50 protein-coding genes (2 of these 50 only partly in view) are annotated in these 57,671 nt (G+C 45.0%); 16 read left to right on the forward strand and 34 right to left on the reverse strand.

The genetic code is table 11. The features are described from left to right. The 3 genes from fdhF to J4N37_RS23010 form a co-directional block, all read left to right on the forward strand. Window positions 1-3,637, forward strand: the 3' portion of a protein-coding gene (fdhF, locus tag J4N37_RS23000) for a formate dehydrogenase subunit alpha (RefSeq protein ID WP_252042491.1). 602 nt of this gene lie to the left of the window's left edge; only the last 3,637 of its 4,239 coding nucleotides appear in the window; the start codon falls outside the window, past its left edge; it ends in the stop codon at window positions 3,635-3,637. A gap of 93 nt (window positions 3,638-3,730) precedes the next feature. Next, window positions 3,731-4,657 carry an endonuclease/exonuclease/phosphatase family protein gene (locus J4N37_RS23005; RefSeq protein ID WP_252042492.1) on the forward strand — a complete coding sequence of 309 codons (927 nt, stop codon included), beginning with the start codon at window positions 3,731-3,733 and terminating at the stop codon, window positions 4,655-4,657. A gap of 192 nt (window positions 4,658-4,849) precedes the next feature. Beyond that, window positions 4,850-5,221 (forward strand): hypothetical protein, encoded by a 372-nt coding sequence (locus J4N37_RS23010; RefSeq protein ID WP_027726579.1) that lies wholly within the window; start codon window positions 4,850-4,852, stop codon window positions 5,219-5,221. Window positions 5,222-5,296: 75 nt separating this feature from the next. Here J4N37_RS23010 and J4N37_RS23015 read toward each other — a convergent pair whose 3' ends face one another. The 4 genes from J4N37_RS23015 to J4N37_RS23030 all read right to left on the reverse strand — a co-directional run bounded on the left by J4N37_RS23015 (window position 5,297) and on the right by J4N37_RS23030 (window position 10,245). Further along, a complete protein-coding gene (locus J4N37_RS23015) occupies window positions 5,297-6,394 on the reverse strand; it encodes an ABC transporter permease (protein ID WP_009706212.1) in 1,098 nt (365 codons plus the stop codon). Next, the gene (locus tag J4N37_RS23020) at window positions 6,394-7,320 is read right to left on the reverse strand and encodes an ABC transporter ATP-binding protein (protein WP_252042493.1); all 927 of its coding nucleotides are present in this window, start codon (window positions 7,318-7,320) and stop codon (window positions 6,394-6,396) included. The genes J4N37_RS23015 and J4N37_RS23020 overlap by 1 nt, the downstream gene beginning before the upstream one ends. Window positions 7,321-7,324: 4 nt before the next feature. After that, window positions 7,325-8,275 carry an HlyD family secretion protein gene (locus J4N37_RS23025; RefSeq protein WP_503048361.1) on the reverse strand — a complete coding sequence of 317 codons (951 nt, stop codon included), beginning with the start codon at window positions 8,273-8,275 and terminating at the stop codon, window positions 7,325-7,327. A 338-nt stretch (window positions 8,276-8,613) separates the two neighbouring features. After that, entirely contained in the window at window positions 8,614-10,245 is a 1,632-nt protein-coding gene (locus tag J4N37_RS23030; protein ID WP_252042494.1) for a methyl-accepting chemotaxis protein, read from the reverse strand. A 366-nt stretch (window positions 10,246-10,611) separates the two neighbouring features. On the opposite strand from J4N37_RS23030, the gene J4N37_RS23035 reads away from it, so the two are divergent. After that, window positions 10,612-11,652, forward strand: a complete 1,041-nt coding sequence (locus tag J4N37_RS23035) for a lactonase family protein (protein WP_252042496.1) — start codon at window positions 10,612-10,614, stop codon at window positions 11,650-11,652. Between the two features lie 25 nt (window positions 11,653-11,677). On the opposite strand, the gene J4N37_RS23040 is transcribed toward J4N37_RS23035, so the two are convergent. The 3 genes from J4N37_RS23040 to norR form a co-directional block, all read right to left on the reverse strand. Beyond that, complete coding sequence (locus J4N37_RS23040; protein ID WP_005441227.1) at window positions 11,678-12,211, reverse strand: cytochrome b; 534 nt, start codon at window positions 12,209-12,211, stop codon at window positions 11,678-11,680. Between the two features lie 156 nt (window positions 12,212-12,367). Next, on the reverse strand, window positions 12,368-13,015 hold the full coding sequence (locus tag J4N37_RS23045) for an HAD family hydrolase (protein WP_252042497.1): 648 nt from the start codon (window positions 13,013-13,015) through the stop codon (window positions 12,368-12,370). A gap of 82 nt (window positions 13,016-13,097) precedes the next feature. Beyond that, a complete protein-coding gene (gene norR / locus J4N37_RS23050; protein ID WP_010452770.1) occupies window positions 13,098-14,630 on the reverse strand; it encodes a nitric oxide reductase transcriptional regulator NorR in 1,533 nt (510 codons plus the stop codon). A gap of 190 nt (window positions 14,631-14,820) precedes the next feature. Here norR and norV point away from each other — a divergent pair, with 190 nt between their 5' ends. The 3 genes from norV to J4N37_RS23065 are packed head-to-tail and all read left to right on the forward strand — an operon-like array spanning window position 14,821 to window position 17,861. Further along, window positions 14,821-16,323, forward strand: a complete 1,503-nt coding sequence (norV, locus tag J4N37_RS23055; protein WP_407833336.1) for an anaerobic nitric oxide reductase flavorubredoxin — start codon at window positions 14,821-14,823, stop codon at window positions 16,321-16,323. An 8-nt stretch (window positions 16,324-16,331) separates the two neighbouring features. Beyond that, on the forward strand, window positions 16,332-17,480 hold the full coding sequence (norW, locus tag J4N37_RS23060; protein ID WP_252042498.1) for an NADH:flavorubredoxin reductase NorW: 1,149 nt from the start codon (window positions 16,332-16,334) through the stop codon (window positions 17,478-17,480). 42 nt (window positions 17,481-17,522) lie between these two features. Further along, a complete protein-coding gene (locus tag J4N37_RS23065; RefSeq protein WP_010452766.1) occupies window positions 17,523-17,861 on the forward strand; it encodes a TehB family protein in 339 nt (112 codons plus the stop codon). Window positions 17,862-18,328: 467 nt separating this feature from the next. On the opposite strand, the gene J4N37_RS23070 is transcribed toward J4N37_RS23065, so the two are convergent. From J4N37_RS23070 to J4N37_RS23080, 3 genes are all read right to left on the reverse strand, one after another. Further along, window positions 18,329-19,264 carry an ADP-ribosylglycohydrolase family protein gene (locus J4N37_RS23070; protein ID WP_252042499.1) on the reverse strand — a complete coding sequence of 312 codons (936 nt, stop codon included), beginning with the start codon at window positions 19,262-19,264 and terminating at the stop codon, window positions 18,329-18,331. A gap of 201 nt (window positions 19,265-19,465) precedes the next feature. Beyond that, on the reverse strand, window positions 19,466-20,698 hold the full coding sequence (manA, locus tag J4N37_RS23075; protein WP_252042500.1) for a mannose-6-phosphate isomerase, class I: 1,233 nt from the start codon (window positions 20,696-20,698) through the stop codon (window positions 19,466-19,468). 77 nt (window positions 20,699-20,775) lie between these two features. Continuing rightward, window positions 20,776-22,683 carry a PTS fructose transporter subunit IIABC gene (locus J4N37_RS23080; protein WP_029856912.1) on the reverse strand — a complete coding sequence of 636 codons (1,908 nt, stop codon included), beginning with the start codon at window positions 22,681-22,683 and terminating at the stop codon, window positions 20,776-20,778. Window positions 22,684-23,065: 382 nt separating this feature from the next. Between J4N37_RS23080 and J4N37_RS23085 the strand changes: the two genes are divergently transcribed. Next, window positions 23,066-23,908, forward strand: a complete 843-nt coding sequence (locus tag J4N37_RS23085) for a helix-turn-helix transcriptional regulator (protein ID WP_005451367.1) — start codon at window positions 23,066-23,068, stop codon at window positions 23,906-23,908. An 11-nt stretch (window positions 23,909-23,919) separates the two neighbouring features. Here J4N37_RS23085 and J4N37_RS23090 read toward each other — a convergent pair whose 3' ends face one another. Together J4N37_RS23090 and J4N37_RS23095 are read right to left on the reverse strand one after the other, a co-directional pair. Next, window positions 23,920-24,696, reverse strand: a complete 777-nt coding sequence (locus J4N37_RS23090) for a PTS sugar transporter subunit IIA (protein WP_038885481.1) — start codon at window positions 24,694-24,696, stop codon at window positions 23,920-23,922. Window positions 24,697-24,708: 12 nt separating this feature from the next. Continuing rightward, window positions 24,709-25,008, reverse strand: a complete 300-nt coding sequence (locus J4N37_RS23095) for a PTS fructose transporter subunit IIB (protein ID WP_005432059.1) — start codon at window positions 25,006-25,008, stop codon at window positions 24,709-24,711. Window positions 25,009-25,242: 234 nt separating this feature from the next. Here J4N37_RS23095 and J4N37_RS23100 point away from each other — a divergent pair, with 234 nt between their 5' ends. Beyond that, window positions 25,243-27,114 carry a fructose-specific PTS transporter subunit EIIC gene (locus tag J4N37_RS23100; RefSeq protein ID WP_252042501.1) on the forward strand — a complete coding sequence of 624 codons (1,872 nt, stop codon included), beginning with the start codon at window positions 25,243-25,245 and terminating at the stop codon, window positions 27,112-27,114. 56 nt (window positions 27,115-27,170) lie between these two features. On the opposite strand, the gene J4N37_RS23105 is transcribed toward J4N37_RS23100, so the two are convergent. Then, window positions 27,171-28,058, reverse strand: a complete 888-nt coding sequence (locus J4N37_RS23105) for a LysR family transcriptional regulator (protein WP_252042503.1) — start codon at window positions 28,056-28,058, stop codon at window positions 27,171-27,173. Between the two features lie 101 nt (window positions 28,059-28,159). Here J4N37_RS23105 and J4N37_RS23110 point away from each other — a divergent pair, with 101 nt between their 5' ends. Next, window positions 28,160-28,528, forward strand: coding sequence for a DoxX family protein (locus J4N37_RS23110; protein ID WP_252042504.1), 369 nt, complete (start codon window positions 28,160-28,162; stop codon window positions 28,526-28,528). A 116-nt stretch (window positions 28,529-28,644) separates the two neighbouring features. Further along, on the forward strand, window positions 28,645-29,523 hold the full coding sequence (locus J4N37_RS23115) for an NAD(P)-dependent oxidoreductase (protein ID WP_010452745.1): 879 nt from the start codon (window positions 28,645-28,647) through the stop codon (window positions 29,521-29,523). Window positions 29,524-29,711: 188 nt separating this feature from the next. Here the strand turns inward: J4N37_RS23115 and katE2 are convergent, their stop codons facing one another. The 16 genes from katE2 to malK all read right to left on the reverse strand — a co-directional run bounded on the left by katE2 (window position 29,712) and on the right by malK (window position 47,028). Beyond that, window positions 29,712-31,148 carry a catalase KatE2 gene (katE2, locus tag J4N37_RS23120; RefSeq protein WP_038885479.1) on the reverse strand — a complete coding sequence of 479 codons (1,437 nt, stop codon included), beginning with the start codon at window positions 31,146-31,148 and terminating at the stop codon, window positions 29,712-29,714. 294 nt (window positions 31,149-31,442) lie between these two features. Next, window positions 31,443-32,060, reverse strand: a complete 618-nt coding sequence (locus tag J4N37_RS23125) for a glutathione S-transferase family protein (RefSeq protein WP_171357802.1) — start codon at window positions 32,058-32,060, stop codon at window positions 31,443-31,445. A gap of 14 nt (window positions 32,061-32,074) precedes the next feature. Beyond that, entirely contained in the window at window positions 32,075-33,106 is a 1,032-nt protein-coding gene (curA, locus tag J4N37_RS23130) for an NADPH-dependent curcumin/dihydrocurcumin reductase (RefSeq protein ID WP_252042505.1), read from the reverse strand. A gap of 102 nt (window positions 33,107-33,208) precedes the next feature. Beyond that, the gene (locus J4N37_RS23135) at window positions 33,209-33,796 is read right to left on the reverse strand and encodes a TetR/AcrR family transcriptional regulator (RefSeq protein WP_252042506.1); all 588 of its coding nucleotides are present in this window, start codon (window positions 33,794-33,796) and stop codon (window positions 33,209-33,211) included. Window positions 33,797-33,846: 50 nt separating this feature from the next. Next, window positions 33,847-34,167, reverse strand: a complete 321-nt coding sequence (yqfB, locus tag J4N37_RS23140; RefSeq protein ID WP_005432046.1) for a N(4)-acetylcytidine aminohydrolase — start codon at window positions 34,165-34,167, stop codon at window positions 33,847-33,849. A gap of 150 nt (window positions 34,168-34,317) precedes the next feature. Further along, window positions 34,318-34,707: a hypothetical protein gene (locus tag J4N37_RS23145; protein ID WP_010452734.1), complete on the reverse strand. Its 390-nt coding sequence runs from the start codon at window positions 34,705-34,707 to the stop codon at window positions 34,318-34,320. 5 nt (window positions 34,708-34,712) lie between these two features. After that, complete coding sequence (locus tag J4N37_RS23150) at window positions 34,713-36,011, reverse strand: lipopolysaccharide biosynthesis protein (protein WP_045394626.1); 1,299 nt, start codon at window positions 36,009-36,011, stop codon at window positions 34,713-34,715. 2 nt (window positions 36,012-36,013) lie between these two features. Next, window positions 36,014-37,045 carry a glycosyltransferase gene (locus tag J4N37_RS23155; RefSeq protein WP_252042507.1) on the reverse strand — a complete coding sequence of 344 codons (1,032 nt, stop codon included), beginning with the start codon at window positions 37,043-37,045 and terminating at the stop codon, window positions 36,014-36,016. Then, window positions 37,045-37,875, reverse strand: coding sequence for a putative capsular polysaccharide synthesis family protein (locus tag J4N37_RS23160; RefSeq protein ID WP_252042509.1), 831 nt, complete (start codon window positions 37,873-37,875; stop codon window positions 37,045-37,047). The genes J4N37_RS23155 and J4N37_RS23160 overlap by 1 nt, the downstream gene beginning before the upstream one ends. 30 nt (window positions 37,876-37,905) lie before the next feature. Then, window positions 37,906-39,117, reverse strand: a complete 1,212-nt coding sequence (locus J4N37_RS23165; RefSeq protein ID WP_252042510.1) for an O-antigen ligase family protein — start codon at window positions 39,115-39,117, stop codon at window positions 37,906-37,908. After that, window positions 39,083-40,129 (reverse strand): glycosyltransferase, encoded by a 1,047-nt coding sequence (locus J4N37_RS23170; protein WP_252042511.1) that lies wholly within the window; start codon window positions 40,127-40,129, stop codon window positions 39,083-39,085. Before J4N37_RS23170 ends, J4N37_RS23165 begins: the two co-directional genes overlap by 35 nt. Window positions 40,130-40,148: 19 nt before the next feature. Further along, window positions 40,149-42,332, reverse strand: coding sequence for a GumC family protein (locus tag J4N37_RS23175; protein WP_252042512.1), 2,184 nt, complete (start codon window positions 42,330-42,332; stop codon window positions 40,149-40,151). 16 nt (window positions 42,333-42,348) lie between these two features. Continuing rightward, window positions 42,349-42,876, reverse strand: a complete 528-nt coding sequence (locus J4N37_RS23180; RefSeq protein WP_045394610.1) for a polysaccharide biosynthesis/export family protein — start codon at window positions 42,874-42,876, stop codon at window positions 42,349-42,351. A gap of 15 nt (window positions 42,877-42,891) precedes the next feature. Further along, a complete protein-coding gene (locus tag J4N37_RS23185; RefSeq protein WP_252042513.1) occupies window positions 42,892-44,100 on the reverse strand; it encodes an outer membrane beta-barrel protein in 1,209 nt (402 codons plus the stop codon). Continuing rightward, a complete protein-coding gene (locus J4N37_RS23190) occupies window positions 44,090-45,490 on the reverse strand; it encodes an undecaprenyl-phosphate glucose phosphotransferase (RefSeq protein ID WP_045394607.1) in 1,401 nt (466 codons plus the stop codon). Before J4N37_RS23190 ends, J4N37_RS23185 begins: the two co-directional genes overlap by 11 nt. Before the next feature lie 419 nt (window positions 45,491-45,909). After that, window positions 45,910-47,028: a maltose/maltodextrin ABC transporter ATP-binding protein MalK gene (malK, locus tag J4N37_RS23195; protein ID WP_045394604.1), complete on the reverse strand. Its 1,119-nt coding sequence runs from the start codon at window positions 47,026-47,028 to the stop codon at window positions 45,910-45,912. A 668-nt stretch (window positions 47,029-47,696) separates the two neighbouring features. On the opposite strand from malK, the gene malE reads away from it, so the two are divergent. The 3 genes from malE to malG all read left to right on the forward strand — a co-directional run bounded on the left by malE (window position 47,697) and on the right by malG (window position 51,430). Then, on the forward strand, window positions 47,697-48,875 hold the full coding sequence (malE, locus tag J4N37_RS23200; RefSeq protein WP_045394602.1) for a maltose/maltodextrin ABC transporter substrate-binding protein MalE: 1,179 nt from the start codon (window positions 47,697-47,699) through the stop codon (window positions 48,873-48,875). Between the two features lie 77 nt (window positions 48,876-48,952). After that, complete coding sequence (gene malF / locus J4N37_RS23205; RefSeq protein ID WP_010452712.1) at window positions 48,953-50,527, forward strand: maltose ABC transporter permease MalF; 1,575 nt, start codon at window positions 48,953-48,955, stop codon at window positions 50,525-50,527. 12 nt (window positions 50,528-50,539) lie between these two features. After that, window positions 50,540-51,430, forward strand: a complete 891-nt coding sequence (gene malG / locus J4N37_RS23210) for a maltose ABC transporter permease MalG (protein WP_010452709.1) — start codon at window positions 50,540-50,542, stop codon at window positions 51,428-51,430. 353 nt (window positions 51,431-51,783) lie between these two features. On the opposite strand, the gene J4N37_RS23215 is transcribed toward malG, so the two are convergent. The 3 genes from J4N37_RS23215 to J4N37_RS23225 all read right to left on the reverse strand — a co-directional run bounded on the left by J4N37_RS23215 (window position 51,784) and on the right by J4N37_RS23225 (window position 53,755). Next, complete coding sequence (locus J4N37_RS23215) at window positions 51,784-52,026, reverse strand: hypothetical protein (RefSeq protein ID WP_029561135.1); 243 nt, start codon at window positions 52,024-52,026, stop codon at window positions 51,784-51,786. Between the two features lie 178 nt (window positions 52,027-52,204). Continuing rightward, window positions 52,205-52,690, reverse strand: a complete 486-nt coding sequence (locus J4N37_RS23220) for an acyl-CoA thioesterase (protein ID WP_010452707.1) — start codon at window positions 52,688-52,690, stop codon at window positions 52,205-52,207. A 159-nt stretch (window positions 52,691-52,849) separates the two neighbouring features. Then, window positions 52,850-53,755: a DMT family transporter gene (locus J4N37_RS23225; protein ID WP_252042515.1), complete on the reverse strand. Its 906-nt coding sequence runs from the start codon at window positions 53,753-53,755 to the stop codon at window positions 52,850-52,852. Window positions 53,756-53,853: 98 nt separating this feature from the next. Between J4N37_RS23225 and J4N37_RS23230 the strand changes: the two genes are divergently transcribed. Next, a complete protein-coding gene (locus tag J4N37_RS23230; RefSeq protein ID WP_010452704.1) occupies window positions 53,854-54,642 on the forward strand; it encodes an AraC family transcriptional regulator in 789 nt (262 codons plus the stop codon). On the opposite strand, the gene J4N37_RS25265 is transcribed toward J4N37_RS23230, so the two are convergent. Beyond that, entirely contained in the window at window positions 54,637-55,554 is a 918-nt protein-coding gene (locus J4N37_RS25265; protein WP_252042516.1) for a M14 family metallopeptidase, read from the reverse strand. The genes J4N37_RS23230 and J4N37_RS25265 overlap by 6 nt on opposite strands. Window positions 55,555-55,728: 174 nt before the next feature. On the opposite strand from J4N37_RS25265, the gene J4N37_RS23240 reads away from it, so the two are divergent. Continuing rightward, entirely contained in the window at window positions 55,729-56,634 is a 906-nt protein-coding gene (locus J4N37_RS23240; protein WP_009697135.1) for a DUF808 domain-containing protein, read from the forward strand. Between the two features lie 128 nt (window positions 56,635-56,762). Here the strand turns inward: J4N37_RS23240 and pyrC are convergent, their stop codons facing one another. Continuing rightward, window positions 56,763-57,671, reverse strand: partial view of a dihydroorotase gene (gene pyrC / locus J4N37_RS23245; RefSeq protein ID WP_005453436.1) — the 3' portion only. 120 nt of this gene lie beyond the right edge of the window; only the last 909 of its 1,029 coding nucleotides appear in the window; its start codon lies beyond the right edge, outside the window — the gene reads right to left on this strand; it ends in the stop codon at window positions 56,763-56,765.

Here is a 57,671-nt window from a genome sequence, read left to right on the forward strand (position 1 = left end):
TGGTCTGACAGCTGGCTACTACTTATCGAACGAAGGCTACGACGTTACGGTCTTTGAATCCATGCCAAAAGCGGGCGGTTGGTTGCGTTATGGCATCCCAGAATACCGTTTACCAAAAGACATTCTCGATAAAGAAATCGAACTGATGTGCCGCAATGGCATGCAAGTTCACACCAATCAAAAGCTAGGTGTGGATTTCACGCTTTCTCAATTGAGCGAAGAATACGACGCGGTGTGTTTGGCGGTCGGCGCGTCTCAAGCGGTCGAAATGCATTACACAGGCAGTGACCTTGAAGGTTGCTACTTAGGTGTTGATTACCTCAAAGATTACGTGACTGAGCAAAACTATGTAACGGGTCAGAAAGTCGCGGTGATCGGTGGTGGTAACACGGCAATTGACTGTGCTCGTACTGCGCGTCGTGCTGGTGCAGACACCACGTTGATTTACCGTCGTACCCGTGACGAAATGCCAGCAGAAGATTACGAGATTGTCGAAGCGGAACATGAAGGGGTGAAATTCCACTTCTTAACCAACCCGGCAGAAAACCTTGCCGATGAAACCGGACGCGTGAATGCGATTCGCCTAGAGCGCATGGCGTTGGGTGAGCCGGATGCATCTGGTCGTCGAAGCCCTAAACCAACTGGCGAGTTTTTCACCGAAGAGTTCGACACCGTGATTGCGGCAGTATCGCAAAAGCCGGATCTGAGCTTCCTCGAAGGTGAAGATTTGTCGATTCCACTTACGCGCTGGAACACCTCTGATGCAGATGAAAAGACCATGCACACCGGCACGGGTAACATCTTCAGTATTGGTGATTTCCGCCGTGGTCCTGCAACGGCAGTTGAAGCCGTGGGTGATGGCCGCGTTGCGGCAAAAGCCATTGATCTGTTTTTGAATGGCGATATGGCAGACATGCCAAAGGCGGCGTTTAACTCGCGTAAAGAGAAGAAGCTCTCTCAAGTCGACCCGCTTCACTTCGAGAACATCCAGAAAGTCGCTCGCTCTATCATGCCTGAACTGACTCCAGCACAACGCGAGCAAAGCTTCGCTGAAGTGGAGTTGGGTTTTGGTAACGAAGAAGCGATGAAGGAAGCCGCGCGCTGTCTTGAATGTGGCTGTCAGGCAAATACCGATTGTGCGCTGCGTGACTACTCCACCGAATATGAAGCCGAGCAAAGCTTTGACTTCTCCTTGCAGATTAAATCACACCAAGATTGGTTAGATCTTCGTGCGAAAGACTTGCGTCATAAGTACGAAGTTGACCGCAGTTCTGAGTTTATTGAGTTTGATGCTAACCGCTGTATTAGCTGTGGTCAGTGCATCCAAGCGTGCCGCGACAAAGCCGTACACGGTGTACTGAACTTCGTGTGCGATAAACAAGGTCGTCCGGCATTACGTCCTGATGATCGTCCACACTTTGGAAGTAATAAGAATGGCTTAACCCTAATGGGCGATTCGAACTGCGTACAATGTGGCGCGTGTGTTCAAGTGTGTCCAACGGGCGCGATGGTCGATAGTCGTGACCGTTCACAAGGTCGTACTGAAGATCTGAAAGCGGTCGACACCATTTGTACATACTGTGGTGTGGGCTGTAAGTTGACTATGTTCGTGGACGAGACAACCAACACGATTCGCTACGTGAAAGGCGGTGACTCGCCGGTGAACCAAGGCATGCTGTGTGTGAAAGGGCGCTTTGGTTTTGATTTCATTGGCAGTGAAGAGCGTCTTACCACGCCATTGATTCGTAAAGACGGTTGGTTGCAGCCTGCAAGTTGGGAAGAGGCGATTCAACTGATTGCGAACAAGTTCTCTGGCATCAAGCAAGATTTTGGCAGCAACGCATTGGCGGGTTTCTCTTCAGCGAAAACCACTAACGAAGACAACTACGCATTCCAAAAATTTGTCCGTCGTGAACTGGGCACTAACAATGTCGACCACTGTGCGCGTTTGTGTCACGCATCGAGTGTAACCGGTCTTGAGGCGTCACTGGGTAGTGGTGCAATGACCAACGACATTCCAAGCATTAAGCACTCGGATGTGATCTTCATTATTGGTTCGGATACCACATCGGCGCACCCGATTATCGCTTCACATATCAAACAAGCAATTCGTCACCACGGTGCTCGTTTGATTGTGGCTGACCCGAAACGTGTTGATATGGCAGAGCATGCTGAGCTGTATATGGCGCACCGTCCGGGTACGGATGTGATGCTCCTAAATGGCGTCATGCAGCAGATCATCAAGAACGGTTGGTACGATCAAGAGTACATCGAAGAACGTGTCGACGGCTTTGATACCTTACTGCAAGAAGTGATGTCGCCAGCTTACAACCTCGATAAAGTGGAGTTGGTTACAGGCGTAAAAGCCGAAGACATTCAAGCAATGGCGCGCATGATCGGTACGGCAGATCGTACGGCTGTTTACTATTCGATGGGGATCACTCAGCATACGACAGGTCATGACAACGTGCGTTCTATCGCTAACCTGCAATTACTGTGTGGCAACATCGGCATTGAAGGTGGTGGTATCAACCCGTTGCGTGGTCAATCAAACGTGCAAGGTGCATGTGATATGGGCGCTTTGCCAAACAGCTTCCCGGGCTATCAAAAAGTATACAACCCAATTGTGCGTCAGAAGTTTGCGATTGAATGGAACGCGCCAAATCTGCCTTCTGAGCAAGGTCTAACCCTGACAGAAATCATTGATGCGGCTTGCCATCGTGACGTTCGTGGTATGTACATCATGGGTGAGAACCCAGTGTTGAGTGACCCGAACCAAGCGCATGTGATTGAAGGTTTAGAAGCGCTCGATTTCTTGGTGGTTCAAGACATCTTCCTAACGGAAACCGCGCAATACGCGGATGTGGTTTTGCCTTCTTGCTCATTTGCAGAGAAAGCGGGTCACTTCACCAATACGGAGCGTCGTGTTCAGCGTGTGAATCCTGTCGTAACGGCGCCGGGTGAAGCGAAAGAAGATTGGTGGATTATCCAAGAAATCGCCAATGCCATGGGCAGTGATTGGGATTACCACTGCGTGTCTGATATCACTAACGAAATCGCACGTGTGACACCTCAATACGCGGGACTTCGCTGGGATGCCATTACGCCAAACGGTGTGCAATGGCCGAGCAACAAGAACAACCCTGCGGGTACTCGCATCATGCACCAAACCCAGTTTACTCGTGGTAAAGGGCAAATGGTGGGCGTACCGTTCCGTTATGCGGCTGAGTTGCCAGATGAAGAGTACCCACTTGTGTTAACGACGGGTCGTGTACTTGAGCAGTTCCACACTGGCACCATGACGCGCAAAACCAAAGGGTTGGATAATCTTGCTGGCCCTCGTGCGATGGTGAGCGTGGAAGACGCAGAAGCACTTGGCATCAGTAATGGTCAGCGTCTGACGGTGTCTACACGTCGCGGCAGCATTGAAATTGATGCCTTTGTGACTAAGCGTATTCAAAAAGGTGTGGTGTTCATTCCTTTCCACTTTGTTGAGTCGCCAGTCAACCGTCTAACGACAACGGCGACTGACCCGCATGCGAAGATCCCTGAGTTCAAGGTCGCTGCGGTTAAAGTGGAAGTGAGCGAAAAAGCACTGCTCACAGAGGCTGCAACGGAAGCGGTTCATTCCATTTAAGCCAATCTGTTTAGATACAGTTCAGCAGCGCACTGGCGAGTTGGGCGATTACATATAAGCTTATGATATGTAATCGCTAAATGAGCCGTGCGTGTGCTGAAAGTCATTAAATGGATTGTGTTGTTTTTACCCGCTTCAATTTGGCTGGTGGCAAGGCAATATCATGATATTTGGTGGGCGGAGAATCTAACCTCGATTCCCGCTCTCCTTTTATTCGTCTACCTAGGATTTGCTCTGGTACTTTTGGTTTGTCGTCACTCGGCGAAAGCCATTTTCTCTGTTTTAATCGGCTTCGCTTCTATTGCGTTTCTCTTACCCACTCAAATCACAAACAACCAAACTTGCGAGAATCCGCTGACGATCGTCCAATTCAACCTGTTCTACGAAAATCCGGACATCAATCAGTTCATCAATTACTTGCTTAAACACCCTGCGGATTTGGTGGTGATGCAAGAGCTTTCGCCTCAAGTGGGGGAAAAACTTCACCTTCTCGACGATGTTTATCCTTTCTATTACGGCGGCCAGCGCGGCGTTGGTTACCCGTCAAATCAGATGATTTTGAGCCGTTATCCTTTGGAGCCAGTTTCGATTTATCACACCCCAGATGGTCAAGAGGTGATTCGAGCAACATGGCAAGTGGACAACCCTATTACCTTGATGACAGCGCATCCTCCTTCGCCAAGAACTGAGCCGTTATGGCAACGCCGCAATGCCCTGATTCGAACCATAGAAACCCTTACTGATTTGTATCCAACACCGGAAATGATCGTGATAGGGGATTTCAATCTTTCTGCTGCAAGCCCAAGGTTTAATGGCCTGTTTTCTCCTTTCCAAACTCAACCTGTTGCCAGTTGGCCAACATCAGTGAAAGGCTTGCCGGTTCCTGCTTTCGCCATGATAGGGATTGATCACCTCTGGCTTAAGTCAGAAAACTCAAATCGGAGAATCTGCTCACGAGCATCGGCAAATCAACCGAATGGGTCTGATCACAGGTTGGTAACGACGCTCATAGGGAAATGACTTAGTACTTTCTATTGGCAAAGTGTCTAGTTATTTAGAATTAGGTTAAATCGCGGTGTGGCTTGTCATGGAATTGACGGACTCTGACCTTAAGTTGTTATTTGGGTGAATTCTTTAACCTAAACTCCATCCGCTTCCTATACTGAGAATATAGAGAAAAGCAGAAATTCATAATGATAAGAGGCAACTTGTATGACAAGAACTACCTCAGCAGTGTTAATACTTATTTTAATGAGCGCCTATTTTGCCTATAACCGTTTTTACGTTTATCCGCAAAAGCTAGAAACACAGGCGGAATCGATGCTGATCCAAATGGCCAACCGTGAAGAGTGGCTTGACGTACATGAGATGATGGAACGTGTAGAAGCGCACAAAGCGCATCTGGAGTTGAACGCAGATATCACCTCAACCAGCGGTAAACGTGCATACAGCGAAGGTTACATTACCTATAGCGACCGCAGTCGAAACGTATGCAAACAAGTGGTTTTCAACTTCAAAATCAATTCGCTAAGAAGTTATAGCATTTCAGATTTGCACGATTGTTCTCTGGGTGAGTATTACTGATCTCGCTACGATAATTGATGATTCAATAAAAACGCCTCCAAATCCGGAGGCGTTTTTAGTTTGGAATCTGATGGATTAATCGAGTGATTTTTTAAAGCGTAATGACGCAACAACTAAACCTATCACCGTAAAGCCCAGTAGCCAGACTGTATCTCGCCATAACTCCATTAAATCTGCACCACGCAGCACCACACCACGAATAATGCGCATAAAGTGAGTGGCTGGTAGGGCTTCTGATATCCATTGTGCCGCGACGGGCATTCCTTCATAAGGGAACATAAATCCGGATAGAAGAATCGATGGCAAAAGAATAAACACCGTCATCTGCATTGCCTGAAGCTGTGTCGTCGCGATGGTGGAGATCACCAAACCTAAGGTTAAACTCGCGGCGATAAACAGCAGCGTGCCAAACAGTATCTGACTAATGGCGCCGTTTATTGGCACACCAAATATCCAGTGCCCCAAGCCTAATATGATAAACACCTGTATCAGACCAACAAAGATGTAGGGAATGATCTTCGCCACCATGAGTTCGATGGAGTGGATTGGCGTAGTAATCAGTAGCTCCAAATTGCCTCGCTCCCGCTCTCGAACAATGGCTGCACTGGTGAACAAGATCATCGTCATGGTTAGAATCACGCCCAACAAACCGGGGACAATGTTCACCGCCGAGCGTCGACTTGGGTTGTAATACAACGCAACTTCAAAGGTTTTGGTTGGGGCAGGGCGTATCTCAAAATCAAAATCCGTTAACGGCATGGTTTGTAGCGAGAGAATCGCAGAGCTGATCATGGTGTCTGAACCATCTACAATCCACTGGCCAAGCTCTCGACCTTGCACCATACGTTGGGTTAAGTCGCTAGGCAGAATCAAAGCCGCTCGCACCAAACCGTCTTGAATGGCTTGCTCGGCTTCTGATGCGGTAGCGAAGGTTTCAACCACATCGACCACTTGCGTGACTTTGACGGATTCGGTAATCACGCGTCCGGCGGTACTGCCACTTTGATCGACGACGCCAACTGGAATGTTGCGAATATCGGTATTAATGGCAAAGCCGAACAGCAAAAGCTGAATCAACGGGATCATCACGACCATGCCAAAGGTAATTCGGTCACGTGAAAGCTGACGGATCTCTTTGATCATCACCGCTTTCATACGGGCAATAGATTTCATCATTGGCGACCTTCTCCCGTAACACTGACAAACACATCTTCCAAGCTAGGACGAGCAATGTTCATCTCGCAGCCCTCAAGCTCAGGAAAGGTTTGGGTTAACCATTCGATCGGTTGTTCGATGTGCTGGTGGATCAAAATGCGTAAGCGAATGCCGAGCTGTGCGGCAGAACGGACTTCTTCGCGCTGAATGACTTTCTCTTTTAGCTCGCGCAAGTTATCCGCTTTGACTTCGACGATGTTAACGCCCATTTGCGCCATGAGCTCTTCTGGCTCACCATCGGCGCGGATTTCCCCAGCTTCCATGATAGCCAGACGATGGCAACGCTCCGCTTCATCCATGTAGTGCGTTGTGACCAAAATCGTCGTACCTTGGTCAGAGAGGTCAAACAATTGCTCCCAGAAATCGCGTCGGTTCTCTGGGTCAACCGCAGACGTGGGTTCATCGAGAAACAACAGTTCTGGTTTGTGCATGGTAGCTGCCGCGAGAGACAAGCGCTGCTTCTGGCCGCCACTCATTCCGCCGACGCGCTGTTTACGCAACTGGTCGAGACCGTAGGTGGATAGCTGTTCTTCGATGCGAGCTTTCAGGGCCTTGGTTTCCATACCAAAGATTTGTCCAATAAACTCAAGATTCTCTTGAACCGTCAGGTCATCATAAAGCGAGAACTTTTGTGTCATGTAGCCAATCTTGAGGCGCAGAAGCTCAGATTGTTTTGGGATCTCTAGCCCGAGTACATCGACATTGCCCTCGCTTGGGCTAAGCAAGCCAGTCAACACACGAATGGTTGTCGATTTACCGCAACCGTTAGGGCCAAGAAAACCATAAATACTGCCTTTGGGCACATTAAGCGTGATGTTGTTGATGGCGGTGAAGTCACCAAACTTTTTCACTACATTTTCAGCTTGAATCGCGTTTTCGGTCATCGGCTTACTCCACCAAATCCACTTGCGCTGGAATACCTGAAGGCAAGGATTGTGCGGAGTCTTGTAGGTCGACTTCTGCTAGGTACATCAAACGCGAGCGTTCTTCCTCGGTAAGCGCGAAATAAGGTGTGAATGAAGGCTCAGTCGCAACCCAACGAACAGTGCCGCTATATGGTTGCTCAACGCCATCTACATGCACGTTAACCGTCTTACCCGGCACAAAATCGACTCGGTAGGTGGCAGGAACATAAACGCGAGCGTATGGGACGCGACTGGCTTGGATTACAGCAACCACACCATTCACTGGAACACGTTCGCCAAGGTTAAACGGTAGGTTATCTAACAAGCCATCTCGCGTGGCCGTGATGGTGAGTTCTGCCAGTTTCTGTTCTTGCAGTGCCACATCGGCTTTTGCTGCCATGAGTGCGGCTTTCGCTTGTTCAATATCTTCAGGACGAGAGCCAGCGGTCAGTTTGCTGAACTCTTCTTGTGAGGAGTCTAGCTCTGCACGGGCAGAATCTCTGGCTGCTAAAGCGGTGTCTTTTTCTGATTGGCTGATGAGCTTTTTACGAACTAATTCCGCTTTACGTTGGTAGTTCTTTTGCGCTTCAACCAATTGAGCTTCCGCCCTGGCAACGCGAGCTTGCGCTGCGGCAATGTCTTCTGGTCGCTCACCATTGGTCAATTTCAAAAGATAAGCGTCAGCCTTGGCTTGTTCAGCTACGGCGTGAGCTAAAACGGCTTCTTGGTTCTTTGTATCGAGCTGAACCAGCACTTCTCCTTCGGTGACTTGGCTGCCTTCCTTGATGGGTAGGGCACGAATTATCTCGCTAGAGGTTGCAGTGAACGTTACGCGGTCATGTTCTAGTGTGCCAAGGGCTTGCTGTCCGTCATCTTTGGAACAGGCAGTTAAAAGAGTCAGGGCTAGGGTGCCAAGAATGATTCGCTTCATCATGCGACGCTTCCTCTAAGAAGGTGAGCTCGAATTCGTATCAAGCTATAGAAGAGTGTGGGACTGCATTCAGTGTAACGTGAGTCAGTTTTATCCGGCTAGGAAGTTAATTCCTTCAATATTCATCAATTGATTAATTATTGAAACTGGGCTCACTTTTGAATGGGTCTCTAAGAATATTCTCATTCAAATATAGTGGCTTAGCTTAAATAAGGTAGCGTTAGAGAGGATTAGTTAGAGAATCGAGATCGGGATCCGATTTTCGGTTCAACAAGCAATAAAAAGCCCGGAGGGGGAACATCGGGCTTTTGAGATGAGTTTATCAGGGCGATAAACTAGGGTTACGCAGTTTTGAATTGGCCAACGATTTCTTGTAGACCAACCGCAAGTTCACTTAAGTCTTGGCAAGCAATTGCAGTCTGGCGAGAGCCTGTCGCCACTTCACTGGAGAACTGATTTATGTGCTCAACATTACGATGCAGTTCTTCCGTTACAGAACTTTGCTCACTGCATGCACTTGCGATTTGAATGCTCATTTCCGCAATGTTGTCAGCACCTTGCTCAAGGTGGCTAATTGTTGCACCTGTTTTTTGAGCTTGCTCGACGCAAGCCTGAATGAGGTCACTACTATGCGTTGTAGAAGAGACAGCATCTTTCGAGCAATTTTGTAGCTTACTAATGATGGCTACGATTTCCTCTGTCGATGATTGGGTACGACTTGCAAGGGTTCGTACTTCATCGGCAACCACCGCAAAGCCTCTGCCTTGTTCACCAGCTCGTGCTGCTTCAATTGCTGCGTTTAAAGCAAGCAGGTTGGTTTGTTCAGCGATATCCTGAATAACATCAACTACAACGCTGATGTTGGATGCGTCATGCTCAAGTTCGGTCACCATGGTGCCAACAGACTGAATGGCCACAGAAGCCTCTTGAATCTGATCGATACACACTTGAACGACTTCTAGACCCTGCTTAGCGTCGTTTGATGCGCCATTCGCTGTTTCCGAGGCAGCTTCTGTATTATTAGCTACTTCATTGACCGTGGCTTGCATTTCATTCATTGCAGTAGCAATTAAGTTCAGTTGCTGTTGCTGCTCATCCATGCCCGAAGAGGTTTGTTCTGAAATAGCGCTAACTTCTTCCGTCGCGGTACTTACCTGAGCCGTTGTTGAAGCAATACTGTCGACAAGACTAAGAAGCTTTGATTGCATGTCGACACACGCATCAGCCAATAGGCCCAATTCATCATTGCCGATTTGATCGCGAGGTAATTGATAAGTCAGATCACCTGATGCAATTTTTGATGCCATTTCAACAACATAATTAAGTGGTGTGCAGATTTGCTTGGTTAAGTACATGCCCGCAATAAACATTAAAACTAACAAACCAACAATTGCAGCAATGCTGTATTTGATTGCGTTGGCGACAACAATGTGCGCACCGTTAATGTCTTCAGAAATATAGGTTTGGTTTAATTCAACAAGTCCACGAATTGCTTGCGATAGCTCATTGAACGTAGAGAAACCATTGAGGAGAATTCTATTAGCTTCGTCTATGTTATCATTCAACAATAATTGTGCATAATTATTGTTGAATGCGCGATATCTTATCCAAGCATCTTTAACTTTATTAAAGGCATTATGATCTCGTTGGTCCCATAAGCCTTTTTCATATTCATCTAAATACTGGTCGATTTTTTTCTCTGTGTCTTCCAAACCTTTTACCCAGCTTTGAAACTCTGGGTGATCAACGTTTGTAAGTAAAGAAAACTCATCTTTTCTAAGAATGCCAAGTTCAATCTCGGTATTCTTTACTAGAATAACACTTGGTACTGTTGTTTCTGAAAATACAACCAACTTGCCTTCAATTGTTTGTATTTGAGAAGCAAAAAAGAATGACAGCGCTATAACTGAGAATGCAATAACGAAAATCAGCGCTCCGATTTTTTTTCTAACACTTAAATTGGATAAATTCATAATTCCACTGAATGTATAGGTTGTAAAAGCTCGGATTCTAATTCTTGGAATAATAATATTGTGTGATGGGTGTCTCGAAATTTTTTAATGCGCTGTAAAATAAGTTGGTTATCAAGTTATTGATATTTAGTTATTTTAGTTATTTTAGTTGAAAGGGTATGTATATATAAATAATAAACTCAATTATTATTTAGGTAAATAGTTATTTTAGAGTTTATTAATATAAGGTGGTTAACTATGAAATGCTAGAGATTTATTCCTTCTTGTTTATTGTCACATTTCGCCATGAAACCACAACTATGGTCTTGTAGTCCTTACTAAGACTAGGCAAAGTCACCTCTTTAGTCCCTCTTAGGTTTAGTTTTCATGGAAGTTAGCAACAGCTTACGTTTTTTGGTTGGCACATACACAGATTCCTTGAGCAAAGGAATTGAGTCTATTTCATTAGATACAGCGACTGGTCAACTATCGAGTCACTCAACTCTGTTGAATACCTCTAACCCTTCATATCTGCACCTAACCAAAAATGGCTTATATAGTTTTAATGAAGTGGAAGAAGTAGAAGGCGCCCAGCTTATTTTTTTGACCAAGCAGCAAACCCATTATATTGATATCAATGGCGACTATCCTTGTCACTTAGACTCTGACAGTTCAGAGAGTTTGCTTGCCGTAGCTAATTATGGTTCAGGGAATGTGAGCGTTTACCAACTTGATAGCGAGGGGAAACCATTAAACCTGATAGCAAACTTATTCAACGAAGGTAGTGGCCCAAATTTACAGCGACAAACTTCACCGCACGCGCATCAAGTCAAGTTTTTGCTTCGGAGTTCCGAATTATGGGTTGTCGATCTTGGCGCTGATCGTGTGTACATCTATGGCTATGCGGATAGTCAATTTGAGTTACGCCAATCAATAGAATTGCCTGCGGGCGCAGGGCCTCGACATTTAGTATTAAATAAGAACGAAGACATTGCTTACATTGTTTGCGAACTGTCTGAAACACTCGTTACGCTAAAAAAACAGGCTAACGAATGGTGTATTGAACATGAATGTGATCTTTTAAATGATAGCGAGAAAGGAGAGGCGGCGGCTGCAATTAAGCTTTCTTCATGTGAGCAGTTCTTATACGTATCGTGCCGACACCAAAATAGAATTGTGCTATTCGATGTGAAGAGTGGGCAACCAGAAAGAATCCATGATATTGATTGTGGCGGGGCGTTTCCCCGAGATTTCACGATCAGTTCTGATGGTAAGTGGTTCATTGTTGCAAATCAGCATTCAAATAATATTGTTAGTTTCCAACGTGATGAACAGAGTGGGATGTTTAAGCCAACAGGGTTTGAAATTGAAATAGGCTTGCCAGTTTGTATCCTTGAGAGCAATACGAAAGATACCCAAGCTGTCTAAAATTGCTTGGGTATCTAGTTATTTCCTATGAGCGACCAAGCATTCGAGAAATGGTGCCATCTTTGTCGACCACTTGATGTTTGATGGCGCCAGCAACGTGGAGAACAAACACGGCAATCAAGATTTCCACTGCAGAGTGATGAATGGTTGAGCCGAGTTCCTGAAGCCAAGGGGTTTCTGGACCTTCAGCGATAATAACCCAACCGAAGATATCCACGGCTCGGCCACCACCTGCGCTCATTGCGATACCAGAGATAGGCATTGCCAAAGTAGCAAGCAGAAGGATACCGTGTACTGCTTTGGCCGCTTTGTCTTGCCATGCAGGCATTTCTGAAGCGGGTGGCAGAGCGCCTTCTTTTAAGCGCCACACTAGACGGATAAGAGCGACAACTAAAATGATAGCGCCTAGTGATTTGTGGATGCCATACCACTCAAACTTTTCTGGGCTGCGCGGCAAATCAACCATGTAAAGGCCAAGCGCGAATACACCGATAAAGGCAAGCCCCGTTATCCAGTGCAATGTAATGGTTTGCCAAGTTAATGGCTTCTTGTTGAGCATGAATTAATCCTCGTTTTATTTGTGGTTATGCGAGCAATTATCCATCAATGTTGTGAATAGAACTACACATCTCAGTGTAAAGTTGGGTAAATATTACCCACAAAAAACGCCCCAAAAGATGGAGCGTTTTTAGTCAGTTAGATGAGAGGAAGCGGGTTATGCCTGTTTTAACTCAGCTAATGCGTGATGCAGGGAAGGTACAATCGTATGGCCAAAGGCACGAACTTCTTTGCAAGGTTCAACAAGGTCTGGGATTTGGAAAGTGACCATGTTCGCCGCTACTGCAGAACGTACGCCATTGTTGGAATCTTCAAATGCGATACATTTGGTTGGATCTACGTTTAGACGACTTGCTGCAAGCAGGTAGATCTCTGGATCTGGTTTGCCGTGGGACACTTCACAGCCTGTCGTTAAGTTGTCGAAATACTTGCTTAGGCCAGCCAGTTCCAGTTTTTTCTTCGCAACTTCATTAGCTGTTGATGTCGCTACTGCAGTCGGGATGCCATTCTTTTTCAACCATTCCAGTAATTCTATGACCCCTTGCTTTACTGGGATGGCTTGGTGTTGTACTACTGCGTTGTAGCGAGTGCGCCACTCCTTGTGCAGACGATCAAGGTCTTCGCCATAAGCTTTACGGAAAATTACCTCGATTCCAGCCGCGTTGCGACCAATGATGGAGAGGTAGACGTCTTCATGAAATGGTAGGTTCTGAACTTCACACGCTTGTTTAAAAATGCGCATGCAAACTCGCTCAGTATCGAGTAGTAGACCATCCATGTCGAATATAGCAGCTTGGTAATTCATCACTTTACGACTTGTCGGTTGAGATAGTGTATTTTGACATAAGCTAACGGAATTTTCTTGGGTTATTCTATTTACTTGCTTTTTACTTTATACCCAAACGCTTCGCTAATCGGTGTAAGTTGCCGTTGTCCAGTTCCAACTGACGTGCCGTTGCAGCCCAGTTACCTTGGTTCTCTTCCAGTGCTCGAACAATCATTGCTTTCTGGAATGAGTCTGTGGCTTCTTTCAATCCGCCTTCTGGCAGCTCTAGCCCAGAGTTTTGCTCCGCTTCCTCGACGTTTTTGCTGTTCTGATTCGGTGTTCGGATGTCAAAATCTTCCTCAACTAACTCAATGTTCATAGCGTGGGTACGCGCTTTTGCCAAAACACCAGCACGTTTAATGACATGCTCAAGTTCTCGTACGTTGCCAGGCCATGAATAGTCTTTGAGTGCCTGCACCAAAGTGGGGGACAAACGAATGCTGTTCAGTCCCAGTTTGCTTCTTAAATGTTCGGCAAAAAAGCCTGCTAGTAACACCACATCGTCTTCACGTTCACGAAGAGGTGGAACATGAAGCGGAAAGACACTCAAGCGATGATATAAGTCGGCTCGGAAACGGCCTGCCGTGACTTCCTCATGTAAAACACGGTTGGTCGCAGCGACAATGCGCGTGTTGACTCGGATATGGCGGTCATCACCTACACGTTGGATGTCGCCATATTGCAGGGCGCGAAGTAACTTGGCTTGCAGCTCTAACGACAGTTCGCCGACTTCATCCAAAAACAGTGTGCCGCCATCGGCTTGTTCGAACTTACCTTTTCGATTGCTGATGGCCCCAGTAAACGCGCCTTTTATGTGCCCAAATAGCTCACTTTCAGCAACCGATTCTGGTAACGCTGCACAGTTTAGGTAAACCAAAGTATTACCAGAGCGACTGGATCGATGATGAATAGCATTAGCGACTAACTCTTTACCCACTCCTGTCTCGCCCGTAATCAGCACAGACAATTCAGTATCGGCGACTGCATCAATCTGCTCTTGAAGATTTTTCATGCCTTGAGAATGACCAATGATTTCATTGCTTAAGGTGCGTTTCTCAGCGTAAGAGTCACGTGGCAAGCTCGCTTGTGTTTCTAATTGCTCTAGTAGGAGTGCAGTGTGCAAGCCACCTGCTGCCAATGCGCTGACAAAACGTAACTCTTGGTTGCGTAGCCCATCAAACTGGTTGGGGTCGAAGGCATCGATAGTTATTGCGCCAATCAGTTGATCGTCTATCAGCAAAGGTAAGCCAATACACGAATGGACATGGAGTTTGTCTTCGTGGTTTGGGATCAAGCCATCATAAGGATCAGGTAAGTCGCTGTCAGAGGGAAAGCGCACGATGTCGCCAGCTCGGGCAATGGCTTCTAATCTTGGATGCTGCTCAATGGAGAAACGGCGTCCAAGCACTTCTTTCGCCAATCCATTGATCGCTAGAGGTTTAAAGTGCTGGTCTTCATACAAAAGCAGGGCAGAAGAGTCACACTTCAATACCTCTCGAATCGTGGTTAATAACGTATCAAAGCGAGCCTGTTGAGTGAGCGCCGAGTTAAGGTCTTGCGTGATGTGTAGCCATTGCGCGATTAAAGAAGTCATAGCCAATACCGATTGTGTCAATATGACTATTGTAGTGTCTTAATGACAATTTTCAACTGTGTCTAAATGACAATTCTTAAAGTTAGCATTTAATTAAGTATTTGAAATATATAGAAATTAAAAATTGGCACGCCCAGTGCAATACAAGAAGAAATTATTTTTGTTTATCACGTCATTCAAGGTAGTAATTATGACAATTCACGTAAAAAACAACATCCACTGGGTAGGTCAACGCGATTGGGAAGTTCAAGACTTCCACGGTACAGAATACAAAATGACAAAAGGTACCAGCTACAACAGTTATCTAATTCGTGAAGAAAAAACCGTACTGATTGATACGGTCGATCATCGATTCAGTCAACAATTCATCCAAAATTTAGAAATGGAAATCGACCTTAAGTCTATCGACTTCATCGTAGTAAACCATGCTGAAGAAGATCACTCAGGCGCATTATCGGCTTTGATGGAGAAGATTCCGAACACGCCAATTTACTGTACAGAAGCGGCGATTGATTCGATTGTGGGTCATCACCACCATCCTGAGTGGAACTTCAAAACCGTAAAAACGGGCGACAGCATCGATATTGGTAACGGTAAGCAATTGGTGTTCGTGGAAGCGCCGATGCTGCATTGGCCAGACAGCATGATGACATACCTAACTGGCGATGCGGTGTTATTCAGTAATGATGCATTTGGTCAGCATTACTGCGATGAACGCTTATTCAATGATGAAGTGGATCAAAATGAGTTGATGGAACAGTGTCTACGTTACTACTCAAACATCTTAACGCCATTCAGCAGCTTAGTAACAGCCAAAATCAAAGAAGTGTTGAGCTTCAACTTGCCTGTCGACATGATTGCAACTTCACACGGCATTGTATGGCGTGATAATCCCGTTCAAATTATCGAGCAATACTTAGCGTGGGCAGACAATTATCAAGAAGATCGCATTACGATTTTCTACGATTCCATGTCAAACAACACTCGAATGATGGCAGATGCTATTGCGCAGGGCATTCACGATGTTGACCCTGGCGTGGCGGTTAAAGTCTTCAATGTCTCTAAACATGACAAAAATGAAATCCTAGCTAATGTGTTCCGCTCAAAAGGCATCTTGGTTGGTTCGTCTACCATGAATAACGTCATGATGCCTAAGATCGCTGGCATGCTAGAAGAAATTACTGGTCTACGTTTTAAAGCTAAAAAAGCCGCTGCATTTGGTAGCTATGGTTGGAATGGTGGTGCGGTAGACCGTATCCATGCTCGATTAACTGATGCAGGCTTTGAAACTGCAGTCAGTCTGAAAACCAAATGGCGACCAGATGGTAAAGCGATGCGTGAATGTCGCGAACATGGTCAGAACATCGCGAAATTGTGGGCAAAGCATGACCTGACTAGTCCTGTTCTTGCTCCGGCGATTACTTCGTCCGCACCACAAGTTCAATCACAACCCGCTGCGCCAGCGACAACACAAGCGGTAGTAGATGCTGCTCCTAGCAACCCTAGTACAGAGGCGCATCCAGCAGATTGCCAATGCATGGTTTGCACCGTTTGTAATTGGGTATACGACCCAGCTCAAGGCGAGCCTAACCAAGGTGTTGAACCGGGTACAGCTTGGTCGGAAGTGCCAGATTACTTCTTGTGCCCAGAATGCCATTTGGGTAAAGACGTTTTCGTTGAATACAACGGTTAGGAGGGAATATGCAAGCACCTATTGTAATTATTGGCAGTGGCTTCGCCGCTTACCAATTGGTGAAAACTGTGCGTCGAATGGACGCAGATATTCCATTGCAAGTGTTTACTGCCGATGATGGCGCTGAATACAACAAGCCTGATTTGAGTCATGTATTCAGCAACAAGCAAACCGCCCAAGACTTAGTGGTCAAAAGTGGTGAGGCGTTTGCACAGGAACACAACATCGAACTGTTCGCCCATTCCTTGATTGAGCATGTCGACGTGCAAGCTCAGCAAGTAATCGCCAATGGTCAAACCTATCCTTACTCCAAACTGGTGTTTGCGACAGGCGCGAAAGCCTTTGTGCCGCCAATATCTGGTGATGCAGCACCGAAGGTGATAACGCTGAACTCGCTACAAGAATATCAATTAGCGGAAGAGCAAATCAGCCGTGCGAAACGAATTCTAGTAATGGGTGGTGGTTTGATCGGCGTCGAGATCGCCATGGATCTCGCAACCAGTGGTAAAGCGGTTACGGTGGTTGAGCCAAATTCCCGTTTGCTCGCTAACTTGATTCCTGAATTCGTCGCATTGCCTCTGGAGAACCAACTTAAGCTGCAAGGTATTCAACTTGCCTTAGAGACTGGGGTTGTCGCGATCAATCACTCAGATGATTCGCTGGTGGCAAGCTTGAGCAAAGGTAAAGCAATCGAAGCCGATGTAGTGATTTCAGCGGCGGGTCTACGTGCTAACACTTGGTTAGCGAAGGCTTGTGGGTTGCGTGTCAATAAAGGCATTGAGGTGGATGCTCGATTACAGACATCAGTAGCCAATGTGTTTGCATTAGGTGATTGTGCTGAGATTCAAGGCCGAATGATGCCGTATCTCCAACCAATCGTGCTAAGCGCCAATGTGTTAGGCAAGCAACTATTGGGACAGGAAGCTGAGTTGAAGCTACCGCCTATGATGGTAAAAGTCAAAACACCGAGTTATCCAATTCAATTGGCGGGTGATTTCAGTTCGGTGACGAGTTGGAGTGTGCAGATTTCTCAAACTGGCATTGCCGCGAAAGCAGAAGATGAAAATAGCCGACTCATGGGCTTCGTCGTGACGGGAGAACAAGTTACGCAAGCATTTCCATTACTTCGAGAGTTGTCTCAAGCCGGTCAGGCTTAACTGATTTAAACGAAAAGAATTGTAATTAGAGAGGGTATCATTATGTCGCATTTACGAATTCCTAAAGACTGGACCGTTCAACGTTCAACGCCTTTCTTCACTAAAGAGAATGTACCACCAGCGCTACTGACTCATCACAATACTGCTGAGGGTGTATTTGGACAGCTGTGCGTCATGGAAGGGCAAGTGACTTACTACGGCTTTGCTGATGAACATGCTACAGAAGCAGAAGTGATGGTGGTGATTAATGCAGGCCAGTTTGCTACCAGCCCTCCGCAATATTGGCACCGTATTGAGATGAGTGATGATGCTCAGTTCAACATCAATTTTTGGTCGAATAAAGACAAGAGTGGACAAGCGATGTTCCACACGAAGAAATAACGCATACAGAAGTTAATACAGCGCTAATTTGTCGGGAAGAGGCGTTTACTATCAAGCTTATTCATTAAGCTAAGTAAAAGGGCAGAGATTCGTCTCTGCTCTTTATTTGCTTCTGAGGTAGGGGCTTTAAGCCATTCATGAGTTTATTTTGTGACTATTATCACTAAGCAATCGCTACTCACTAATGAAATAAGTGTTATGTTATAACATAGTTTAGTGGCCGTTCGAGCTAGCTAAAACAGCGTATCTCTCAACATAGAGGCTGTTGGGAACGGTTAAAGAGTAAAAGTGATTTTAGGTTTGTTGCTTGTGCCGGGCTATTAATATCCGTTTAGAGAGATGGAGGGGTCCGATCGATTTTTCCGGAATATTTACTGGTCTAGCAACCTTATCCAAAGCGATATCAATATTGATATCGCTTTTTTCTGTCTTCAGGGAATCGTGTGTTAATAAGTGTTTCTTTGCATCTATAAACACTGCAATAAACGACGAGGAAGCGATGTTTTATCCATCCAGTGATTTGGAATCGACATTGGTGTGTCGTAGTAACTTGCCCCAAGAATGGCACCTAGCGGTATAGCTCGTCCACTTGAATCGCCGCCACAGTAAATGTTCTCACGCATGGTGGTTTCGTAACTTTCGGAATTCATCAACAAATGACAAATCACCACAAACGAAGCGTCTAAACCGCAATGCATCCCAATCGACTCCGCAACGCTGGTGGCGGTTCTGCCGCTCATCGCTTCTGCACGTTGAATGTCGTTGGCAATCGTCGGAGAAACCGTCTGAGCTGCCATCACACACGCTTTGGGCGCAGCGCCTTGCAACGCCATCTGAATCATCACTGCGACAGCTTGGGCATACATAACTGCGGTGTCGTTGTTATTGGTAACCCGCACCGCGGAATCAACCAGTTTAGCGAGTTTGTCATCATCGGAGTGAAAAGCCACCAACGGCGGAAGCTTGGATAATGCTGGGTTCTGTGTGTCGTCAGCCCCGCACAAAGTTACGCGTAATTCTTTGTCTTCCAACTCATGAATGTTGAGCAGTGTTTGTTTAGTCGGTTTGTCTGTGTAGCCCTGCCATTTACCGCCAAAATCAAACCACTCTCGAAAGGAGCGAATGTAACGCGCCTCGTCGTAGTGTCCGGTTTGAACTAGAGCGTCTAACATGGCAACAAGCTGTGCGCCATAGTGGGTGAGATCACCGACTTGTTTGTTACCGTGGGCAAAATAACCTTTGTCATGGTATTCAGTTCGGTTAGGTTGATGAAATTCGGGATGCGGAGAACCAAACTGCCTGATGAGTTCTTGATCGTAAAGCCAATGAAATCCGAGAGATGCTGCATCACCGACGAGTGCGCCGATAATGGCATGAAGAGAGCGAGCGTTTCTATGAGTCATCTTGCCACCTTTATCAACAGGGCTACTCAATAAGTCTTACACAGTTTCTTGGTTTTGTAGGGAAATTTTTCTGTTTTGGATCAAGACTATAGTGCTCAATTAACCATTGCTTTACTAGGGTTAAAAAGACTAGGGTTAAAAGCAAAACGCCCCGCGAGTCGCGGGGCGTTGGTTTTAGTGGCGTGCTATTAATAATTACGATTAGCTGTAAGCGCGTGCGACACGACCTTCACAATCCAAAGTGACCTGTTTTGCGTAAGCCGGAATGAAAACTGATTGTCCTTTTTCAACCACGCACGTTTCGCCGTTTGCGTGAGTTAGCACAAGCTTGGTATCCAGAGGCATGAGGATCTCAGCGGTTTGCACTTCTAGAGTACGCTGGTGAGCTTGCTTAACGATAGCGAATTTGAAATCGTCTACAGGAATTGGGTATTCCAACATATCGTCGATTTCATTGGGTGCAAGCAATAAGCTGTCGAACGGCTTCTCGTTGAAGCGTGTACATGCAACGAGCTCTTTCACGTCAATGTATTTTGGTGTCAGACCTGCGCGTAATACGTTGTCTGAGTTCGCCATGATCTCAAGACCTGTACCTTTTAAGTAAGCGTGTGGCGTTTCTGCATCCAAGAACATGGCATCACCCGGTTGTAGGGTAATCACATTGAGCATCAGTGGTGCAAACAAACCAATATCGCCAGGGTATTGCTTCTCTAGTTCAAGAATCAGGTTGAACAGAGGTAAGTCGGTGATGCGAGCTTGAGCCAATAGCACCATCAACGCCATCTCTTTCTGTTCGCCTTCTAGTGACAGTAGACCCGAGAAGAAGGTCGCCAAGCCCGTTGGCGTTTGGTTTGCGAGAAGGTCATCCACCAAGCCTTGTAGCTCAGGAATCGCCAGTTCAGAGAAGAAGCTGATGATTTCACTGGTTGGGCGGAAGCCATTCATCGCTTGATATTCGGTTAGCGCGTAAACCAATTCAGGTTTGTGGTTTGGATCTTTGTAGTTACGGTTTGCAGCAGTTAAGGGAATGCCTTGTTTTTCTTCCAGTGCAAAGCCTAATTCTGCTTGCTGTTTGTTTGGGTGAACCTGAATCGACAGTGCTTTCTCAGCGGCAAGCACTTTAAACAGGTATGGAAGTTCACCAAAACGGTTTGTGACTTCTTCACTCAGAAAGGCATTCATGTCTTGAGCAATCAGTGAAGACAGTTTGGTCTCCTCACCGTTTACCATCACCAATGAGCAACCGTTTGGATGCGCGCCCATCCATACTTCTGCTTGTGGTTCGCCCGTTGGGTTTTCAATGCCAAACAGTTGGTTAACAGAAGTAGTACTGCCCCAAGCGTAGTTTTGAATCACGTTGTTCATCAGGAAAAACATCGGATGCTTAGCTTGAGTTTGAATCGTTTGTGTATCGGACATCGTTAAATCAGACATAGAGTGTCACCATGAGAGAAAATCATGGCTTGGGCGACATTGCCCAAGCCATAGGAGCCATTTGGGGGTAGGGGTGATTAAGCGGCTGCTTGCATCATTTTTGCTTTGCGAACTTTCTTCAGAGTTACACACGTTACTGCGGTAACTACTGCGCCAGCTGCCATACAAATCAGAGCAAGTACTGGGTGGTTCATCGCGCCAAGTAAAGCCACAACTGGACCGCCGTGAGCAACACTGTTGGTAATGCCGAATGAGAACGCCATTACTGCCGCTACCATTGAGCCAAGTACGTTTGCAGGAATCACTGACATTGGATCTTGCGCTGCGAACGGAATCGCACCCTCAGAGATACCAACCAGACCCATTGCACCAGCTGCTTTGCCCGCTTCGGTTTCTGATTCTTCGAACAGGTCGAACTTACGACCAAGCGCCGTTGCCAGTGCCATGCCTAGAGGTGCAACAGGGATTGCACACGCCATCGCACCCATAAATTGAGTTTGACCGCTCGCAATCATGCCCACAGAGAATAGGAATGCGACCTTGTTGAATGGACCACCCATATCGAAGCCAGCCATACCACCAAGTACAATACCCAGTAGAACGACGTTACCTGTGCTCATGCTCGTTAGTAGCGCAGTCAAACCGTCCATTAGGCTTGCGATTGGCGCGCCGATAACGAAAATGAATAGACCAGCGATGAATAGCGAACCTGTGATTGGTGCAATCATGATTGGCACCAAAGGTTGAATGAACTTGTGATAGTTAATCGACGTAATCCACTTCACGAAGTAACCCACAAGCAGACCAGCGATGATGGCACCGATAAAGCCTGTACCAGCTTCTGCGCCATAGAAAGAACCGTTGTTTGCAATCCAACCACCGATCAAACCAGGAGCAAGAGCAGGGCGGTCAGCAATCGCGTAAGCAATGTAACCGGCTAGGATTGGGATCATCAGCGTAAAGGCAACTACACCAACGTTGAGGATTTGGTTCCACATGCTGCCTTCAGGAATAGCCATGCCCGCTTCACTTGGCTGACCACCGACTGCAAGAGCAAGTGCAATCAACAGACCACCCGTGACAACGAATGGGATCATGTGTGATACGCCGTTCATCAAGTAGCGGTAAAGGTCAGAGCGAGCCTGAGAGGCTTTGTTTGCAACAGAAGTTTGCGCATTGCTGCTTGCATCTGCTTGGTATTCTGGAGCGCTTAACGCTTCGTTAATCAGACCTTGTGCATCGCGGATAGGGGCTTTAACGTTGGTTTTAACCACGCGTTTGCCCGCAAAACGGTTCATGTCGACTTGTTTGTCACACGCTACGATGATTGCATCTGCACGCTCGATTTCTTCTGCGGTTGGGCTGTTTTTCACACCGATTGAACCATTCGTTTCAACCTTGATTTCGTAACCCATCGCTGCTGCACCTTTCTCAAGCGCTTCTGCCGCTAGGTAAGTGTGTGCAACGCCTGCAGGACAACCAGTAACACCAATGATGAAACCTTGGTTTGCTGGTGCGTCTGCCACTGCTTGCGGCTCTTCTTTAGCAAGTAGGAGTGCCAGTGCGTCTTGGCTGTTTGCTGCACCTAAGAACGCATCAATAAAACCATCTTCAATCAGTTTTGAAGACAGCTCTGCAAGTACTTCGATGTGGTGGTTATCGCCACCGTCTGGAGAAGCGATCATGAAGAACAGTTTTGAAGGCAAACCGTCTTCCGCGCCGTATTCGATACCAGATTTGCTTACGCCGATCACAACCGCTGGTTCGATGACTGCTGCACTTTTTGCGTGTGGGATAGCTACGCCATCTTCAAATCCGGTATTACCTAATTCTTCACGTGCTTTTATATCTGTTAGAAATTGCTCTTGGTCTGAAATACGACCTTGGGCGTGTAGAACTGCAACCAGTTCTTTAAATACGTCTTCTTTTGAAGTCGCTTGAAGATCAAGCTTAATCAAGTCTTCATTTATTAGTTTGGTGATCATTGTCGAACCCCTATAAATATAATTTTTATTTCAGGGGTATTTTGAAATTAACCAAGTGGAGACAGTAGTGAAGAAAAAATGCATTTACTGGACGATTGTAACCGCCCGACTAGAGTGTGATGTAGATCGTCTATTGGATAAACTTACTGCATATCTGTGACATTATGTGGTGGCAGGTGAATGATAAGTAAAATGTGTTATTGCTCCAATATATAAGGGTTTGAGGGCTTTGTTGATGATTTGTTAGACTGGATTATTGATGCGTTAACTGGATTTTTGTAACCTTGAAATGGAAGTGTGATTTTGCTCAATAGCACAAAAATCCAGTAGGGTGTATATCTATAGGTATAGCATCATGGATGCGTGTTTAAGAGTACGTAAAATGATTTTTCATGATTTGATTTCATCAGTATTAAACGAGAGAGAACCATTCCACAATATATGGTTTGCTGGTGATTTTCATACACCCCCTGAATTTAGTTATCAGGTTAACTTCCCTCGATTAGAATTGGTCTTGTCTGGTGAATATATTAATGAAATGGAAAGTCATGATCGCAAAGTGACGCATATCGTAGCGAAAACCGGTGATGCGATATTTATTCCGCCAAACTGCTGGAATAAACCTGACTGGGACACAGATTGCTCGGTATTGAGTATTCTCTTTGGTCGCCGTCAATTGGGTTTGAGTCTTGTGTCCAAACGTAAAGGGGAAGCGAGCTTTTACGATATCCAAAAGCACAGTATTCAAACTCGTTCTGGATTTGCCATTGATAATATCTTGGAAGCGCTGAGTTCATTGGCTCGTGAGTGTAATAAGAAGCCAATGGATGAGTTGTTGCTGCAAGCCTTGTTGCAATACGCTAAGTCGATGTTAGATGCGCCTATTGAGACGCAGGCGCACAGCCGAGTGCAAGACCTGTATCAGGGTATTTGTATCTACATCCAAGAGAACTTCCACCGCCCAATAACGCGTGACAGTATTGCGTCGAGGTTCAGCATCTCTTCTAATCATTTGTCGCGTTTGTTCCGTCAGCAAGGTCACATGACGTTAGCCGATTACATTACGTGGGTACGGGTAGACCGCGCGAAGTTTATGCTCAAGAAATACAACTTTAAGTTGAATGAGGTATCGGTGCGCTGTGGATTCAAAGATGTGAACTACTTCTGCCGCGTCTTTAAGAACCGAACGGGCAGAACGCCGACGGAATATCGCGGTTCAATCTAGGACGGAAATCATTAAGCAAGCAGCCTCGACATGGCGTACATCAGAAGCGCCTGTAAGTCGACGCTGCTTTTTGTTAGCAGTAAACGCTCCGCCATTTGGTCAGTGAGCAGGTTGCGGGTTAGGTTGGTGGCGGCGATGATTTGTTCTCGAGTGGGCTTAGCTGGCATCACCAGTGCTATGGCGAGATGAACTTCACCCATTTTGGACGCCCAATCCATTGGGATTTCGTTGGCGATAACCGCGATGGAAATGTGTTCTACACCTTCGAACATCACATGGGGTAGCGCAATACCCGGAGTTACGGCAGTTGAAGAGCGTTCTTCGCGTTTGATAAAGGCGAGAATGAGTTCGTCTGGGTGAATTGGATGAATAAGCTGAGCCAAGCCTTTCAAGCATTCGAACTTGGTGAGCTCGGTGTGTGCTTTGGCGTAATGCCATTGGATTTCACACGGCGGACAAATTTGCGGAAGTCGCCCGGCAAGTTGGCTTGAGAACTCGTAATTGATGTGGGAACCCACAACAGTAAAGTTTTCGGCGATGATGTCTTTGATAACGAAACAGGCAAGCTCGGCGTCAATACCGATGGCAGTGATTTGGCACAGGTCGCCTTGTTGCAAGCCGACCTGTAAAACCGCAACTGACTTGGTAAGTTCAGCGATGCGGTTTTGGGTTATGTTGATGATGTGTAAGGTGCTTTTGAACTTTTTGGCGACGCGATTGAGGGGCTGTGCGATATGAGCACTAGCATTAATATCATCGACAAAAAAGGTAATCTGGTATTCGTTCATCTGCAAAGAGTATCATCGACAGTGTACAAGGAACACCTTATCAACATTAAGTAGCACGTCTTCAATTGGGATTTGGATTTTGTTAGTGCCTTCAAAGCGAGCTGGCTGTTCAATCTCGATATCGGACACAATTAAGACTCGATCTGCTTGTGCAATGTCATGGGGAGTGAGCTGATTCTCAATACCCATCGCACCTTGAGTCTCGACCTTAATTTGTACGTTATGCTTAGGCGCAGCTTTCATAAGAGCATCTGCTGCCATATAGGTATGAGCGATGCCTGTAGGGCACGCTGTCACCGCTACGATTTTCATGTTCTATCCACTTTATATTTTTGTGGATATTAGCATAGTGGTCGTCGAAAAGATGGATTTAAAGCAGATAATCACAAGAGCTCTATCACAGTTTAAATCTCATGTTACATTAATCCAGTTAATGCACTTTTTGTCCTGTATTGAAAAGGACTAGTGTTGGTTACTCTGTACGCAGTCATAGATGGACAAACTTAACTCATGACTCACGAGCGTGAACATTGCAAGGTACAAACAATGGACATATTAAACCTTATTGAGCCGGAAACCATTTGCTTGGATTTGCAGGCTCAAACCAAAGATGAAGCGCTCAAAGAGCTCGTCGAATTGTTGGACGCGGCGGGCAAGCTCACTAGCAAAAATCAGTTCTTGGCGGACATTTGGAAACGAGAAGAGATTGGCAATACCGGCTTTGACGAGGGTATTGCCATTCCTCACGCCAAAAGTAATGCGGTCGCTAAACCCGCAGTCGCAGTGGGCATCAGCCGAAAAGGTATTGATTACGGCGCTGATGATGGCGAACTGTCTGACGTATTTTTCATGCTGGCTTCTCCGGATGGGGATGATCACCACCACATTGAAGTCTTGGCACAAATCTCCACAAAAATCATTGAAGATGGTTTCGTTAATAAGTTAAAAGCGGCGGAGTCAGTGGAGGAAGCTCGCGAGCTACTCACTGATATTCAATCGAATGCGAATGACTCAGGGTTAGACCCTTTGGAGTTTGCGTCTGAGCCTCTTAGTCCTTGGGCGCAAAAGCTGAGTAGAATGAAAGAGCACTTGCTGTTCGGTACTTCTCACATGATCCCGTTTATTGTCGCAGGTGGCGTGTTGCTGTCTCTTTCTGTGATGATTTCAGGCCATGGCGGCGTTCCAAAAGAAGGTATTTTGGCAGATATCGCTGAGATGGGTATCGCAGGCTTGACGCTGTTTACCGCGGTGTTAGGCGGTTATATTGCCTATTCGATTGCGGATAAGCCAGGGCTTGCTCCGGGCATGATTGGCTCATGGATTGCGGTTAGTCACTACAACACCGGCTTCTTGGGCGCAATTGTGGTCGGATTTTTCGCCGGCTTTGTGGTTTGGTTGCTGAAGAAAATTCAATTGCCGGACAGCATGAGCTCGCTCGGCTCGATCTTTATCTACCCACTGGTTGGTACGTTTGTTACCTGCGGCGCAGTGATGTGGGTGATTGGTGCGCCTATCGCCAGCGCAATGACGACCATGAATGATGTGCTCACGGGAATGGCGGGTTCTGGCAAAGTGATGTTGGGTACCGTACTAGGCGCAATGACCGCGTTTGACATGGGCGGTCCTATCAACAAAGTGGCGACCTTGTTTGCTCAGACACAGGTAAATACTCAACCGTGGCTAATGGGTGGTGTCGGTATTGCGATCTGTACTCCGCCGCTGGGCATGGCGTTAGCAACTTTCCTATCGCCAAGTAAGTTTAAACGTGATGAACGTGAGGCGGGTAAAGCAGCGGGCATCATGGGCATGATTGGCATCAGCGAAGGGGCGATTCCGTTTGCTGCCGGAGATCCAGCTCGCGTACTACCTGCTATTGTTGCTGGTGGTATTGTCGGTAACGTGATTGGATTTATGTTCCATGTGATTAACCATGCTCCGTGGGGCGGCTGGATTGTACTGCCAGTCGTTGACGGCAAGATTGGCTACATAGTTGGCACAATCGCAGGCTCGTTTACCACAGCATTGATTGTTATTGCACTTAAGAAGACAGTCACAGAAGACGATAGTCCGGTTGGTCAATCTCAAGCTTACACGTCTGTGCAAGGCGAGGGCGAAGCAGACATTCTTGCCGTGACGTCTTGCCCGTCTGGTGTCGCGCACACCTTCTTAGCGGCGAAGTCATTAGAGAAAGCTGCCTGTGCGTTAGGCATTAAGATCAAGGTCGAAACGCAAGGAGCGAACGGCATCATTAACCGAATCACTGACAAAGATATCGCCAAGGCTAGGTTTGTTATCTTTGCTCACGATGTAGCCATCAAAGAGCCGGAGCGCTTCAGAAAAATGAAGGTGCTGGATGTCAGCACTAAAGATGCGATGCTCAATGCCGCAGCACTGTTGCAGGTGAAAAGAATCCCTTAAGTATATAGCCCCCGGCTATCTGCTCGTTAGCTCCATCATTTTTGGTGGAGCTTTTTTTATCCCTGAGAAAAGTGCTTAACCAAGAAATCAATGAAAGTGCGAATGCGCTGAGGTTGGTACTCACTATCTTTGTAAACCAAATACATTGGTAGCTTAACTGATTGATATTGCGTTAGTACTTGGATTAACTCACCGTTATTAAGCTCTTGTTCTACCATCCATTTTGGCATTGCAGCGATGCCTTGCCCAAGCTTTGCCATTTGCACCAACATTTCAGGACTATCACTTCGAACCTGCTCTTTCACTTTGACTTTAATGGCTTCATCACCATCGCTGAAACGCCACAAGTTGGATGGGTTGGAGAGTGAGTAGGTTAAGCAGCAGTGCGTACTCAAATCGTTAGCACTAAGAATAGGGTCGCGCTTGTCGAGGTAGCTTGGAGAGGCGAAGTAAACCAATTCGTTATCCATCAACCAACGTGCTTTTAACCCCGAGTCTTTTAGGTAGGCGGCACGAATCGCGATATCAACATTGCCTTCAACTAAATCGACAAACTTGTCTGAAACCGACACATCAACGCTAAGTTCTGGATGTTGGTTGAGAAACTCATTCAGTGGCGCAGATAATAAGCGAACGCTAAACGCACTCGGCACTGAAAGCTTGAGCTCGCCAGAGACTGACGCTTGCTCTTGTCTAAGCTGCGACTCGAAGGAATCCATTTGTTCTGTGAGTGTCTGCGCCAGCTCGAGATATTGTTTTCCACCAGAAGTTAAGCTGATAGCGCGAGCATGACGATGAAACAAAGTGATTCCGATTTCACTCTCAAGCCACGCGATTTTCTTACTCACTGCGCTCTGAGTGGTATTGAGTTCGTTGGCCGCGGCAGTAAATGAACCTAATTGAGCAATACGAGAAAAGACTTTCAAACAATCAAATTTATCCATGATGCATTCCTGTTTGGAATGATAAGTAGCTAGATACTACTCTCCTTAAGTTTTAAATGGAATGCTTTAATACTTCCATCATTTGTTCGGGAGTTAAAATTATGGTGTTGATTCAAGGGGTGTTAATCGCGTTTTTCTTGTTTGCCAGTTCGATCAAAATCATCGGTTGGGTGAAGCCGATTTTTGAGCCACAGCTCGCTTTCTTTCATAAATATGGATTGAACCGTGCCGCTATGTTTTTGGTTGGACTGGTTGAGGTAACGGGTGCAATTTTGATGTTAATTGGCTTGTTATCGACGAACAACTTGTTAAGTGCGATAGGTGCAAGTTTTATTGTTTTCACCTCCGTTGGTGCGATGTTTTTCCATTTTCGTTTTGATACTTGGAAAGATGCGATTCCGTCTATTGTGACGCTTTTATTGTCACTTTTGGTAGCTTCGCCTTTGATTGAGTTTGTTGCGCTTATTTAAGACGAAATTATTGCAAGTAATGTTCTGAAATCTTTAGTAACATGTTTCAAATAGTAACTGTTTCAGATAGTAATAGTTTCAAAACGTAACGTATTTCGAATTCAAGGAGGCTTGCAATGGAAAAACTAAGAGTAGCATTTATTGGTCTGGGTGTGATGGGATACCCAATGGCTGGTTACCTAAGTAAAGCGGGCTTTGAAACCAAAGTATACAACCGCACAAAGGCGAAAGCTGACAAGTGGGCTGAAGAATACCAAGGCGTAGCTTGTGAAACACCACGTGAAGCAGCAGAAGGCTGTGACATCGTTTTTACCTGTGTGGGTAATGATGATGACGTTCGTAGCGTTGTTTACGGTGAAGAAGGCATTCTGGTCGGCTTAAAAGCGGATGCTGTGTTAGTGGACCACACAACGACTTCTGCAGACCTAGCGGTTGAGCTGGCTGAAGCGTGTGTTAAGTACGGCAATCACTTCATTGATGCGCCAGTTTCTGGTGGTCAAGCGGGTGCAGAAAATGGTGTACTAACCATCATGTGTGGTGGTGAACAAAGCATTTTTGATCGTGTCTCTCCAGCGATGGATGTGTACGCGAAGCAGATGACGCTACTGGGTGAAAACGGTCAAGGTCAACGTTGTAAGATGGTAAACCAAATCTGTATTGGTGGCGTTTTACAAGGTCTGAGTGAAGCTTTGCTGCTGGCACAAAAATCAGGTTTGGACATCGCTCAAGTTGTAGAAACGCTGAAGCATGGCGCTGCCGGTTCATGGCAGATGGAAAACCGCGCAAATACGATGGCGGAAGATAAGTTCGATTTTGGCTTCGCTATTGATTGGATGCGCAAAGACTTGGGTTTCTGTCTGCAAGAAGCAGAGCGAGTGGGTTTAGAGCTTCCACTGACTAAGAAAGTGGATGAGCAATACGCAGACCTTCAACGCGATGGTTTAGGGCGCATGGATACATCAGTACTGATCAAAGCGGTCGCTAAAAATCAGTAGTTGATGTGTCAGTAATAGATAAACAGTTCTTTGGTATCAAAGAGCTTAAAGAAATCTAAGTTGATCATAATGAATCTCCTTGAGCATGGTTTGTGACTAGGGATTAATGATTTGAAATCAGGAGGTGCTGCAGGGCACCTCCTTTTTTATGTCTTTTAATCACATAGCCTGATGATTACAGCGTGCACTTACTTGTTTAAGCCTAGCGCAATCTCAAGACCTTTGCCGTACGCTTCGTCCGCTTGGTATGCGTGTTGAACGTGGCGCTGTTGGATGAACTCTGGCACACCGTCCATTGCGCGAGCTGTGTTGTCGAACAGAGTTTGACGTTGCTCTTCGTTCATCAGACGGAATAGATCACCCGCTTGGCTGAAGTAGTCTTCGTCTACACGGTGATCGTAGTGATCAGCGTTGCCATTGATGCGTAGAGGTGGCTCAGAGTAATCTGGTTGCTCTGCCCATTCTTGTTTGTAGTTTGGCTCGTAACCTAGTGTTGAACCAAAGTTGCCATCAACGCGCATTGCGCCATCGCGGTGGTAGCTGTGAACAGGGCAACGAGGTGCGTTCACTGGGATTTGATGATGGTTCACACCTAGACGGTAACGCTGAGCATCGCCGTAAGCGAACAGACGACCTTGTAGCATCTTATCTGGAGAGAAGCCGATACCAGGGACTACTGCTGCTGGGTTGAATGCTGATTGCTCAACTTCTGCGTAGAAGTTTTCTGGGTTACGGTTCAGTTCGAACTCACCAACTGGGATCAGTGGGTAATCTTTCTGAGACCATACTTTTGTTAGGTCGAATGGGTTGAAGTTGACTTCATCTGCTTCTAGTTCAGGCATGATCTGTACGTACATCTTCCATTTAGGGAAGTCTTGACGCTCAATCGCTTCGTAAAGGTCACGGTGATGGCTTTCGCGGTCTTTACCTACGATCGCTTCTGCTTCTTGGTCAGTCAGGTTTTTGATGCCTTGCTGAGTTTTGAAGTGGAATTTCACCCAGTAACGCTCGTTTTCTGCGTTGATGAAGCTGAATGTGTGGCTACCAAAACCATGCATATGACGGTAAGACGCTGGGATACCACGGTCACTCATTACGATAGTCACTTGGTGGAATGCTTCTGGTAGTGATGTCCAGAAGTCCCAGTTGTTGGTAGAGCTACGCATGTTAGTGCGAGGGTCGCGTTTTACTGCGTGGTTTAGGTCTGGGAATTTTAGTGGGTCACGTAGGAAGAATACTGGTGTGTTGTTACCAACCAAGTCCCAGTTACCTTCTTCAGTGTAGAATTTTAGTGCGAAACCACGGATGTCGCGTTCTGCGTCTGCTGCACCGCGCTCACCAGCTACGGTAGTGAATCGAGCGAATAGTTCGGTTTTTTTACCGATATCAGAGAAGATCTTAGCGCGAGTGTATTTAGTGATGTCGTGAGTTACGGTGAATGTACCGTAAGCGCCAGAACCTTTCGCGTGCATACGACGCTCTGGGATCACTTCACGATCAAAATGTGCTAGTTTTTCAAGGAACCAAACGTCTTGTAGTAGTTGAGGGCCACGAGGACCAGCAGTCATAACGTTTTGGTTATGGGCGACAGGGCAACCTGCTGCCGTAGTCAGTTTTTTGCTCATTTGAGTTTCCTTGCAATATAGTGATTATTTATCGACTTTTCGGCAACTGCTCGAAAGTTATGCGAGGAGAATAGCGCTGCAACTGAGAATAAAAAAACTGTTATTAGCAATCAGTGTGATAGGTATCACCTATGCTTTAAGTGGTTGTTAATTAATGGCTTTGTGTCAATTAACATTATTTGTCGTATGGATTAAAGATAACTTCTAACTGTGGTCTGTGTGAATAATTCCTGCCTATTCTAAATCGTTCAAATAGGCAGAAATTCTCAATGGTTTGAGAAGGCCTCAACTCGATTAACCGAATTTCACCTCAAGTTCTTCTGCTTTAGTAAACGCAGGGTGAGTCGCAAGCTGTGCTCCATAACGTTGGATGTTAGGGAAACGCTCAATAACCCCAAACTTGTTCAGGACATCGACGACAAACGACATCATGAAATCAGCACCGGTTAGGCGTTCTTCAACAAAGTAGCTTTTCCCCTCTAAGCTTTGATCAACGTAACCCATGACTTTCATGGTTTCCGCATCGGCGTAGTCCGCAAGGAAATTGGTCTGTGCGCCATCTTTAGCAACAAACATCTTGAGCAGCAAGGGAACCATGGCTGAGCTCTCTGCAAAATGCATCCATTGAATGTATTGCGTGTAAGCTTTGCTGCCACGCTCCGGTGCAAAACGTCCATCTGCATACTTTTCAATCAAGTATTCAGTGATAGCACCAGACTCTGTAACGATCTCGTCGCCATCTTCCAATACAGGTGACTTGCCGAGTGGGTGAATGCTCTTGAGCTCAGGTGGCGCAAGGAAAGTGACGCTGTCACGAAGGTAGGGCGCGATCTCGTAATCCACCCCTAATTCTTCCAACAACCAAATGATGCGTTTTGAGCGAGACTGATTTAAATGATGCAGTTTAATCATAGAAGAATCCTTTCTTATACAGGTTGATTGGTTTGAATAACAAGCTTGCCGAAGTTTTTGCCTTGCAGTAGACCGATGAATGCCTCTGGCGCGTTTTCTAAACCTTCTACTAGATGTTCGCGATAGTGGATTTTGCCTTCTGCTAGCCATTGACTTACATCTTTGACGAAGTTTGTGTAGCTTTGCTCATAGTGGTCAAAAATGATGAAGCCTTGCATCTTGATGCGTTTAACCAGAATGTTACCCATCAGCATCGACATACGATCTGGACCTTCTGGTAATGCTGTCGCGTTGTATTGAGAAATCAAACCACAAAGTGGCACGCGAGCGCCGACATTTAGTAGAGGTAATACCGCGTCAAAGACTTTACCGCCTACGTTTTCAAAGTAGACATCGATACCTTTGTCGCATGTTGCTGCTAGCTGCTCTGCAAAGTCATCTGCGGTGTGATCAAGACATTCATCAAAGCCTAGGGTCTCTTTTGCGTACTGACACTTCTCTGCACCGCCTGCGACACCAATCACGCGGCAACCTTTTAGCTTACCGATTTGCCCAACCATAGAACCAACCGCACCGGTTGCAGCTGCGACAACTAGGGTATCGCCAGCTTTAGGCTGACCAATTTCCAATAAACCCACATAAGCGGTAAAACCAGGCATACCAAGCACACCGAGGGCATAAGACGGATGTGTCGGCTCGCTGCCTAATTTAAACAGACCTTCGCCGTTAGATAGTGCGTAATCTTGCCAGCCTGTGTAAGCCACTACCCACTCGCCAGTTTGGAAGTCTGAGTTCTTCGACTCCACCACCTGACAAACGGTTCCGCCAACCATCACATCGTTTAGCTCTACAGGATCAGCGTAGGATTTGCCTTCATTCATACGGCCGCGCATATATGGGTCAAGAGACAGGTACACGCTACGTAAAAGCACTTCACCTTCGTTCGGAGTAGGGATGGCAGCCTGTTCTAAACGGAAGTTCTCTGGGACGGGCGAACCTTTTGGACGGTTAGCCAATACGATTTGACGGTTGAGCGTTTGGGTCATGGTAAGTTCCTATATTAATTATTAGACCAGTCGTTTAGTCTTAATTCCTAAAAAATCCGCCGTACTTTTTGGGTAAAGATAAGGCGGATTAAGTGTGGTTCGTTATTTGCCTTTTAGCATACTTTGAGTGCTCTCAAAGCTACGCATTAAACCGGAACGATCCTGATACAGTTTGTTGAGTAAGCTTGCGCCAATCCATTGATGGTAAATCAAGTGGGCGGTTTGTTCTGCTGACTCAACTTGGATTGAGCTGTCTTCAATGCCCGCTTGGACACAATCTTCGATGGCTTTCACCACTTGAGTGGCACCCGAAGCTAGTTTTACGCGCATTGCTTCTGAAAGATCAGAGACTTCAGCACTCAACTTCACGACTAAGCATTTGTTGGCGTTACATTGGCCATTTTCAATCGCCATCCAGCGTTCGAAATAGCTCAAAAGGCGGTCGCAACCAGAGCCTTCACTTTCAGTAAAGTGGGCTGTGATCATCTTAAGGTAGTGAGAGAAGTAATCTTCAATCAATGCCTCACCAAATTGCTCTTTCGATTTAAAGTAATGGTAGAAAGAGCCTTTCGGCACATCCGCTGCCTTTAACAGTTCAGAGAGTCCAACACTGGTAAAACCTTTGGTCACTACCAATTGGTAGCCGACATCGAGAATGTGTTGGCGTGTATCGTTCGTTTTTGCGTTCATGAGCAATACTATAAAAGCGATTAGACCAGTCGTCTAGTAATTTATGGTTCTTACTTGATCAGCTCGTACTCAATGACATACAACTCATCGATGTTCGGGTAGATCTCGCGAATAAGCTCTTTCAGTTTTGGCAGTTCAATCGCTTCTTGTTCTGCGTGGAACTCGTTGATGTCATCAAACTTCAGTGGTGCAACTGATAGGATTTTGATGTCACATACTTTGCGGTCTGTTTCTAGGGTAAATACTTCCACTTCGGTGTTTGGCACGTAGTGGCTTTCTGATTCATCACGAATCGTGATCGTCTTTTTACCTGCAGTGATAAGTGGCGTTAGGAATTCAAAGAACGTGATTTTAGTTGGATGTGAAGACATAACCGATGCTCATATTAATGTAATAGGGCGAGAGTATATCTCGCCCTTTAAGAAAAATATCCAAAAAAGTGCTCACCAAAGACACCTATGTTGAGTTGCTATTTCGAGGCATGTAGTTTGTTGCTTTAGAGTGTGAGTGCGCCGAAAATATTATTGTTTAACAATGAGTTTCATAAGTTTGGCACAGAAATAACCTAATATAATCCAGATCCAGTTAGTGCTTAAGTCATCAAAACTAAAAGAGCGAGTTGAAATAAATAGTTGGCTGAACTCCTCTAAGGAGACAATGAGCAGTAAAAGGATTAGGAGCCGAATCCCAAAAAGGTCATGGCCTGTCGTACGAGCGAGAGCCGGAAAACTGAATACGGAGGTGAGTCCAATTAAGAAGCTAAACAGGGCATGAAATGTAACGGATCCTCCAAAAAAGTTCTCGAAGTGAAGGTATTCTGGATGATAAAAACTTGAACTCTTCCATGTAGTGAGAGACAAGGCGATGAGAATGACAATGATAAAAATGATTCGTGAAATCGAGAGGTACATATTTGTTAGCCTATGGGTGAAAATCCAAGTCTCACTCTGACGTAGTAAAGGGATAGTAGATTTTGCAGTGTCATACTAATCGTCATTGCCCACGCGGAGCCGATTACACCATAAAGATAGGTGAGGATAACAAGCGAAAGTATGAGAACAAATGATGAAGTAAAGGAGATTTTTCTTACTGTTTCTTCAAATCCTGTCATCAGTAAGAGACAGCCTGTTGAGCCAGTAGCCGCATTAACCATTTGCCCTAGCGAGAGTATTTTTAAGATAGACGCTGCTGAGGCAAATTCGTCACCATACAATCGCATGATGTACTCAGAATAGAAGAGTAAAGCTAGCACAGGCAGTATCGATGCGATTAGACTTAATCGGCAAGATACCTGACTCAATTTTTTGAGTTTGTTGAGCTCTTTTTGTTGATAAAAAGAAGCAAATTTCGGTGCAAATACGAAGTTAATTGTGACTAGTATAAAACCGACAACAAGTGATGTTCTTTGAGCTGTTGCGAGTAAGCCCAGTTCACTTGATGTCACTAACGTCGCTGCTAGCGGAAGGCTAAGCCACTGTGTAGAGTGTAGGACAACATTCCCTGCCCATATTTTCCGTGCAGACCTAGTCAATGCTCCGTTGCGTGCTGGCTTTATCGAAGTAAGAGCACCGGATTTGATTCCAAAAATGGTGGAGAGTATCGCCACTACTGCAATTACTGTTAGCAGAACTGCCATAAGCTCATCGCTACTTAATGGTCTTTTTAGCGGTATGCTGATTAGCACTAATACTATTAAGCTGTTAATTCCAAGTTGAAATGAAAACAACGATGAAAACAGCTTGTTCTGTGCCTGCAAGGCGCGACTAATAAGCTGGCTGAAAGCGACCAGTGGTACACCGCAAAGCATCATTATAAAGGCCAATTCTGGTATCGTTGTTTGCAGCATAAACAATCGAAAAGCCATGAACGATAAGCTGCAAAGAACGATACAGAAGACCAGACTATTTTGTAGAGCTACGTGAAGATTTTTACATTGCTGTGTTCTGTGTTGGTGACTATGAGCAATTGCATTCGTTTTCAGTAAGGCATGGTCATATCCGAGCTGACCAACGATAGATAGAAAAAACAACAGGTTGAACATAAGGAAAAATTCACCTGTGGTTTGAGCATTTGAAATATGCGCCACCAAAATGGTTAGTGAAATAGCGCAAGCTGAGCTAACCACTCTCAACGCTCCAGCAATTGCCAGCGAGCTGAATAACCTACCTTTGTAGCGGCTATATTCTTTTAGATAACTAAAGGCTCTAATTTGCATTGCTACCCGTAGATGTTAACGAGTGCGAGGCGTTGATTATTTTCACTGAAAGAATGATTGACCTCCTGTGAATAACGCTTGAAATCTATCTCATCATAATTATTTATACAGTGAGCGATTTGCTTAGCCATTTCGACGGATGTTTTAGCCAAAAATGGGTAATTGAGATTTTCGGTTGCCCCTATAGAGCGGATTACCATTGGGACGTGCAGTTTGGATGCTTCAAGGATCGTTAATGGCATCCCCTCCCAAGCAGCAGTGTGTAAATATAAATCGGATTCTTTTAGCCGAATCATTACTTCATCGCGAGGCAGCATACCAGTGACGTTTATACCGCATTTTTTCAGCGCCGCTTCTAGCTCATTGTCTCCTCCACCAATCCAATTAATGGTGTACTTCCTAGCTACCGGTAGATGTTTTAGCTCTGTAAGAGTATCAATCAGAAATTGAGGATCTTTTTGGGGTGCTACGCGACCTAGTATTGTGATTTTTACGGTATCTGTATCGATAGAAGGGGAACTAGCAATATCGGTATACGTCACGAAGTTGTTTAACAGCTCTGACTTTTTGGCTCCTAGCTGTAATGCCAAATCACATTCACGCTGACTGCAACCTGCAACAACATCGATACGCCGAATCAAGAGTTTTTCTAGAGTCCGATAAACCGCTCTTTCAAGAGGAGTAATGTCTTTACGTTCAAATGAGTAGCAGTGTGGCGTGTAGACAAGCTGCGCTTTACCTAAACGGAGGAAACGACCAAGAAATCCAGCCTTGCTTGAGTGCAAATGAACAATGTCGGGCTGAACTTGATCGATAAACCTATTTGCATCCATCATAAATTGGAGGACATTACCTTGACTCCATTGAACGTGACTAAAACCGTCTTCGCCTCCTTCTCTAGTCATATCTTCTTGGCGAGCACGGGCAAAGAGAAAATGTTGGTATGGCTCAGTTCGAGAAGATTGAAGATAACTATAAAGTGCGGTTTGCACTCCGCCACCAAATGCTTCTGTTATGTGGAGAATCTTTTTCATTATCGAGTGCCTTCCATCGCCGTTAGCCACTTATTCTTAAATTGATCTATTTCCTGAGCGGAGTAGAGGTGGCGATAAAGAGGAAGATCGTACATATAAAATAGTTTTGAGAAGTCATACCTTTTCTTAAAGTATGCATATATGTTTGAATACCATTTGTTTTTGGCTTCATTACTGTTTTTTAATTCAAAGTCGTCTATCTGAAGAAATTCAGATAATTCATTATTCAGATTTGATAGTGATTCGCACTTAACTAATAGAACATCCCGATTGTTGTGGGTGAATCGGAAAGATGGCTGTGAACAGTCCGTCTCTTCGGTGAAAATATCGATGTTGAAATTTCTCTTTAGTTCATTATCGAACCAATTTGAAAAGTAGCTTTTATTAATGTGATTATCAAAGCAATGTTCGAGGTGAAGATAAGTTTCATTCATATCCTTATGGATAGATTCGTTCTTTTTTCCTTCGATAAACTGTATATGTAAGTCTTGAAAGAAACGTGACAAGACCGTAGCAACAGGATCTCTAACCAATGTGATTATTTTTAAGTTATCTCTTTTTTGAAGCAAGTGCCTGCGGTGCTTAAGAACCATACGGTAAGCAAATCTCTTGGTCGGCTCAAAAAACTTTTTGACATCATGGGTATTGTGATACATGTGAAACTCTTCATGATCATCAAATGTATGGATATGGTAACTAGGGATATTGTTTAAGTTTAATGAGTGCTCGATCGAAGACGACCCAACTTTGCCCATTTGATAAACAAGTACAAAATTTTCATCATTAAGATATTTATTTTTTTCTAATTGTCGACGAATAGAATACTTCATTAATTCTTCCTTGATTTTTAAATAGTAATCTCATTCAGAGATTGCAGTAAATTTGCTTTGAAATACATGTGAGTGTTGGCTCATGGCTACCGGTATCAAAAGCAGTAAAATAATGGTTGTATTAACAGCAACAAAAAAGACCATTATTAATGCGTAGATAGAAAGTAGTACCGTTGATCTGTTTTTATCTAGTGTTTTCAACCCTTTTAAAATGAAAGATAAATAACCTCCAAATAACAGAACAATACCAATCACACCATACTCAATAGATGTGTCGAGTATAAAGTTATGGGTATAAATAGCGAGTTGGTCGTAGGTAAAGTAATTGATCATATAAGAAGGAAGCATTTTTGCACCGACGCCGAGCATAATATTATTCATCAAAATGTCAGTGCCATTAACTAACAATAGCTTTCTATGTAAATTAGATACCCAGCGGGCCTCACTTTGATTAGCAAAAACGATGTCTTCTCGGGTAATTTCTAGTAGCTCTGACAACTGCTCTGAACCGAAGTAAAGGAAAAAAGACCAGAAGGCCAAAGCGATTAAAAGAAAGGTTGATATGAGCAAAACAAAGTGCAAGTTGCTTGACCGTTTATTTAGCTCTTTTTGTAATATCACTTGATCAAAAGTGACCATGCAGAAAAATGCGAGTAGTGCTTTTCGCTCTTGGGAAAGAATCAGCATAGCAAAGGCACATAGCATCATAACTTTGAACCAAGGCACATGGTTGCGATAGATGTAAAGTAGGGCACAGAGTGCACCGAATGCATACTTACTGGTCCCGAGTAACTTAAAGCCAGATTGGTATCCTTGTATGAAGTGCCATGCTGCGACAACGAAGCAAATCAAAAACAGCCATTGAATAAAGCAAATGATGGTGAGTTTGTCTTCAAAGCACTTGTAAGCATAGAGAATACTGAGCAGGCTTAAGATAGCTAGCCATTGAATTACCTCTGTTATTACAAACCTAGCAGGCACTTGATTTAATAAACCATTAAGCCCGATATAGGCAATGAAGCAGAGTATAAAGCCAAAAAATGGGTGATAGAGCCTTGTGGCTTTCCCTTCAAGAATAATAAGCAATGAGAGGCCAAGTGAAGCAAGACTGGCGATATCGGAGAGCGCCAGTTTTACGCCAAACATTGATATTTTTACGGGGATAAAAAATAAAGCCAGGATCAACGCAGCCAAATAACTATATGACTTACTTCTCGGGACATAGTTGAGCGTAGGCTGCATAATATCCCTCCCGAAACTTATCGATTGTATATAGGCTGGCTCGCTCTACGGAGTAACGGCTCGCCTCGTTATATGTGTCGATATCATTGGTGATGGTAAGAATTTTATCTGCAAGTAAAGTGGGCGATCCTGTAGGGAAAAGGTAGCGTGAGTCGCCAATTACTTCATCGAGCCCTGGAACATCAGAGCCCAATACGGGCAATCCACTTGCCATCGCTTCAACAGAGGCTAGGCCAAACCCCTCTACCAAAGATGACTGGACGTAGACGTCCAAACTATTTAAAAAATTCGGTATATCAGAGATAACACCATACCAGTGTACTCGCTGCTCTATTCCTAACGATGTAGCGAGTGCTTGCAACTCTTCTTGCTTAGGGCCTCCACCTGCTAAATGCAGCTCATAATTCTGCGGCAAAGATTGCATGGCCCGTAATAAAGACTCGTGATCCTTATAGTTATGTAGGCGGCCAGCCATGCCTATTTTGAACACTTTATCTTTAGCAAAAGCGCTGCGGATTTTCGGCTGCATTGTAAATTTACTTAACTCAACACCATTGTAAACGACGCTATATTTGCTTTGGTATCGGGGCATGAACCTAATGAGCTCTTCTTGAACTCGACCCGTAATGCAAATGGTCATGTCGAAACTTTTATACAACCAATACTCCATAAATTTGAGCATTGGGTAGTCTCTTCTGCGATTTGTCGTGTTGTGCTCGGTCTGTAACCTTTTTTTTCCAATGGCGAGTAGGGCTAGATAGATAGAAGGATAGAGGTGACCATGGACTAGGTCTGGCCAACGCAGTAGGTTCCACTTTTGTTGAAAAGTTAGGGATTTCCAACTTAGGTATTGAACCCCACACTCTTTTAGCTCCGCCTGATACTCATTTTCATCTGAAAGGATTAAAACCTTGATCTCGAAATGTGGGTCATAGTGCGATACGAGGTCTATTAGGAATCGTTGTGCTCCACCATTTTTTGATAAGTCATTAATAATATGTAAGATTTTCATGTAAACGGTTCCCGTATAATTACTGGTGTGCGTATAGTTTTATATATTGTGTTTCACCAATATCGAATTGAGCCTGAGTAATTAACGAGCCTAATATAGGAATTGAGTGGTTAAACTGCTTTGAAAGGGCGAGTTTAACCAGTGAAACTTTGGTTGATTCATAGCGAATGACAGTAACCAAACCATCTGCGATTTTGCCTAAAATGAGCGCGTCCGAGACTGACAGAAGCGGCGGAGTATCAATGATAATTCGATCATATTTAGTCGAAAGCTGCTCTATCAGGGATTTAAACTGAGGCGAAGATAGAAGCTCTTGTGGGTTTGGTGCATGGAGACCTGCTGGTAATACATCTAGTTCTGTATCATCTATATGATAAATACAGTCTGATAATGGGATCCCCATGGTTAGGTGGTGTGTTAAGCCTATGCTATCTTCTGGTAGCTCAAAGCGTTTGGCTACCGAAGGCCTTCTTAGGTCACAATCAATGATGATTACCTTTTCCATCGATGAAAGTGACATCGCCATACTGATGGCGGTCGACGTTTTTCCTTCTTTCGGAATAGCTGATGTGAAAGGGATGACCTGCTGTTTCTTGTTCACCATTTTAAGTAGTAAGGAAGTACGAACTGAGCGACAAGCTTCCCTGAACAGCGTCTCTTTCTCATGATTATATGCGCGGTGATCAATACCGTTTTTGCGTAATTTAAACTGTTTAACTTTAGGTATTGAGCCTAAGCAAATCACCCCCAGTTTTTCTTCTACTTCCTGCGGTGTTCTTACTACGTTTCTCAGTGTTTCAATGATAACGGCTAACACGCAGGCAATGATGAATCCAAATATTGATGCGATAGCCACCAATTTGATGCGCTTTGGAGCCACGGGTAGCAGAGGGATGATCGCTTGATCGGTAAATCGAGCGGTTACATTCTTATAGTCGCTAGTTGCGGTTGTCTCTTTTTGGCGGCTCAAGAATGTTTCATACAGGTTTTTGTTGGTTTCGACTTCTCTTTTTAGTTGGTCGTATTTTGCTTTTTGTTTCCCAAGGGATTGGAAATCAGACTTTTTGTTATTTAGTTCCGTTCGCAGAAGGTTTTCCTGAGCCTGTGCTGCCAATAAGTCTTGTTGCTTACTCATGGACAGTTCTTGGATCAACTGACGTACTCGACTTTGAATAGACTTAAGCTGTGCTGTTGCTTGAATCATTTTGTCGTGTTTGGGCCCATATCGCTGTGAAAGCTCAGACAGCGACTTTTGAACTTGAGCCTCAGAGTGTTTTAAATCTCTAATTTGCGCGTGGTTTGCAAATTCATTGATGGATAATAAGCTATCCAGGTTTTGTGATGATTTATTCTGCAGTAGCTCGATGAGAGTTTGTGCCTCAATTCGCTTATTAACGGCAATGTTTAGCTTCTTATTGAGCTCTTCTAGTTCGTTAGCGTAGATATCATCGATACCATTGATATCAATCAGACCTTCTTGAAGAAGGTAATTTTGTAATGCTAATTCTGATGCGCGCAAACGGTCTTCTAGCTTGCTAGCGTTGTTTGTTAGCCAAGAAGCCGCGTTCTGTGTCACGACTAACTTGGCTTCAAAATTAGATTCGATATAGGCCTGTCCTATGGCGTTGGCGATATCGGTAGCTAGCTGTGGGTCAGTTGAGCGAAAGTGTATTTTTACGAGCTGTGTATTTCGTATTGGTTCAATATCTAGCTTGCGCTTATATGAATGGAGTGCTTGGTAAAACGTGTTTGAGTACTGTGATGTTTCTTTAGGATTTGGTGATACATTCAAGGCCTGCTGAACAAATGGTATCGATTTAAGCTGATTAAACAGCTTTTTGACTTTGCTTGTTCCAGTAAACTCTGGGTGGCGAGTGAGCTCAAACTCATTGATGATTTTTTCAGCAATGTGATTGGATTTCAGTATTACAATTTGCGTTTGAAAATACTCTTTTTGCGTGGTGTCTACACCATAGACTTCTTCAATGGAGAGAGCACTTTTTTGCTGCTCTTGTATAAGTAGAGTAGCTGTCGCTTGATAAACGGACTTTTTTGAGTAGATGTGCCATGTGCAGGCTAAAGAAAAGATCAGTGTAAATAGTGCGATACTAAACCAGTGCTTTTTTAGTGTTTGCCAATGCAGGCTAAAGCGAATGAGTTCAGCGGTATTTGATTGAGGGCTTGTCATGTGAGTTCCATTCATTGGTGTTGCCTGCGAATTAAAAAAAGCTTTGATCGATAAACAAAATGTCGCCTGGCTTAACTGCTCTTGTCATCTTCGCTTTCTCTATAGTTTTTCCTGTAGAGTGCTGCGTTAGGTGAATTTGCGTTCGTGAGGCTCGATCGGTTAAGCCTCCTGCTAGCGCGATGGCTTTCTCGATGGTCAATCCAGGTTGATATGCAAAACCACCAGGTTTTCTTACCTCGCCGTTGACAAAAAATAGGCGAAAACTTGTGATGGTAACCATGACTTTAGGGGTGACCAAATAGTCGCCTTTTAAGCCTGCCTCAAGTTCCTCCTTTAGTTGTTTGGGTGTCTTTTGTATCGCTTTGATACGGCCTAAATAGGGGTAGTCAAAGTAACCGTCAGAAGTAATCAGAATGCGTTCGATGGACAGGTCTTGCTCACCGTAGACTTGAATCGAAATAGTATCTCCCGTATCAAGAACATAGTTTTGCTCGATAGGTTCGGCTAGTGCGGGGGTGAGTATGAGGCTGAAAAATAAGATAAAAATATTTCTGAACATGTTGTTCCATCCTTGCTACAGGGAAAGGTTAAAAGCGAGAGACCACAGATTTTGGTCATAACTATAACCAGCCCAGTTAGACTCTTTTTCTATGAATTGCCATTGGCCACTAACACTAAGCCAGCGTCTAAACTGGTAATCGACTCCTACCTTCAATGTGTATGAGTCTTCTTTTCTGTCGACTCCGGTATAGTCTTCATTGAGGTAGGAAGTAGAAAAGTCGCTTTTAAGGTAACTGTTCCAATTGTGTTCAATCGTCAAATGAACGCGGGTTTGTAGGTTGTAGTCGCCATATAGATCTGGATTGATTGCCGCTTGTTTGGTTGATAGGCTGACTAAAGTTTGATTTTGTGGTGTCCACTCTGCACCGATATCCCAACTAAGGCCGGTAAAGTCTTCTCTCTGCACTGAATCAAAGTGTTTGTCTTGTACACCTATGCGTGCAACCCCCGTTGTTTTTCCGGAAATCGCCCAACTTACACCGGTAAAATACGTTGAAGATAAACCGTCACGAGAGATTTGGTTTGGATTAGGTGTTATGTAGGTTGTTTTCTTTTGTTCGGTACCAATCAACCAATAAGTATCAGCGGCCATTCTCATATAGAACTCAGCTGTCATTGAAGGCGACCGAAAGTCGTTGTACTTAGCTTTTTTAGTTTGTGAAAATGGCAGGTTCTCACGGTAGTTGGTATAGCGTTTATCAAAGTAGTTGATACCTAGCTCGATGTTTCCACGTGCGCCGTTGGCGCCAAATCGATATTTGGTGTTCAACTGATGAGTTTGAAAATAAACAAGGTCGGGAAGTGTGTCACCTTGTCCTTCAGTCAAACCTTCACCGCGATTCTCATGTTTGCGTTGATACTGGTATCGCACATTAAATCGGTTTCTATGATTGAACTCGAAATGGTTAAACCATCTAACTGTATGATCATTGAAGTCGTTACTTTCATCGGAAGAGAGCCCCGAATCCAACTTATAGCTAAGTAAGCTTTTGTATAAGTTGCGTTCAATTGCGACATCGATACTTGGAATAGCGGAATAAACCGATACGGCAGAAGAATGGTTTTTCTCGATCCTAGCGATGTTGTCATTGTACTCGTAGTCTAACGTTAGTTTAGGAGTGAGCTCTATTCCTGATTCCGTTGTGTACGACATCGGCTCGCCTTTTAGGTTGTAAGACACCAGTAAAGAAATCATGGCGAGAGCAAGTGATTTAATACGCATTTGAGCCAGTAAACCCTTTGAAAATAGTCATAAAGATGATTTTGATGTCCATCCATACTGACCAGTGATGGATATAATCTAGGTCGAATTCAACTCGCTTTTCCATTTTGTCTAGGGTGTCCGTTTCTCCACGGTATCCGTTAATTTGCGCCCATCCAGTAATACCAGGTTTAACCTTGTGGCGAAGCATGTAGCGGTCAACGATTTGACGATACTCTTCATTGTGTGCTACCGCATGTGGACGCGGGCCAACGATAGACATAGTGCCCTGCAGTACGTTGATAAACTGAGGTAATTCATCAAGCGAAGTTCGGCGTAAAAATCCTCCAAATGGTGTAATTCTAGGGTCGTTTTTTGTTGCTTGTTTTACGTCACTACCTTGTTCCATGGTGGTCATGGAGCGAAACTTCCAAACGGCGATTTTGCGGCCATCTAACCCATATCGGTCTTGCTTGAAAATAACGGGGCCTTTTGACGTCAGCTTTATCCCTAAAGCGATAGCGAGTAGAACAGGAGAAATAAGTAGTAAGATGAGACTCGATAGCACTATGTCTTCTACTCGTTTTACCCACGTCGCAAAGCCAGAAAACGGTGTATCAAAAACACTTAATGTTTGTACGTCACCAATTTGATCCCAACGTGAATGAAGTAAGTTGTAGGTGAAAAAATCGGGAATAAGATAGGTGTTCGCCGTTGTGTCAGAAAACTGATTTAAGAAAGTCGTAATGCGTTCGTTTGCATGCATTGGCATTGCGATATAGACGTAATCAACCTCACCATTTTTAGCGCGCTCAAGAGCACTGGCTACGTTACCTTTAATTGGATAGCTCGGCGTTTTAGGAAGACGATCCGGTGTGCGTTCATCATAGAATCCATCGAATACGACGCCGTGCTCGCCATGTTTTTTCAGTTCTTGAGCTAGCGTAAGCCCATGAGGTGTTTGTCCGACAATAATTGCGGTGCGAGTATTGTATCCCTGCTTACGTAGGTAAGAGAGCAAGCTTCGCACAATCAGTCTCCATGAAATTAAGAAGATTGGTGTTGATAGAACCCAGCTTGTGATGAGTGATTTATTGAACAGCGTATAAGTTTGCGAGTAATAAACAACGATGAACAAGAAAGCACAGCTAACAAACCAAGAAATACAAACGATGAAGACTTGCTCTTTAAACGAACTGGTACGCCACGAGCGATAGAGTTTGCCGCTCTCGGCTAATACCAAAAATGAAAGGCTCGCTACGCCAGATAGGATGATAGAGTCTTTTGCGACAGTTTGAGGGCCTGTGATGAGAAATACCATCATAAGAGAAATAATGACGAATAAGTCTGCAACTCTATATAGAAAGGCGAATTCCATTTCATGAGAGCGTATCAAACCTTTGTGTTTCATAAGCTAATTCCTTTTTACGCATGCTACCGCCCTTGAGTTTCGTCTCTCAAAATCCGTGATTTATAGGGTGGTTTAGAAGGGCTAGTTCGGCTTGTTACTAAGTGCCACAACTAAGGGTGGCGGAGCTGAATAGCGCAAAATAGTGTAGAAATTCACACTCTTTCGTTAAGTGGAAATAAGCATGAAATTTCGCTTTGAGCTGAATTCCGTTGAGTTAAGAAAAAAATGGTACTTTTGGAAAGTTGAGTGGAAAAAGTGGTAGAGGAAGGACTTTGCATTAAAGACTAAGGTTTACTGTTACTTATTTAATCTCACAACAAAGTAGAGAGTCTAAGTTAGCGATTGTGGTTAATTGGTTTGAAAATAAAAAATCCCTCTCGAATGAGAGGGATTGGTAGCAAGCAAAGGTGATTGAATTCTTACTCTACGTCGATGCCATTTTCTTTGTATAGGCGTCGGCATGCGCGACCATCACTATGGAAAAGGTGACAGCGATGAGCTGGGATACCAATTTCAAGTCTATCACCAGTTTCCACTGGTAATGTGTCAGGTTGACGGTAGATAACGTCTGCGTCTGCGCCTTCAAGGTTTAGGTAAACCTGAGTTTCGTTACCTAGCTTCTCTACAATCATTACCTCACCGTGAATGGTGGCGTCAGACTCAGATGCTGAAAGTAGATGCTCAGGACGAACACCTAGAGACATACGATCACCACGGTTTACAGTTGTACCGTCTACTGGGATCCAGAATGACACGCCATTCGAAAGCTGTACTTTCACGCGCTCCGCTTCTACTTCATCAATGAACACACTCATGAAGTTCATTTTTGGTGAGCCGATAAAGCCCGCTACAAAACGGTTCTGTGGGTAGTGGTATAGCTCTAGAGGCTTACCAACCTGAGATACGTAACCACCATCCAGTACTACAATCTTATCTGCCATTGTCATTGCTTCTACCTGATCGTGAGTTACGTAGATCATGGTACAGCCTAGCTGGCGTTGTAGTTTTGTTATTTGAGCACGCATATTTACACGTAATGCTGCATCAAGGTTAGAAAGTGGTTCATCAAGAAGGAATACGTTTGGTTGAGAAACCAAGGTACGACCAATTGCAACGCGTTGACGTTGACCACCAGATAGCGCTTTTGGTTGACGCTCTAGTAGGTGACCAAGTTGAAGGATTTCTGCCGCGTGCTCAACTCGTTTGTCGATTTCTGCTTTGTCTGCTTTTGCCAGCTTAAGACCAAATGACATGTTGTCATATAAGTTTAGGTGTGGGTAAAGAGCGTAAGACTGGAATACCATACCAACACCACGTTGAGATGGTTCTATGTCATTCATGCGCTGGTCACCAATATACAAGTCACCTGAAGTAATGTCTTCAAGACCGGCAATACAACGTAACAGGGTAGATTTACCACAACCTGATGGGCCTACGAAGACAACGAATTCACCTTCGTTGATCTCTAGGTCTACGTTTTTAGAAATCAGTACGTCGCCATACGCTTTACAAACATTTTTTAACGTGACACTCGCCATGTAGCTCGTCCTCGATCAATTTTTATTATTCACCGCTCATCATTATATGAATTATCTAGCGAGCAGTAACAGTAGGAATTGGTAAGTTATTAATGGAGGTAAGAAAAACAGGGTAGCGCTCATGTAAAACTCTTAACGAGCGCTACCCACCAAGGCCAAGTACGAGTTTCTCTCCCCCACATTATTCGTGTTGTCTCCCCCGTGAAATAATTACCACAAACAACACCAATAATGACATTCCACTCGTATGGCAATGCAAAACCAGCAAATCTTGTAACCTATAGGGTAGGTACTGCTGGGAAAGGGTTCTTACCATCCACTCTTGGATGACTGCAGTTTCTAAGATTCTGTTCACTGATACATCCTCCCAATAGAAATAATTGCAGGGGGAGTAGGCAGGGAGGAGTGAAAAAGGAGGAGTAGAGAGCAAGTTGGGCGGATATCACATTATTGCGTGACCCAAAGGTGAATTCGATCACAAGAAGTGCTCATTTTGTGATTTGGGTCGCTAACCCTTGGCGATTCAGATCACGAAAATACGTCATAATTACAAGGGCGTAGGGATTAGGAGGATGAGACATATTGGATAATTTCAGATGATATATGTCGAAATACGGCTGAACCTCAATGGACTCGCCCTACATCAAAAATATAAAAAGGATACGAACATGAAAAAATTAAGCGCTCTAGCACTAGGTACTCTTGTTGCTTTGGGTTCTTTTGGTGCTAATGCTGCCATCGAAGAAGGACAACTAACAATCTGGATCAACGGCGATAAAGGCTACAACGGTCTAGCAGAAGTTGGTAAAAAGTTTGAAGAAGACACTGGTATTAAAGTAACAGTGGCTCACCCAGATGGCCTTCAAGACCGATTCCCTCAGACAGCGGCTACCGGTGATGGTCCTGATATCGTATTCTGGGCTCACGACCGTTTCGGTGGTTATGCAGAAGCAGGTCTACTTGCTGAAATCAAACCTTCGAAAGAAATCCAAGAAGGCATCGTTGATTTTGCATGGGATGCAGTACGTTACGATGGCAAACTAATTGGCTACCCAGTAGCGGTTGAGTCTCTATCTCTAATCTACAACAAAGACCTTGTTCCAAACCCACCTAAGACATGGGAAGAAGTTGCTGCACTAGATGCAAAACTTAAGAAAGAAGGCAAGTCTGCAATCATGTGGAACCTAAAAGAACCGTACTTCACATGGCCACTAATGGCTGCTGACGGTGGTTACGCGTTTAAATACACGTCTGAAGGCTACGATGTGAAAGACGCTGGTATTGCGAAAGAAGGCGTGAAAGACGCAATGAACTTCGTTAAAGGTTTAGTTGACAGCAAAGTTATCTCTCCAGATATGGACTACTCAGTATCTGAATCAGCGTTCAACCAAGGTACTGCTGCGATGACTATCAACGGTCCATGGTCTTGGGGCAACATCGAGAAATCTGGCATCAACTACGGCGTAACAACTCTTCCTAAGTTCCAAGGTCAGTCTTCTAAGCCATTCGTTGGTGTTCTAACTGCTGGTATCAGCACAGCATCACCTAACCGTGACCTAGCGGTAGAGTTCATCGAGAACTACCTACTGACTAACGATGGTCTACGCAAGGTTAACAACGACAAGCCACTAGGTGCAGTAGCACTTAACTCATTCCAGCGTGAACTAGATTCAGATGCACGTATCGCTGCAACAATGGATAACGCGATGAACGGCGAAATCATGCCTAACATCCCACAAATGAACGCATTCTGGGGTGCAGCTAAGAACGCTATCATCAACGTTGTAGACGGTCGTCAAACTGTAGATGCTGCTCTAGCAGATGCAGAAAAACAAATGACAAAATAATTCAGTAATACCTTTTAAGGAGGAGGCAACTCCTCCTTACTTTTCTATATTTATTCTATATCGCTAGCAGGTTCCCTATGCAGTCAGTTCAAGGTACAGATGCTATGACAGCACCAGATGCAAACCTTCCGAGCAGCAAAAAAGTGTTTATCAAGTGGGCACTATTAGGCTCAATCGGTTTTATAAATGGTTACGCTACTATTCTAATGTATTCTCGTGGTGAGATTGCGTTTGCACTGCTTACGCTCATTCTTACTGCATTGGCGTTGTATATCTTTGGTAGTAAAAAGACCTACGCCCACCGTTATATCTATCCGGGTATCGCCGGAATGATTCTGTTTATCCTTTTCCCATTGGCGTACACCGTTGGTTTGTCGTTTACCAACTACAGCGCGAAAAACCAACTCTCGCTGGAACGTGCTCAAAGCGTCCTATTAGACAGAACTTATCAGAGTGGCGACAGCTACCCATTTACCCTTTATAAAACTGAACAAGGTCACCAGATCGTAGTTGAAAAAGGTGGTGAGCTACTTGCTACGCCAAGTTTTCAGCTTGAAGGTATGTCAGTCTCAGATCTTGATTTGACGCCAGTGACAGAGATTAGCGGTGAGAAAGAACCGATCAAAACGATCGTGAAAAACCGTAGTGCACTGAGCAGCGTCGATCTGCATTTGCCTAGTGGTGATGATATCCGTATGAGTGGCTTACGTAAGTTCGCTGCTGTGGTACCACTGTTCACACTACAGGAAGATGGTCAGTCACTTTACAACAATAAATCGGGTGAAACTCTACTGCCTAACATGGAAGTGGGTTACTACCAGCCAGTCGATGAAAGCGGTCAATTTGTCGGCAATACTGTTTCTCCAGGTTTCATCGTAACGATTGGTTCACACAACTTTGAACGTGTATGGAAAGATGATGGCATCAAAGAGCCGTTCATCAGTATCTTCATCTGGACGGTTTTGTTCTCTGCACTATCAGTATTGTTTACACTGATTATCGGCTTGGTATTAGCGAGTGTAGTTCAATGGGAAGAACTGAAAGGTCGTTCTATCTACCGCTTGCTGCTTATCTTGCCTTACGCCGTACCAGCGTTTATCTCTATCCTGATCTTCAAAGGTTTGTTTAACCAAAGCTTTGGTGAGATCAACATGTTGCTTGAAGGCTTGTTTGGTATTAGCCCAGCGTGGTTCTCTGACCCATTCATGGCAAAAACCATGATCTTAATTGTGAACACCTGGCTAGGTTTCCCTTACATGATGATCTTGTGTATGGGCCTACTAAAAGCGATACCTGAAGACTTGTATGAAGCTTCGGCAATTGATGGTGCTAACTTTGTTTCTAACTTTACGCGTATCACGCTGCCGATGATGATCAAGCCGCTAACGCCGCTCCTGATTGCCAGCTTCGCGTTTAACTTCAACAACTTTGTACTGATTGCATTGTTGACAGGTGGTGGTCCGAACATGATCGGAACTTCAGAACCTGCGGGTTACACCGACTTATTGGTTAGCTACACATACCGTATCGCCTTTGAAGGTGCGGGCGGTCAGGACTTTGGTCTGGCAAGTGCAGTAGCAACGCTTATCTTCCTGTTGGTTGGCGCACTAGCACTTATCAACCTGCGTGTAACTAAAGTAGCTCAAGATTAAGGAGACATCACAATGGCAATGGTACAAGGTAAGTCATTAAAGTATCGTGTATGGGCTACGCACGCCGCAATGTGGGCGTTCTTAGCACTGATTATTTTCCCTTTATTAATGGTCATCGCTATCTCATTCCGTGAAGGTAACTTCGCAACGGGTAGCCTGATCCCAGATAACCCAACGCTGGACCACTGGAAACTAGCGTTAGGTATTGCGGTTACCAATGCGGATGGCACGGTGACACCACCTCCGTTCCCAGTTCTAACTTGGTTGTGGAACTCAGTTAAGGTTGGCGGCATTTCTTCAATCTTGATTGTGGCACTGTCTACTACGTCGGCATACGCATTTGCTCGTATGAAGTTCAAGGGCAAGAACACCATCCTGCAAGCGATGATGATCTTCCAAATGTTCCCGGCTGTACTGGCATTGGTGGCATTGTACGCGCTGTTTGACAAGCTTGGACAATACATTCCGTTCCTTGGCCTGAATACGCATGGTGGTTTGATCTTTGCCTACCTTGGTGGTATCGCACTACACGTATGGACAATCAAAGGTTACTTCGAGAGCATTGACTCTTCACTAGAAGAAGCTGCGGCATTGGACGGTGCGACACCATGGCAAGCGTTCCGTCTGGTACTACTACCACTGTCTGTGCCAATCCTAGCGGTAGTGTTCATCTTGTCATTTATTATGGTGATTGGTGAAGTTCCGGTAGCATCGTTACTGCTTTCTGATGTAGACTCATACACTCTAGCGGTTGGTATGCAGCAATATCTATACCCTCAGAACTACCTGTGGGGTGACTTTGCCGCAGCAGCAGTTCTTTCTGCAGTGCCAATCACAGTAGTATTCTTGCTTGCACAGCGCTGGTTAGTTGGTGGACTAACAGCTGGTGGTGTGAAAGGTTAATCTTAGTGGGTCGCTAAGGATTAAGAATAAAAAGAATAAGGGCGACCGCTTGGTCGCCCTTGTATTTGCTTCGATATTACGTTTTTGGTTTGGCCGCCGATCAGTAATATCAGCAATATTGGCGTTACGCATAGCTGGCTGTTAGCTTTGTTCCTTACTATGAAAATCACTAACAGTTTTTGTAACCATTGCCTGAGTTTTAGCTCGGGCATTTTTATATCTATAAATCGTTTGGTTAGTCAGGTGAGATTAGCCGTTTTGCAAAGGATTACACAGTACGGTTAGAATGCTGTGCGTCGCACTTCACATAAATAGTGGGTGGTTGTTCGGTTCCGTTATGTGCGAGGAGAAAGTTAAAACTCTTTGCTGGATGGCGCGCACCCTACGTATTGAAGCAATGTATACATGCTTGTTTGTTGCAATGCGACGCGACGGAATAGATCGGCAAAAGTAGCATCACCTCCAAAGCAAGTTTGGATGTAATGGTTTATTTCATCATCGTTATACCCTTCGACATACATGGTTCTTACCCATTGATACTCTACGGCTTTAAGATTAGTAAGAGTGGTTTCACTGAGAGTTGTAATTATTTTCAAGGCTTAAACTCAAGCTTCCTGACAGTGCAGAGATTTAAGCAAAACAAAGTGAAAGAAATATGACAGTGGAAAGGGAAGGGAACTGAGCTGAGCCCTCAAAATGAAGCCATAAAGAAAGAAAACCTTGAGAGCTAAGGAGCGAGTATGCTTAGGAAGTTATCGCTCCACACTAAACACTCTATTTGAGATACTTGACGTGAGCTTCCATCTCCTCGCCAATTTCTTTGCGCATGTTCATTAGACGTATTGCCGACTGCTCTAGAGCTTTGTCTTCAGCTGATTCAGGTATCCATTTAGGTACGTCAGTAGGTTTTCCATCCTCATCTACCGCAACCATGATAACGATACAATGCGTAGTGAGGCGGTTTTTAAGTTCTTTAGGATCGCTAGCCTGTACATCAATCGCGATATGCATTGAACTGCGACCAGTATAAATAACCTTTGCACTTACCTCTACCAAGTTCCCAACATGAATCGGAGCAACGAAACGAATACCACCCGCGTAAGCAGTTATACAGTATTTACCACTCCAAGCCGCGCTACATGCGTAAGCGGCTAAGTCGATCCATTTCATCACGGCGCCACCGTGTACTTTCCCACCGAAGTTAACGTCTCCTGGCTCAGCAAGAAAACGAAGGGTAATGTCTCTTTGACCACTGCTCATCTGTCATTCCTTTGTGCGTTGTTACTGATTTCAATGTATCAGTAAGGAGTTGAATCTGGAATAGGCAATGCAACAAAATATTAACTTTTCTATCAACGCTACCACCCGTTTGTGTTCGATAGAAAAAAGCCACGGTGATGACCATGGCTTTTTAAACGCTTATTGAGAGGTTGCGGGTAACTCTGGGGGCGTAGTGGGTGCTTTCTTACGAATCTTAATTTGTGAAAGAATAACGCCGGAGATAACCAGCATGCCGCCAATGATGTGGTAGACATGTACCTCCTCCCCAAGCATGGTTGAAGCTAAGGCTACCGAAACCACTGGCATTAGGTTCATAAACATGGCACTTGAATCTGCACCAATCAAATCAATCGCTTTCACCCACATTAATGGGGCAAAGATAGATGCGGCAATACCAGCGTAAGCAATTAAAGGTAGTGCGCTTTGGCTTGGCAGGAGTTGATCGCTGCTCAACCACAATGGTGCTAGCATTATTAACGAGAAAAAGCCCTGCATGTAAACCAAAGTCATGCTGTTGAAAGGCATTTTCCAGCGTTTAAGCAGCACACAATAAATCGCGTAGCAAAGAGCTGCCAACAACATCAAGCTGTCACCTTGGGTCATGTCCTGGTGAAGGAAGTAGGAAATGTCGCCATGACCAAGCATAAATGCCAAGCCGCCTAATGAAATTACACCACCTGCTACGCTCAACATGGAAATTGATTTACCCAATAAAGGCACACTCAAGAAAACACTGATCAAAGGAACCAGAGAGGTGATCAGTGCCATGTTAGAAGCTGTTGTAGTAAGACCTGCGTAATACCCTAGCGATTGGTTTAGTACCATGCCCAGTAGTGCAAGACATGCTAGCTTAGCAAGGTATGGACGAATCACATGACGCTGTCTGATCACCGCAGGTAAGCAAAATGGTGTTAGTAGCACCATGGCAACAAACCAACGGTAGAAGCTCATTGCGCTCGGTTCGATGGCACTTGCTGCCATTTTATTTACGATGGAATTCCCACCCCAAATCATGACAGTAAAAAACGGAAGCAAATAAACCATGAGAACCTCATCGCAGAATAATTGATGGCGCTAGTCTGACAGGTCTTTATAATGAAAAGTATCTCTGGAAAGACATAGTAAGCGATAGGAAGACAAATTTGAAAAAGAGCACTAGGAATCTTCATCCGTCATTATCGATTGATAGAGCACCATCAGATGTATTTATGAATTTTGAGGCCTTCCTGTCGAATACGGAAACTCGTATTCATAGCCACCCATGGGGGCAAGTTCAACTAATCAGTGGTGGTATCTTAGAAATGGATGCGGAAGATACTCGCTTCTTAGCTCCTCCTCATCTTGCGATTTGGGTGCCAGCGGGTATTCGACATAAGAGCTATAACCGCAAACCATTGGAATACTGCTCTTTAAATATTGCACCTGAGTTGACGAAGCACTTCCCCTCCAAAACCAGCTTGATCAAAGTGACGCCCATTGTCTCGGCGATCGTAGAAGATTTCCGTCAGCGCGATATTAATGTTGCTCAAAACGAAGAAGATAAGCGTCTTGTCCAAGTCCTTCTCGATCAGCTAGCCAAACAAGAAGTTGAGCATCACTTCTTGCCAACCACTGACAATAAGTACCTAGAGCCAATCTTAAAAGCTGTTGAAGAAGCTCCAACCGATGAAATTAGTTTGGGAGAGTGGGCGGAGAAGGTGCACACTACAGAGCGTACGTTAGCTCGCCATTGCCAAAGTGAATTGGGGATGAGCTTTACCGAGTGGCGATTGCGAGTGCGTTACCTGCATTCGATGGAGTTGCTGAGAAAGGGGCAGACTGTAAAAGAGGTGGCGTTGACACTGGGCTACAACCAAGCCAGTCCTTTTATTGCTATGTTCAAGAAATACTCCGGCATAACACCGGAGCAATATAAGAACCGCTTGTTATAGCTGAGCGAGCACGTAGTCTAGACCACCGACAACCGCCGCCACTTGAGCGTCGTTACACTCTTCGTCAGTGACTTTCGGGCTGTCTGGGTAAACTTCTGTTGTGGTGCCGTAAGTACAGTTGGTGACGCCGCCACACAGCCCCAGTTTCACCATTGGGTAATTAATCACACCAAATTGCACCACTGGCGAGCCAATGATTTCGCCTTTATCGTCAGCAGGTGCAATGTGTGTTACTTTCGCTACTGACTCGATGACGGCTTTTTGGAACTCTGGTTGCGGGTTTTCTGTATCGCCCACCGTGTAGAAACCATCTGGGATCATGCCTTCGATGTATTCAAGGCCATCACGCGCCGCTAGAGCAGGGCGGAACTCGGTCTCGTCAGAATCTGTTGTTTCGTGTAGGTCGATGTGCATTAGAACATCACCCAAGGTCGCAACAAGCTTAATCAAGTTTGCTGACTCTTCTGCTGGACTGTTTGCGTAGAAAGAGCGGTTTGGGTCGATCGCATTTGGGTTCCAGCGGTTAATCACTTCGTAACCCCAAGGGCTGACACATGGTGCGACAACGATATTGAAGTGTTCTGCATAACGGTCTGCTTGCGTATCAACAAACTTCAGTGCGCCATGAACACCACTTGTTTCGTAGCCGTGTACGCCGCCAGTTACCAAAACAAAAGGTTTTGCTGCATCCCAATTGCGAGTCTTGATACAAAACAGAGGGAAGCGTGCCTCGTCGTAAGAAAGTGCACCGTATTGCTCAACATCAAAACGCTCGCGAAGGGCGTCAATTTTTGTCACGACTTCTTCTTGGTAGCTACGTTTTACGTCACGTTGCTCACGCCAAGCTTTACGTTCTGCTTCGTCCCATGGCTGACCTGGGGTACCGATTGGGTAAGTGTATCCGCTTTTCATCTATACTTTTTCTTTTGTGTGCTTGAAAGGTAAGACAAGACTAGTCCTGTCTCAGAGCGACGGCAATAGAAAACACAATTTGTGACCTTATTCTTTGCAAAATCATAACTTTGCTGAGTGGTTTAATGGTGTTACATTTTGTTACTTATTCAATTCCATAAAAGAGATAAATAAATGGCTGGAGCAAGTTTACTGACACTGTTGGATGACATTGCAGCTGTATTGGATGATGTCGCGTTGATGTCTAAGATGGCGGCGAAAAAGACCGCTGGTGTACTGGGCGACGATTTAGCGCTAAATGCGCAACAGGTGTCTGGCGTAGCGTCAGAACGAGAAATCCCGGTGGTTTGGGCGGTGGCAAAAGGGTCGTTTAAAAACAAACTGATTCTAGTGCCATCGGCGTTGTTGATCAGTGCCTTCATCCCTTGGCTGATCATGCCATTACTTCTCATTGGTGGTTTGTTTCTTTGCTTTGAAGGGGCTGAGAAGATCTTAGAAAAGCTTTTTCCTCATGCGCACCAACATGAAGAGAAGAAAGAAGAGCTCAATACCGGAGAATCGGTTGAAGAGTACGAGAAGAGAAAGGTCGCCGGTGCGATTCGTACTGACTTTATCCTCTCTGCAGAAATCATCGTGATTGCTTTGGGTACGGTGACAGGCTCAAGCATCGTAACGCAAATTCTTGTGGTCAGCTTAATCGCGGTATTGATGACCATTGGTGTTTACGGCTTAGTCGCAGGCATCGTTAAGCTTGATGACTTAGGTTTTTACCTAGAACGCACATCAAATGGTGAAGGACTGAAAGCCAAGCTAGGTGGAGCGTTAGTGGCGTTTGCACCTAAGTTGATGAAGATGCTTGCTGTGGTGGGTACTGCGGCAATGTTCCTTGTTGGGGGCGGTATTGTTGTCCATAACGTGCCTGCAATTCATCATCTGATTGAACCGATCATCATGGATTTCCGTGGTCATACAATTGCGACGGCGATTGTGCCGACATTGCTTAATGGTGTGATTGGTGTCATCGCTGGCTTGGTTGTGGTTGCAGCTTGGACTTTAGTAGAGAAAGTTCGTGGTAAATAATTACTCAGTAGACAGTAGACAGTAGACAGTAGACAGTAGACATAAGGCTTAAAGGAGCCAAAAGAAAAGGGTCATGCGTTTCCATATCGAATATGGTGGCATGACCCATTTTTATTTCGTGGAGATGATTACTTCACTTCCCACTCAATCTTTTCATTTGCACGAATTGGCACAACGATGTCGCTACCAAACGGCATCGTTTCTGGTACATCCCAAGCTGCTTTTTCTAGCGTTACTGTGTCTGAGTTGCGAGCGATGCCGTAAAAATCAGGACCATTTAAGCTTGCGAATGCTTCTAGGTTTTCTAGTTTGCCTTCATTCTCAAACACTTCTGCATAAAGTTCTAGTGCTGCGTGTGCGGTATAAGAACCTGCACAACCACAAGCTGATTCTTTTGCGCCTTTTGCGTGCGGCGCTGAATCTGTACCTAGGAAGAATTTCTTGCTGCCGCCTGTCGCTGCTTCGATAAGCGCTTGTTGGTGGGTATTGCGCTTAAGGATTGGCAGGCAGTAGAAGTGAGGCTTAATGCCGCCGACTAGCATGTGGTTACGGTTGAACAGCAGGTGGTGAGCAGTGATGGTTGCTGCGACGTTATCAGAAGCGTTCTTAACGAAGTTTGCGGCATCCGCCGTCGTGATGTGTTCAAGAACGATTTTTAGGTTAGGGAAGTCGTTAACGATAGGAGCAAGAACCGTGTCTAGGAATTCCTTCTCACGGTCAAAAATATCAACGTGGTTGTGAGTCACTTCTCCATGAACCAAAAGCAGCATGCCAACTTCTTCCATCGCTTCAAAAACGTGGTAGATGTTCTTTGCATCGGTTACGCCAGAATCAGAGTTGGTGGTTGCACCTGCTGGGTAAAGCTTTGCTGCGACAATTTTGCCTGTTGCTTTGGCTTTGCGGATTTCGTCTGGCGTAGTGTTGTCTGTCAGGTATAGCGCCATAAGAGGTTCGAATTGCTCGCCGTGTTGCTCAGCAAGGATTCGATCACGGTAGGCTAATGCCATTTCAGTATTGGTCACTGGTGGGACGGTGTT

It is taken from the genome of Vibrio sp. SCSIO 43153, assembly GCF_023716625.1.
GTDB classification, from domain to species: domain Bacteria; phylum Pseudomonadota; class Gammaproteobacteria; order Enterobacterales; family Vibrionaceae; genus Vibrio; species Vibrio rotiferianus.

Excerpts from the sequence above, each read along its gene's own strand:
- J4N37_RS23115 (WP_010452745.1), top strand. The coding sequence starts at position 28,645 with ATGGAAAAACTAAGAGTAGCATTTATTGGTCTGGGTGTGATGGGATAC.
- J4N37_RS23150 (WP_045394626.1), bottom strand. The coding sequence starts at position 36,011 with ATGCAAATTAGAGCCTTTAGTTATCTAAAAGAATATAGCCGCTACAAA.
- J4N37_RS23020 (WP_252042493.1), bottom strand. The coding sequence starts at position 7,320 with ATGACCGAAAACGCGATTCAAGCTGAAAATGTAGTGAAAAAGTTTGGT.
- J4N37_RS23240 (WP_009697135.1), top strand. The coding sequence starts at position 55,729 with ATGGCTGGAGCAAGTTTACTGACACTGTTGGATGACATTGCAGCTGTA.
- katE2 (WP_038885479.1), bottom strand. The coding sequence starts at position 31,148 with ATGAGCAAAAAACTGACTACGGCAGCAGGTTGCCCTGTCGCCCATAAC.
- J4N37_RS25265 (WP_252042516.1), bottom strand. The coding sequence starts at position 55,554 with ATGAAAAGCGGATACACTTACCCAATCGGTACCCCAGGTCAGCCATGG.
- J4N37_RS23030 (WP_252042494.1), bottom strand. The coding sequence starts at position 10,245 with ATGAATTTATCCAATTTAAGTGTTAGAAAAAAAATCGGAGCGCTGATT.
- J4N37_RS23095 (WP_005432059.1), bottom strand. The coding sequence starts at position 25,008 with ATGAAAATCGTAGCGGTGACAGCGTGCCCTACAGGCATCGCTCATACC.
- J4N37_RS23135 (WP_252042506.1), bottom strand. The coding sequence starts at position 33,796 with ATGAACGCAAAAACGAACGATACACGCCAACACATTCTCGATGTCGGC.
- J4N37_RS23105 (WP_252042503.1), bottom strand. The coding sequence starts at position 28,058 with ATGGATAAATTTGATTGTTTGAAAGTCTTTTCTCGTATTGCTCAATTA.
- J4N37_RS23220 (WP_010452707.1), bottom strand. The coding sequence starts at position 52,690 with ATGAGCAGTGGTCAAAGAGACATTACCCTTCGTTTTCTTGCTGAGCCA.
- J4N37_RS23165 (WP_252042510.1), bottom strand. The coding sequence starts at position 39,117 with ATGCAGCCTACGCTCAACTATGTCCCGAGAAGTAAGTCATATAGTTAT.
- J4N37_RS23185 (WP_252042513.1), bottom strand. The coding sequence starts at position 44,100 with ATGCGTATTAAATCACTTGCTCTCGCCATGATTTCTTTACTGGTGTCT.
- J4N37_RS23180 (WP_045394610.1), bottom strand. The coding sequence starts at position 42,876 with ATGTTCAGAAATATTTTTATCTTATTTTTCAGCCTCATACTCACCCCC.
- J4N37_RS23190 (WP_045394607.1), bottom strand. The coding sequence starts at position 45,490 with ATGAAACACAAAGGTTTGATACGCTCTCATGAAATGGAATTCGCCTTT.
- J4N37_RS23090 (WP_038885481.1), bottom strand. The coding sequence starts at position 24,696 with ATGAACGAATACCAGATTACCTTTTTTGTCGATGATATTAATGCTAGT.
- malK (WP_045394604.1), bottom strand. The coding sequence starts at position 47,028 with ATGGCGAGTGTCACGTTAAAAAATGTTTGTAAAGCGTATGGCGACGTA.
- J4N37_RS23010 (WP_027726579.1), top strand. The coding sequence starts at position 4,850 with ATGACAAGAACTACCTCAGCAGTGTTAATACTTATTTTAATGAGCGCC.
- norW (WP_252042498.1), top strand. The coding sequence starts at position 16,332 with ATGCAAGCACCTATTGTAATTATTGGCAGTGGCTTCGCCGCTTACCAA.
- norR (WP_010452770.1), bottom strand. The coding sequence starts at position 14,630 with ATGACTTCTTTAATCGCGCAATGGCTACACATCACGCAAGACCTTAAC.
- J4N37_RS23025 (WP_503048361.1), bottom strand. The coding sequence starts at position 8,275 with ATGATGAAGCGAATCATTCTTGGCACCCTAGCCCTGACTCTTTTAACT.
- J4N37_RS23160 (WP_252042509.1), bottom strand. The coding sequence starts at position 37,875 with ATGAAGTATTCTATTCGTCGACAATTAGAAAAAAATAAATATCTTAAT.
- J4N37_RS23070 (WP_252042499.1), bottom strand. The coding sequence starts at position 19,264 with ATGACTCATAGAAACGCTCGCTCTCTTCATGCCATTATCGGCGCACTC.
- J4N37_RS23045 (WP_252042497.1), bottom strand. The coding sequence starts at position 13,015 with ATGAATTACCAAGCTGCTATATTCGACATGGATGGTCTACTACTCGAT.
- J4N37_RS23015 (WP_009706212.1), bottom strand. The coding sequence starts at position 6,394 with ATGAAATCTATTGCCCGTATGAAAGCGGTGATGATCAAAGAGATCCGT.
- J4N37_RS23110 (WP_252042504.1), top strand. The coding sequence starts at position 28,160 with ATGGTGTTGATTCAAGGGGTGTTAATCGCGTTTTTCTTGTTTGCCAGT.
- curA (WP_252042505.1), bottom strand. The coding sequence starts at position 33,106 with ATGACCCAAACGCTCAACCGTCAAATCGTATTGGCTAACCGTCCAAAA.
- malE (WP_045394602.1), top strand. The coding sequence starts at position 47,697 with ATGAAAAAATTAAGCGCTCTAGCACTAGGTACTCTTGTTGCTTTGGGT.
- J4N37_RS23100 (WP_252042501.1), top strand. The coding sequence starts at position 25,243 with ATGGACATATTAAACCTTATTGAGCCGGAAACCATTTGCTTGGATTTG.
- malG (WP_010452709.1), top strand. The coding sequence starts at position 50,540 with ATGGCAATGGTACAAGGTAAGTCATTAAAGTATCGTGTATGGGCTACG.
- J4N37_RS23125 (WP_171357802.1), bottom strand. The coding sequence starts at position 32,060 with ATGATTAAACTGCATCATTTAAATCAGTCTCGCTCAAAACGCATCATT.
- manA (WP_252042500.1), bottom strand. The coding sequence starts at position 20,698 with ATGTCTGATTTAACGATGTCCGATACACAAACGATTCAAACTCAAGCT.
- J4N37_RS23040 (WP_005441227.1), bottom strand. The coding sequence starts at position 12,211 with ATGCTCAACAAGAAGCCATTAACTTGGCAAACCATTACATTGCACTGG.
- norV (WP_407833336.1), top strand. The coding sequence starts at position 14,821 with ATGACAATTCACGTAAAAAACAACATCCACTGGGTAGGTCAACGCGAT.
- J4N37_RS23170 (WP_252042511.1), bottom strand. The coding sequence starts at position 40,129 with ATGAAAATCTTACATATTATTAATGACTTATCAAAAAATGGTGGAGCA.
- J4N37_RS23225 (WP_252042515.1), bottom strand. The coding sequence starts at position 53,755 with ATGGTTTATTTGCTTCCGTTTTTTACTGTCATGATTTGGGGTGGGAAT.
- J4N37_RS23175 (WP_252042512.1), bottom strand. The coding sequence starts at position 42,332 with ATGAATGGAACTCACATGACAAGCCCTCAATCAAATACCGCTGAACTC.
- J4N37_RS23085 (WP_005451367.1), top strand. The coding sequence starts at position 23,066 with ATGATTTTTCATGATTTGATTTCATCAGTATTAAACGAGAGAGAACCA.
- malF (WP_010452712.1), top strand. The coding sequence starts at position 48,953 with ATGCAGTCAGTTCAAGGTACAGATGCTATGACAGCACCAGATGCAAAC.
- J4N37_RS23035 (WP_252042496.1), top strand. The coding sequence starts at position 10,612 with ATGGAAGTTAGCAACAGCTTACGTTTTTTGGTTGGCACATACACAGAT.
- J4N37_RS23155 (WP_252042507.1), bottom strand. The coding sequence starts at position 37,045 with ATGAAAAAGATTCTCCACATAACAGAAGCATTTGGTGGCGGAGTGCAA.
- yqfB (WP_005432046.1), bottom strand. The coding sequence starts at position 34,167 with ATGTCTTCACATCCAACTAAAATCACGTTCTTTGAATTCCTAACGCCA.
- J4N37_RS23145 (WP_010452734.1), bottom strand. The coding sequence starts at position 34,707 with ATGTACCTCTCGATTTCACGAATCATTTTTATCATTGTCATTCTCATC.
- J4N37_RS23080 (WP_029856912.1), bottom strand. The coding sequence starts at position 22,683 with ATGATCACCAAACTAATAAATGAAGACTTGATTAAGCTTGATCTTCAA.
- J4N37_RS23065 (WP_010452766.1), top strand. The coding sequence starts at position 17,523 with ATGTCGCATTTACGAATTCCTAAAGACTGGACCGTTCAACGTTCAACG.